51 protein-coding genes and 6 pseudogenes (1 of these 57 running past the window's edge) are annotated in these 57671 nt (G+C 60.3%); 31 read left to right on the top strand and 26 right to left on the bottom strand.

Translation table 11 applies throughout. The annotated features are described in order from the left end of the window. The 4 genes from B0G82_RS14495 to B0G82_RS14480 all read left to right on the top strand — a co-directional run. Positions 1 to 125: the 3' end of a DUF485 domain-containing protein gene (locus tag B0G82_RS14495; protein ID WP_121307755.1), read on the top strand. Its footprint begins 250 nt before the window's first position; the window shows 125 of its 375 coding nt (coding positions 251–375); its start codon lies beyond the left edge, outside the window; the stop codon is at positions 123 to 125. Then, on the top strand, positions 118 to 1704 hold the full coding sequence (locus B0G82_RS14490; RefSeq protein WP_121307754.1) for a cation acetate symporter: 1587 nt from the start codon (positions 118 to 120) through the stop codon (positions 1702 to 1704). Before B0G82_RS14495 ends, B0G82_RS14490 begins: the two co-directional genes overlap by 8 nt. Positions 1705 to 1789: 85 nt before the next feature. Next, entirely contained in the window at positions 1790 to 2341 is a 552-nt protein-coding gene (locus tag B0G82_RS14485; protein WP_241974588.1) for a DUF302 domain-containing protein, read from the top strand. Positions 2342 to 2752: 411 nt separating this feature from the next. After that, positions 2753 to 3778, top strand: a complete 1026-nt coding sequence (locus B0G82_RS14480; protein ID WP_116141948.1) for an NADP-dependent oxidoreductase — start codon at positions 2753 to 2755, stop codon at positions 3776 to 3778. Positions 3779 to 4036: 258 nt separating this feature from the next. Here B0G82_RS14480 and B0G82_RS14470 read toward each other — a convergent pair whose 3' ends face one another. The 3 genes and pseudogenes from B0G82_RS14470 to B0G82_RS14465 form a co-directional block, all read right to left on the bottom strand. Continuing rightward, positions 4037 to 5242 carry an amidohydrolase family protein gene (locus B0G82_RS14470; protein ID WP_241974689.1) on the bottom strand — a complete coding sequence of 402 codons (1206 nt, stop codon included), beginning with the start codon at positions 5240 to 5242 and terminating at the stop codon, positions 4037 to 4039. Positions 5243 to 5668: 426 nt separating this feature from the next. Further along, a pseudogene (locus B0G82_RS40460) lies at positions 5669 to 5983 on the bottom strand (glycoside hydrolase family 15 protein); the annotation flags it as partial. After that, positions 5955 to 9236, bottom strand: coding sequence for an adenylate/guanylate cyclase domain-containing protein (locus B0G82_RS14465; protein WP_121307751.1), 3282 nt, complete (start codon positions 9234 to 9236; stop codon positions 5955 to 5957). The gene B0G82_RS14465 and the pseudogene B0G82_RS40460, both read right to left, overlap by 29 nt. A gap of 255 nt (positions 9237 to 9491) precedes the next feature. Here B0G82_RS14465 and B0G82_RS14460 point away from each other — a divergent pair, with 255 nt between their 5' ends. Beyond that, entirely contained in the window at positions 9492 to 11657 is a 2166-nt protein-coding gene (locus B0G82_RS14460) for a SulP family inorganic anion transporter (protein ID WP_277872791.1), read from the top strand. 169 nt (positions 11658 to 11826) lie between these two features. Here the strand turns inward: B0G82_RS14460 and B0G82_RS40455 are convergent. The 5 genes and pseudogenes from B0G82_RS40455 to B0G82_RS14435 all read right to left on the bottom strand — a co-directional run. After that, positions 11827 to 12095, bottom strand: a pseudogene (locus B0G82_RS40455) (integrase); the annotation flags it as partial. Positions 12096 to 12259: 164 nt separating this feature from the next. Further along, on the bottom strand, positions 12260 to 13669 hold the full coding sequence (locus tag B0G82_RS14450; protein ID WP_241974583.1) for an adenylate/guanylate cyclase domain-containing protein: 1410 nt from the start codon (positions 13667 to 13669) through the stop codon (positions 12260 to 12262). A 558-nt stretch (positions 13670 to 14227) separates the two neighbouring features. Continuing rightward, a pseudogene (locus tag B0G82_RS40450) lies at positions 14228 to 14305 on the bottom strand (integrase); the annotation flags it as partial. Positions 14306 to 14457: 152 nt separating this feature from the next. Beyond that, positions 14458 to 15765: an MFS transporter gene (locus B0G82_RS14440; RefSeq protein ID WP_121307750.1), complete on the bottom strand. Its 1308-nt coding sequence runs from the start codon at positions 15763 to 15765 to the stop codon at positions 14458 to 14460. Between the two features lie 305 nt (positions 15766 to 16070). After that, on the bottom strand, positions 16071 to 16814 hold the full coding sequence (locus B0G82_RS14435) for a GntR family transcriptional regulator (RefSeq protein ID WP_121307749.1): 744 nt from the start codon (positions 16812 to 16814) through the stop codon (positions 16071 to 16073). A gap of 142 nt (positions 16815 to 16956) precedes the next feature. On the opposite strand from B0G82_RS14435, the gene B0G82_RS14430 reads away from it, so the two are divergent. The 8 genes from B0G82_RS14430 to B0G82_RS14390 all read left to right on the top strand — a co-directional run bounded on the left by B0G82_RS14430 (position 16957) and on the right by B0G82_RS14390 (position 23154). Continuing rightward, on the top strand, positions 16957 to 18261 hold the full coding sequence (locus tag B0G82_RS14430; RefSeq protein WP_121307748.1) for an MFS transporter: 1305 nt from the start codon (positions 16957 to 16959) through the stop codon (positions 18259 to 18261). After that, positions 18258 to 19145, top strand: a complete 888-nt coding sequence (locus B0G82_RS14425) for an amidohydrolase family protein (RefSeq protein ID WP_121307747.1) — start codon at positions 18258 to 18260, stop codon at positions 19143 to 19145. The genes B0G82_RS14430 and B0G82_RS14425 overlap by 4 nt, the downstream gene beginning before the upstream one ends. Before the next feature lie 164 nt (positions 19146 to 19309). Continuing rightward, positions 19310 to 19528 (top strand): MOSC domain-containing protein, encoded by a 219-nt coding sequence (locus B0G82_RS14415; protein WP_241974582.1) that lies wholly within the window; start codon positions 19310 to 19312, stop codon positions 19526 to 19528. A 647-nt stretch (positions 19529 to 20175) separates the two neighbouring features. Beyond that, positions 20176 to 20526 (top strand): MarR family transcriptional regulator, encoded by a 351-nt coding sequence (locus tag B0G82_RS14410; protein WP_241974581.1) that lies wholly within the window; start codon positions 20176 to 20178, stop codon positions 20524 to 20526. Positions 20527 to 20580: 54 nt separating this feature from the next. Then, positions 20581 to 20997, top strand: a complete 417-nt coding sequence (locus tag B0G82_RS14405; protein ID WP_121307745.1) for a DUF1398 family protein — start codon at positions 20581 to 20583, stop codon at positions 20995 to 20997. Positions 20998 to 21016: 19 nt separating this feature from the next. After that, positions 21017 to 21178 carry a hypothetical protein gene (locus B0G82_RS39700; RefSeq protein WP_158608144.1) on the top strand — a complete coding sequence of 54 codons (162 nt, stop codon included), beginning with the start codon at positions 21017 to 21019 and terminating at the stop codon, positions 21176 to 21178. 42 nt (positions 21179 to 21220) lie between these two features. After that, a complete protein-coding gene (locus tag B0G82_RS14400) occupies positions 21221 to 21772 on the top strand; it encodes a hypothetical protein (protein WP_121307744.1) in 552 nt (183 codons plus the stop codon). Between the two features lie 1055 nt (positions 21773 to 22827). Further along, a complete protein-coding gene (locus tag B0G82_RS14390) occupies positions 22828 to 23154 on the top strand; it encodes a hypothetical protein (protein ID WP_147439485.1) in 327 nt (108 codons plus the stop codon). A 277-nt stretch (positions 23155 to 23431) separates the two neighbouring features. On the opposite strand, the gene yghU is transcribed toward B0G82_RS14390, so the two are convergent. From yghU to B0G82_RS14370, 4 genes are all read right to left on the bottom strand, one after another. Then, positions 23432 to 24298 (bottom strand): glutathione-dependent disulfide-bond oxidoreductase, encoded by an 867-nt coding sequence (gene yghU, locus B0G82_RS14385; RefSeq protein ID WP_121307741.1) that lies wholly within the window; start codon positions 24296 to 24298, stop codon positions 23432 to 23434. Between the two features lie 28 nt (positions 24299 to 24326). Beyond that, on the bottom strand, positions 24327 to 25031 hold the full coding sequence (locus B0G82_RS14380; RefSeq protein WP_121307740.1) for a glutathione S-transferase N-terminal domain-containing protein: 705 nt from the start codon (positions 25029 to 25031) through the stop codon (positions 24327 to 24329). 28 nt (positions 25032 to 25059) lie between these two features. After that, entirely contained in the window at positions 25060 to 25947 is an 888-nt protein-coding gene (locus B0G82_RS14375; RefSeq protein WP_241974580.1) for a DMT family transporter, read from the bottom strand. A gap of 78 nt (positions 25948 to 26025) precedes the next feature. Then, positions 26026 to 26679, bottom strand: a complete 654-nt coding sequence (locus B0G82_RS14370; RefSeq protein ID WP_121307738.1) for a peroxiredoxin-like family protein — start codon at positions 26677 to 26679, stop codon at positions 26026 to 26028. 154 nt (positions 26680 to 26833) lie between these two features. On the opposite strand from B0G82_RS14370, the gene B0G82_RS14365 reads away from it, so the two are divergent. After that, entirely contained in the window at positions 26834 to 27424 is a 591-nt protein-coding gene (locus B0G82_RS14365; RefSeq protein WP_121307737.1) for a TetR/AcrR family transcriptional regulator, read from the top strand. 188 nt (positions 27425 to 27612) lie between these two features. Here B0G82_RS14365 and B0G82_RS14360 read toward each other — a convergent pair whose 3' ends face one another. After that, positions 27613 to 29703, bottom strand: coding sequence for an NAD(P)/FAD-dependent oxidoreductase (locus tag B0G82_RS14360; protein ID WP_121307736.1), 2091 nt, complete (start codon positions 29701 to 29703; stop codon positions 27613 to 27615). 620 nt (positions 29704 to 30323) lie between these two features. Here B0G82_RS14360 and B0G82_RS14355 point away from each other — a divergent pair. The 3 genes from B0G82_RS14355 to B0G82_RS14350 all read left to right on the top strand — a co-directional run bounded on the left by B0G82_RS14355 (position 30324) and on the right by B0G82_RS14350 (position 31658). Further along, positions 30324 to 30635, top strand: coding sequence for a DUF2282 domain-containing protein (locus B0G82_RS14355; protein ID WP_121307735.1), 312 nt, complete (start codon positions 30324 to 30326; stop codon positions 30633 to 30635). Between the two features lie 31 nt (positions 30636 to 30666). Next, on the top strand, positions 30667 to 30951 hold the full coding sequence (locus B0G82_RS41210) for a DUF692 family multinuclear iron-containing protein (protein ID WP_347237217.1): 285 nt from the start codon (positions 30667 to 30669) through the stop codon (positions 30949 to 30951). A gap of 203 nt (positions 30952 to 31154) precedes the next feature. After that, positions 31155 to 31658: a DoxX family protein gene (locus B0G82_RS14350; protein WP_121307734.1), complete on the top strand. Its 504-nt coding sequence runs from the start codon at positions 31155 to 31157 to the stop codon at positions 31656 to 31658. A gap of 93 nt (positions 31659 to 31751) precedes the next feature. On the opposite strand, the gene B0G82_RS14345 is transcribed toward B0G82_RS14350, so the two are convergent. The 5 genes from B0G82_RS14345 to B0G82_RS14325 form a co-directional block, all read right to left on the bottom strand. Beyond that, complete coding sequence (locus B0G82_RS14345; protein WP_121307733.1) at positions 31752 to 32636, bottom strand: patatin-like phospholipase family protein; 885 nt, start codon at positions 32634 to 32636, stop codon at positions 31752 to 31754. A 313-nt stretch (positions 32637 to 32949) separates the two neighbouring features. Next, positions 32950 to 33198, bottom strand: a complete 249-nt coding sequence (locus B0G82_RS14340) for a DUF4148 domain-containing protein (protein WP_121307732.1) — start codon at positions 33196 to 33198, stop codon at positions 32950 to 32952. 249 nt (positions 33199 to 33447) lie between these two features. After that, positions 33448 to 34089 carry a DUF1109 domain-containing protein gene (locus B0G82_RS14335; protein WP_121307731.1) on the bottom strand — a complete coding sequence of 214 codons (642 nt, stop codon included), beginning with the start codon at positions 34087 to 34089 and terminating at the stop codon, positions 33448 to 33450. After that, positions 34086 to 34658, bottom strand: coding sequence for a sigma-70 family RNA polymerase sigma factor (locus B0G82_RS14330; protein WP_121307730.1), 573 nt, complete (start codon positions 34656 to 34658; stop codon positions 34086 to 34088). The genes B0G82_RS14335 and B0G82_RS14330 overlap by 4 nt, the downstream gene beginning before the upstream one ends. Before the next feature lie 98 nt (positions 34659 to 34756). Then, positions 34757 to 35437, bottom strand: coding sequence for a peroxiredoxin-like family protein (locus tag B0G82_RS14325; RefSeq protein WP_121307729.1), 681 nt, complete (start codon positions 35435 to 35437; stop codon positions 34757 to 34759). Positions 35438 to 35972: 535 nt separating this feature from the next. Here B0G82_RS14325 and B0G82_RS14320 point away from each other — a divergent pair. Next, positions 35973 to 36665 carry a DUF1223 domain-containing protein gene (locus B0G82_RS14320; protein WP_121307728.1) on the top strand — a complete coding sequence of 231 codons (693 nt, stop codon included), beginning with the start codon at positions 35973 to 35975 and terminating at the stop codon, positions 36663 to 36665. Positions 36666 to 36697: 32 nt separating this feature from the next. Continuing rightward, a complete protein-coding gene (locus tag B0G82_RS14315) occupies positions 36698 to 38845 on the top strand; it encodes a protein-disulfide reductase DsbD domain-containing protein (RefSeq protein WP_147439483.1) in 2148 nt (715 codons plus the stop codon). 447 nt (positions 38846 to 39292) lie between these two features. Here the strand turns inward: B0G82_RS14315 and B0G82_RS14305 are convergent, their stop codons facing one another. The 4 genes from B0G82_RS14305 to B0G82_RS14290 all read right to left on the bottom strand — a co-directional run bounded on the left by B0G82_RS14305 (position 39293) and on the right by B0G82_RS14290 (position 42538). Continuing rightward, positions 39293 to 40021, bottom strand: a complete 729-nt coding sequence (locus B0G82_RS14305; RefSeq protein ID WP_121307726.1) for a cytochrome c biogenesis CcdA family protein — start codon at positions 40019 to 40021, stop codon at positions 39293 to 39295. Then, entirely contained in the window at positions 40021 to 40410 is a 390-nt protein-coding gene (locus tag B0G82_RS14300; RefSeq protein WP_121307725.1) for a thioredoxin family protein, read from the bottom strand. The genes B0G82_RS14305 and B0G82_RS14300 overlap by 1 nt, the downstream gene beginning before the upstream one ends. A 337-nt stretch (positions 40411 to 40747) precedes the next feature. Beyond that, positions 40748 to 41725, bottom strand: a complete 978-nt coding sequence (locus B0G82_RS14295) for an IS5 family transposase (protein ID WP_116140668.1) — start codon at positions 41723 to 41725, stop codon at positions 40748 to 40750. 219 nt (positions 41726 to 41944) lie between these two features. After that, positions 41945 to 42538, bottom strand: a complete 594-nt coding sequence (locus B0G82_RS14290; RefSeq protein ID WP_121307724.1) for a TetR/AcrR family transcriptional regulator — start codon at positions 42536 to 42538, stop codon at positions 41945 to 41947. A 176-nt stretch (positions 42539 to 42714) separates the two neighbouring features. Here B0G82_RS14290 and B0G82_RS14285 point away from each other — a divergent pair, with 176 nt between their 5' ends. The 9 genes and pseudogenes from B0G82_RS14285 (at position 42715) to B0G82_RS41080 (ending at position 50031) form a co-directional block, all read left to right on the top strand. Beyond that, positions 42715 to 43053 (top strand): hypothetical protein, encoded by a 339-nt coding sequence (locus B0G82_RS14285; RefSeq protein WP_121307723.1) that lies wholly within the window; start codon positions 42715 to 42717, stop codon positions 43051 to 43053. Between the two features lie 83 nt (positions 43054 to 43136). After that, positions 43137 to 43943 (top strand): SDR family NAD(P)-dependent oxidoreductase, encoded by an 807-nt coding sequence (locus B0G82_RS14280; RefSeq protein WP_121307722.1) that lies wholly within the window; start codon positions 43137 to 43139, stop codon positions 43941 to 43943. A 16-nt stretch (positions 43944 to 43959) separates the two neighbouring features. Further along, entirely contained in the window at positions 43960 to 44505 is a 546-nt protein-coding gene (locus B0G82_RS14275) for a sigma-70 family RNA polymerase sigma factor (RefSeq protein ID WP_121308701.1), read from the top strand. Beyond that, entirely contained in the window at positions 44502 to 45143 is a 642-nt protein-coding gene (locus tag B0G82_RS14270) for a DUF1109 domain-containing protein (RefSeq protein WP_121307721.1), read from the top strand. The genes B0G82_RS14275 and B0G82_RS14270 overlap by 4 nt, the downstream gene beginning before the upstream one ends. Positions 45144 to 45301: 158 nt before the next feature. Next, a complete protein-coding gene (locus B0G82_RS14265) occupies positions 45302 to 45613 on the top strand; it encodes a DUF2282 domain-containing protein (RefSeq protein ID WP_121307720.1) in 312 nt (103 codons plus the stop codon). 32 nt (positions 45614 to 45645) lie between these two features. Further along, a complete protein-coding gene (locus B0G82_RS14260) occupies positions 45646 to 46569 on the top strand; it encodes a DUF692 domain-containing protein (protein WP_121307719.1) in 924 nt (307 codons plus the stop codon). After that, complete coding sequence (locus tag B0G82_RS14255; RefSeq protein ID WP_121307718.1) at positions 46559 to 47338, top strand: DNA-binding domain-containing protein; 780 nt, start codon at positions 46559 to 46561, stop codon at positions 47336 to 47338. The genes B0G82_RS14260 and B0G82_RS14255 overlap by 11 nt, the downstream gene beginning before the upstream one ends. A gap of 249 nt (positions 47339 to 47587) precedes the next feature. Next, the gene (locus B0G82_RS14250; RefSeq protein WP_121307717.1) at positions 47588 to 48229 is read left to right on the top strand and encodes a DUF1109 domain-containing protein; all 642 of its coding nucleotides are present in this window, start codon (positions 47588 to 47590) and stop codon (positions 48227 to 48229) included. A gap of 120 nt (positions 48230 to 48349) precedes the next feature. Beyond that, positions 48350 to 50031 (top strand): annotated as a pseudogene (locus B0G82_RS41080) (methyl-accepting chemotaxis protein). Positions 50032 to 50132: 101 nt separating this feature from the next. On the opposite strand, the pseudogene B0G82_RS14240 reads toward B0G82_RS41080, so the two are convergent. From B0G82_RS14240 to B0G82_RS14230, 3 genes and pseudogenes are all read right to left on the bottom strand, one after another. Continuing rightward, positions 50133 to 50513 (bottom strand): annotated as a pseudogene (locus tag B0G82_RS14240) (site-specific integrase); the annotation flags it as partial. A gap of 1193 nt (positions 50514 to 51706) precedes the next feature. Then, the gene (locus tag B0G82_RS14235; RefSeq protein ID WP_199730133.1) at positions 51707 to 52384 is read right to left on the bottom strand and encodes a carboxymuconolactone decarboxylase family protein; all 678 of its coding nucleotides are present in this window, start codon (positions 52382 to 52384) and stop codon (positions 51707 to 51709) included. A gap of 187 nt (positions 52385 to 52571) precedes the next feature. Further along, positions 52572 to 52990, bottom strand: a pseudogene (locus tag B0G82_RS14230) (molybdopterin cofactor-binding domain-containing protein); the annotation flags it as partial. Positions 52991 to 53303: 313 nt separating this feature from the next. Here B0G82_RS14230 and B0G82_RS14225 point away from each other — a divergent pair. The 3 genes from B0G82_RS14225 (at position 53304) to B0G82_RS14215 (ending at position 56471) form a co-directional block, all read left to right on the top strand. Continuing rightward, positions 53304 to 54509, top strand: a complete 1206-nt coding sequence (locus tag B0G82_RS14225; protein ID WP_241974685.1) for an arabinose transporter — start codon at positions 53304 to 53306, stop codon at positions 54507 to 54509. Positions 54510 to 54630: 121 nt separating this feature from the next. Further along, positions 54631 to 55656, top strand: coding sequence for an aldo/keto reductase (locus B0G82_RS14220; protein ID WP_121307715.1), 1026 nt, complete (start codon positions 54631 to 54633; stop codon positions 55654 to 55656). Between the two features lie 47 nt (positions 55657 to 55703). After that, complete coding sequence (locus B0G82_RS14215; protein WP_121307714.1) at positions 55704 to 56471, top strand: glucose 1-dehydrogenase; 768 nt, start codon at positions 55704 to 55706, stop codon at positions 56469 to 56471. 21 nt (positions 56472 to 56492) lie between these two features. Here the strand turns inward: B0G82_RS14215 and B0G82_RS14210 are convergent, their stop codons facing one another. Further along, complete coding sequence (locus tag B0G82_RS14210; RefSeq protein WP_121307713.1) at positions 56493 to 57401, bottom strand: LysR family transcriptional regulator; 909 nt, start codon at positions 57399 to 57401, stop codon at positions 56493 to 56495. Between the last annotated feature and the right edge of the window lie 270 nt (positions 57402 to 57671).

The following is a 57671-nucleotide window of genomic DNA, read 5'->3' as shown; positions in this document are numbered from 1 at the left end:
AGTTTGCGCTCACGATCGCTACCTTCTGGGGCTACTGCGCATGGGCCGAGCGAGTCTACGACCCGAAAGCGGCCGAACTGCTTAAAAGCGCGTTTGCACAATCGAACGGTGATCGACATGAATAATCTGATCAGTCATGGCGGGCTCAGAATCATCGCCTTCGTGGGATTTATCGGACTCAGCCTCATTCTGACCGCATGGAGCGCTCGCCGATCGCGCGGAACCTCCGGATTTTTCGTGGCCGGACGCAATCTGTCGCCGTTTCAGAACGGCCTCGCGCTGGCGGGAGACTTCATGTCCGCCGGTTCGTTTCTCGGTGTGACGGGACTCGTTTCCCTGTTCGGATTCGACGGGATCGTGTATCAGGTCGGCTTTATTGCCGGATGGATCATGATCATGCTGATCGTCGCGGAGCCGGTCAGAAACTGCGGCAAATACACGCTCTCCGATGTGGTCGCACTGCGTTTGCGCAGCTGCGGCGTTCGAGCGGCCACATCGGTTTCTTCGCTGATCATTTCGTTAGCCTATCTACTCGCGCAACTCGTCGGCGGCGGCGCACTGGCCAGTCTGCTACTGCCGATCGGCACCAACGCCGCGATCGTGCTGATCGGCGTACTCATGATCGCGTATGTGCTGTTCGGCGGAATGGTGGCCGCGACTTACGTGCAGATCGTCAAGGCTGTTCTCGTCTGGACTGCCGGCGCGGTGCTTGTGCTGCTCGCTCTCGCCCACTTTTCCTTCGACGTGGGTGCGCTATTCAGTAAGGCACGCCTTTCTTCGCTGCATCCGGCGCAGTACTTTGTGCCGGGCGGCTACTTCAAGGATCCGCTGGATACGCTGTCGCTCACCCTTGCTCTGGCGTTGGGCACAGCAGGACTGCCGCACGTCATGACCCGGTTTTACACGGTGCCGTCCGCCGTCGCGGCAAGAAAGTCCGCGAAAATCGGCCTGATCGTCATGACGTCTTTCGCGGTAATGATGATCGTGCTCGGATTTTCCGCCACCGCCATCGTGGGGCCGGCGGCGATTCTCGCCACACACAGTTCGGGAAACAGCGCCATCACCCTGCTCGCCACGGCACTCGGCGGCGGTGCGGGTTCTGCCGGCGGTGAACTGCTGCTCGCCTGCGTTTCGGCAATCGCCTTCGCGACGATTCTTGCGGTCGTCTCCGGCATCATGATTTCCTCGGCCTCGACCATCTCTCACGACATCTTCGGCCAACTCTTCTCGGCGTCTCGCGACAAGGAGCGCCGGCAGGTCGTGATCGCGAAGATCGCCACGATAGTCTTTGGTATCGCCGCGATGGGACTCGCACTGCTCGTCAAGACGTTCAATGTCGCTTTTCTTGTCGGTCTCGCGTTCGCCATTGCTGCCAGCGCAAACTTGCCCGTGATTCTTTTCTCGATGTACTGGCGGCGTTTCACGGATCGAGGCGCAGTGGCCGCCGTGCTCGCCGGCACCCTTTCCTCGATTGGGCTCGTGCTGTTGGGGCCGGCCGTTATCGGAGCGAAAGGCATCATCTTCAAGGATTCCACCCCGCCTTTCTGGCTCTCGAATCCCGGCCTGTTCAGCATTCCGGTGGGCTTTATCGCGGGCTGGATCGGATCGGTCACGACACGCCAAAACGCCGCCGACGCCTCCTTCGATGCGCAGCAACTTCGAATGCTAAGCGGCCTCGGAGCGGAAGCCGCGTCGGAACACTGAGGCGAGAGAGCGCCCTACTTATCTGTCCAACAAGGAGACAACAGTGATTAACCTACGTATTGCCGCTTCACGAGTTGCATTGCCAATGGCCGCCATTGCTGCGATCAGCATGAACATGTTCTGTGCGTCCGCGACGGCGGCGACCGTCGAGGTATCGGAAACAAAGACGATTATCGATCACGTGACCGTCTCTTCCAGCAAACCCTACGCTTCCGTCAAACAGGATCTGGAGAGCCGCCTCGGCCGACTCGACGATCATATCCGCACGCTGCTGAAGCAGGACAAGGTCGACGAATTGCGTGTGGCCCTTCAGAAAGCCGCCGGCAACGACGGTCTTGTGATTCACTACATCGGGCTGCATGGAGATTGGCTCGTGCTGAAAGGACAGCGCAGGAACGGCACCGAGTATTTCACCGGCAATGTTCTCACCGCGACAGAGATGACCAGCGTCAATATGGCGGCGGGACTGTATGCGCCGTTGCGTATCATGGTCTACGAAAACGCACAGGGTGGCACGACGATCGAGTACGATAAGCCGTCGACCCAACTCAGCCAGTTCCACAGCGCCCAGATCGACGTACAAGGCCGCTCGCTCGACGACAGGCTGGCGAAATTATGTGCTTCGGTATTGCAGTAGATCCTCCGGGATCTGACGGGCGAGTGTCCTGACGAAGCGGATATTCGCCATGAGAAAATAGACACTTCCAGACAGATCGTTCTTGCCTTCCGTCCGGATGGACAGCCAACCGCCGGCAGTTTCCGTTTTGAGCAAACCGCGCTGCCGGCCATCCCGCCCGTGCAATCGATGCCGCGATTGGGCCCAGGCGTCGCTCTGTCCAGCGAACAACACGTGGAAGGGGATCTCGCGGCGGGATAAATAATGAGTCGACGGCGGCTGTCCATAAAATTAAAATATTGGCGCACGAAACCAGCCGCCGAAGATCGCTGTCTTGCCTTGTTGAATCCGTCATACCAACATTGCAAACGCCTCGCGCAACTCAATTGAATCGTTCCCACGGCATCGCAAGTCACACCGGAAATCCAATCCATGAACGCACCCTATTCGAATCGCCAATGGTTCTATGTAAAACGTCCCACGAGTCGCGTTGGATCGGAACACTACGAGCTTCGTGAAAGCGAAATCTCGGGACCGTTGGCGGAGAACGAAGTCATCGTCCGCGCGCGCTATATCAGCGTGGACCCGTACATTCGCATCCAGCAGCACGAGCGCAACACGTACGACGTGCCTCATCCTCTCGGCATCGTGCAACGCTCCGGCGTAGTGGGAGAAGTGGTCGAGTCAGCCAGCCCGCTGTTCGCCAAAGGCGACTGGGTGTCGGCCTATTCGGGTTGGCAGTTGTATGCACGGTGCCATCACAGCGAACTGACCAGACTCGATCCGGCAAGCGCGCCAGTTTCCACGGCACTCGGTGTGCTGGGCATGCCGGGGCGTATCGCCTGGTTTGGCCTCACGGAAGCCGGCCGGCCGCGCCCTGGTGATACGCTGGTTGTATCCGGTGCGGCCGGGGCCGTCGGCTCGCTGGTTGCACAGTTCGGCAAGAAGGCGGGCTGCAAGGTCGTGGGCATTGCCGGTGGTCCAGACAAGTGCCGATTCCTGCTCGAAGAACTGAAACTGGATCGCGCGGTCGACTATCGGGAACACAAAACGCACGAAGGCTTGACGAGCGCGCTGCTCGAGGCCACAGGAGGGGTGGACGTTTATTTCGACAACGTCGGCGGCCCGATCACGGATGCCGTGATTCCGCTTATCAAGCGCCGGGCTCGCATTGTGATTTGCGGAGCGATCAGTCAATACGACGGTGGCTTGGACACGCCGGACGTGGGCCCACGATTTCTCCAGCACATGCTCTTTCAACGCGCCACCATCCAGGGCGTGCTGGCGAGAGACTATACCAATCGTATGGACGAAATGGTCGCGCAAGTGGCGCCGTGGGTTAAGAGCGGCGAGATCGTATTCAAGGAGACTTTCGTCGATGGATTCGAACAACTGCCTGCTGCGCTGAATAGCCTGTTCGAAGGCGGTAATGTCGGCAAGTTGCTCGTGAGGGTTTGAGCGAATTCGTTTCGCGCCCGCAAATGAAGCAAGGCGCGCATCGATCACCCGATCCGCGCAGTAATGCGACGCCAGCGCGGGCGTCTCGCAGACAGCGACGGCGCGCTCGCCCTACACCGCGAGTGCGCCATCTTCGATCACACGGCGCTGTGAATCGACAGTGATCACACAGCGGTGTTTGATCAGTACATCGATCCGTGCCCGATTGTTCCTACCCGGATTGCCCTCGCCGAGCATGATCCTTCTGAAGCCGTCACATTACGCCGCACCGACCAGTTCGCCGTTGCGCGCGACGATGCGCCCGTTGGCCACCACCAGCTTGCGCCTGGGCCGGGCGACCACCGCTTGCGCAACGGTTTCCGCGTCGACCAGCACGAGGTCGGCCCTTGCGCCGGCATGCAGCCCATAGTCGCGGAACCCGCAGCCGCGTGCCGCCGCTGCGCTGACGCAATCGAAAGCGACGGCCAGTTCGTCGTCACGGCGCATGTCGTAACGCAGGCCGATCAACATCGCGCGTTCGAGCATGTCAGGCGAGCCATACGGCGACCAGGTATCGCGAATGCCGTCGTTTCCGCCAAAGATAGTGATGCCTTTTTCCCTGCAAATCTTCAATGGCGGAACCGGACGCGACGGCGGCGCCGAGGTCAGGAGCGCCACGTTCAACTGGGCAATCCGTTCGAGCAGCACATCGCGTTCGCGCTCCGGCAGTGCGCCCAGACAGAACGCGTGGCTGACCACAACCTCTCCTTGCATCCCCAGCGCCTCGACACGATCGAGCAGCAGTTTGAAGGTGAATGCGCCCACCTCGCCGGGCTCGTGCAGATGGATATCGATCGGCTTGTGATAGCGCTCGGCAAGCGCGAACGTCAGGTTCAGCGACGCGACTGGATCGCCGTCGATCAATGCCGGATCGAGCGCGCCGAGCACGTCCGCGCCGTCGGCGAGCGCGCGGCCCAACAGTTCGTCCGTTCCCGGACGGCCCAACAGACCGGACTGCGGAAACGCCACAATCTGGATGTCGAGCAGATCGCGCATCGCCTTGCGGGTCTGGAGCACGCCTTCGAGGTAGCGCAAACCCGCGTCGGTATCGACGTCCACATGCGTACGCAGGCGCGTGGTGCCCGCCTCTACGAAGGCACGCGCAAGCGCGAGCGACTGCGCGCCCGCGTCGTGACCCGATTCCTTGCGCCAGCGGCGCTCGTTGTTGATGCGATCGAGCAACGTCGCGCCGACCTCGTTGCGATACCACGGCCTGCCCCAGTTGGTTTTGTCGATATGCGTGTGCCCTTCGACGAAACCAGGCAGCAGCAACGCGCCGCCGCCGTCTTCCACAGCGACGCCCGGTTGCGGCACGAGGTCCGGGCCGAGAGCGGCGATGCGCCCGCCGGCAATCGACACGACCACCGGCTGGCCGTCGGCCAGCCGGACATTGGAAATGACGAGAGAAGATAGCGAAGAAGTCATGTTGATTTGGCAGAAGTAACGATACGGGCTCGGTGTTCGTCCTCTTTGCAGCGGATTGCCAACATGCACCATAGGCAGCGTCTCCCCGAACGGCAGTTGCTGGATGGCCGTCCAGCGGGCCACCCGCAGCGAGCCACGCCAGTTCGACGAACCAGACATCAGATTATCGACGATCTGCAAGGTATCACGCGAGGAAAGCTCGTTTAAACGCGATGCCGACAGAATCTCAAGCGCCTCTCGGTAGGCTAGAGAAGTATCGTGATCCCGCTTGAGCACAAATTCATGGACGTCATTCAGTGAGGCCGGAGCGCACATGGTCATGCCGAGCAAGATACTCATACACGCGGCATCACCACGCGCGCTCTGCAGATAAGCGTAAAGGAGTAACGGCAATGCCTGTCGCGGCCAGCTTTGTGCATACGACGTTTCCAGAAGATGACATACGGGCCGCCCCACCTCTTCGTGATAGCCAGCGTTGAGCAACGCGGTCATCGTGAAACTCGCATCGCGCAGCCGGCAGTAACGGTAGCCCCAGTTCATCTCGCCGCCGGAAGCTTCGGGCAACGAGGTAGTCGGCGCGGCAACGAGCGCACCGCTGTGCCGATGAATCAGCGCCTTCAACGTGGTCACGACTGTCGCCACCAATCGGGAAATGAGCACCTCCGGAAACACCCGCGACTCAATGCGAGCGGGATTGACCTCATGTACCTGGTCACCTGAACCCACAGTGCGACAGCGCATCGTCTATTGCGGGAAGAGAGTGCAGCGCTCCAAGCCTTCGCGCTTCTTTTTTCAGGCGCAGAAGTTCGACGAGCAATGCCGCGACCTGGTTTCCCTGCCCGCAGGCGAGTAGCGCGCGCGCCCGTGCGACGACGAATGCGGAAAACGGCGACGGCTCGCGACGGGCGTACGCCTCAAGGGCCGCAGCATGTGCTGCAGCCGCGTCCCACCATCCGCGCTCGAGACAGGCTTCGATCGCGTCACGTCGAAACAGATAGTGATTGTGGCTCACCGCCCCGGCTGCAAGCAGAGCCTCGCCCTCCTCGATAGCCTGCTTGACGATGGCGACATCGTCGGTCGCGCGCGCGAGCGTGCCCAGATACGACGCGCCGAGGTAGGCCATGCCCGTCTCGCGGCTGATAGCCAGCGCCTGTGCGATATCGTCGAGCGCCTCCCGCCGACGCCCGGCGACCCGATGCAGTTCCGCGCGAAACGCAAGCGCCTCGCCTTCAAAGCGCCTCGACTTCAGTTCGCGCGCACAGTTCAGCGCCGAACCGGCATGCTCCCACGCGCGGTCCCACTGCGCGAGATCGTGCAGGCAATGCCACGCGGCATGATGAGAGACGGCCAGTGCCCGCAGATGCCCGACCTTTTCCGCCGCCGCCACGCTTGCCAGGGCCGCGTCGAGCGCGGTGCTCGCCTTGCCGGCAAACCACGCGGTAATCGCGCACATTGGCAGATTGGCGACCTCTATTCGTCCGAAGCCGTGGCGCTGACACAGCTCGATGCAAAGGCTAAATGCGTCATGTGCACTGATCATCCGTCCACGCATGTACTCACCGTCGCCAAGCCCGCCGAGCGCGGCCGCCTCCTGTTCGTAGTCGCACGCCTCGCGCGCGAGCGCAAGGCTGCGTTCATGCTCTCGCACGCAGTTGTCGCTGTCGCCGCGCGGAAAACAGAGATTGCCGCGCAGAAAGTGAATGCGTGCCTGTTCGCGCGAGAGCCGCTCGGCTGCGGCCACTGCGGCCGCGCAGTCGAGATCGGTCCACGCGCCGTCGAGATCGTCGATGACCCGCTTCACCGTAGCGCGTCCAATCCATGCGTGACAACGTTCTGCATCGGTCGTCGCCGCCGCGAGCGCCGTTTCGAACGCACCGAGTGCCGACGTCATGGCGCCGATGTCATGCAGGATGTTGCCGCGGAGCAATTCGAGTGCGACGCGGTCGGCACAGGTATCCGCTAATGCCAGCCCGCGTTCGACAAGCTGAAGCGCAAATTCATGGCGATAGCCGGCCGCCTGCGAGCGCGCCGCGTCGCAATAAGCACGAGCCGCGTCACGGTCGCCTGCCCGATCGAGATGTTCAGCGCGCAGTACGGTATCGCGCTGCGCAAACCACTGCGCGGCGCGCCGATGTAACTCGCGGCGTTGGCTCTTCAGCAGCCCATCATAGATGGCGTCGCGAATGAGCGCGTGATGGAAGACGAGTCCGCTGCCCTGTCGACGCAGCAGGCGCGCCGTCACCATCGGTTCAAACGTCACATCAGTGCGTTCGAGAATGTGGCTGATGGCCTGCGGCTCGAAGAATTGGCCAAACACCGACGCCGCACGCAAGACGGTCTTGTCGACGGGATCGAGTCCATCCAGCCGCGCTTGCACCAAACTTTGCACCGAACCTGGCACGCCCGTTTCTGCCGTTTTATCTGTGCTGCTGAGCAGTTGTTCGAGAAAGAGCGGATTACCCGCGGCCCGCTTGATGCAGCGCGCCACCACCTCGGTTGCACAGGAAAACGACTCGGCCATCAGGCGGGAGTCGCCGTCGTTCAAAGGGCCCAGATCGAATAGCGAGCACGGCGCGTCTGCCGCTGCGCCCGATGACGAGTCGAGCGGATCGCCCTGCGGTCGCGTTGTCAGGATCAGCACGGCCGCGCAATCCGCCGCTGCCAAGCTGAGTTCGACGAGGTCCTGCAGCGTCGATGGGTCCGCCCAATGAATGTCTTCAACGACGAGCAATCGAGGCTGCACGCGGCTCGCGCGTTGCACGAGCCTGGCCATCACGTCCTGCCGGCCTCGAACGCGCATCGCGTTGTTCATGGCTTCGTAGACCGCCCGGTGTTCGGGCGGCTGCGGCACCTCGATCAGATCGTTGAGGAAAAGCGCATCGCCGGCGTCAGCCAAACCGTCGGCGATGGCTCGCGTCATGGCGAACCTGGCGGCTTCCTCATGGCTCGCGTCGTCGAACGCCAGGAGCCCACGCATAAGTGATCGGATCGCGTCGCGACCGGCTCTTGAACCGAAGTCGAGCACGAACGCCGTGTGACACACGAAGCCTAGTCCGTTTGCCTCGCGCTGAAATTCTTCGACCAGACGCGTCTTTCCGATACCAGGCTCACCCCGCAGACGAACGACGCGGCCGCGTCTCGTCTCCCGGCATGATTCGAGGATCGCCCGAAAATGGCGCAGTTCGTCGCGACGGCCAAAGAGTGGTCGACTGGCAGACGGACGTCGAAGGCCGGTGAGACGCCACACGGGAACGGGCTCGGCGAATCCTTTCACGGCAAGTGCGCCGCGGGCTTCGCACGCGATGCGATCAGCCAGCGGGCGCCACAAAGTTTCCGAGACCAGGATTTCGCCCGGTCCGGCCGCGTCCGTCAGACGCGACGCGAGGTTGACTGTTTCGCCCGTCACGGTGTACTCGCGATGCGCCGCGCTGCCCATGTCGCTTGCGACGACCTGGCCGACCGCAATACCGATGTGACTGGCGAGCGGGCGCACCAGCGTTCGAGACAGATTCGGCATCGCGTCGATGATCGCGAGTGCGGCCCGCGCTGCGCGCTCCCGATCGTTTCCGTACGAACGCGGCGCGCCGAACACCGCCATGACGCAATCGCCGACATGCTTGTCGATGTGCCCGCCATGTCGAACGACGATGTCATCCACCTGCTCGAAGTAGCCGCCGAGCACAACGAGCAATTCTTCCGGATCGAGCACCCGGCTGAGATCCGTATAGCCGCAGATGTCGGCGAAGAGCACTGCGACCTGCCTGCGCTCGTCCGCTCGCGCGACAGGCTGGTCGACAGAAGCCTGTACCGTGGACGACGGTTTCTCCGCTATCGCAGTCAGCAGCCGCTTGCGATGCCCTAGCGAGCGCACGCCGAGCTCCTTCAGGTCCGCATCGCTGAGCTCGCGCAGCATCGCGCCATCGATGTCGTTGTCGGCAAATACCTGCATGTACTGCTCGAGCCCGAGTTCGCGCAGCCACAGTTCGATGTCCATCGCGTCACCGCCGGAACCTGTTTCCCGTTGAGCGCTTAAGAAATACGACGGCGCTCGCCTGTTTCAGTGTAGGCGTTGCGCGCACCGACGGGTGTATGAAGGCCGTTTGACACGCGCAAGGACGACGGCGGATACTGGGTCGCGCGGCGCGCTGGCATGTCTCGGCGCCGCGCGTTGCGGGAGAGCGCCGTGAAGGAAGGTGCCACAGGTTCTGCGTCCGGGTCTGCGTCGGAATTCGCGTCGAACGTCACCGGGCTGCTCGGCGACCTGGCGGCGGGCGCCGTCTCGACGCTCGTCATGCTCTGCTACGCAATGAGCCTGGGCACGCTGGTCTTCAGCGCGGACCTCGCGCGCTATGCCCAACTCGGCGTGCCTACAGCGCTCGTCAGTTGTATCGTCACTGCGCTCGTGATCGCGCTGACCAGTTCGATGCGTCTGAATATCGCCGGGCCGGACAGTAACGCGACGGCGTTTCTCGCGGGTGTAGCGGCGGGCGTCGCCAGCAGCGCACGCGCCGACGGCGGCTCGCCACCAACCATTCTGCTGACCGTACTGATTTCGATCGCGCTGTGTTCGGTGCTGACGGGCATTGTGCTGTTCTCAATCGGTTCGTCGAAGCGCAGCCGTTCATTGCAGTTCCTGCCGTACCCCGTGGTCGGAGGGTTTCTCGCCGGCACGGGTTATCTGCTGCTCGCGGGCGCGTTTCGCGTGCTGACGGGCGCGTCGCCTCAATGGCATAGCCTCGGGCTGCTAGCGCATCTGCACTGGCTCGCATGGACACCCGCGCTCTTCATCGGCGTGCTCACAACCGCGCTTACGCGCGGCTGGCAGCACATTGCCGCACTGCCGATCGTACTCCTGTGCGGAATCGCGCTGTTCTATTTGCTGCTGCATCTCGCCGGACTGTCGCTCGACGATGCGCGCAACATGGGCCTGCTACTGCCGCGTGTGAAACTGCAATTATTCCCCGATCTCCATATCCCTGCGCCGCTCGCGCGCGGCGTGATCGACTGGGCCGCGATCGGCGCACATCTGCCTGAGACGCTCGTCGTGACATCTGCATCGGCGATCACGATCCTGATGAACTCGACGGCCATCGGCGCGGTAACGGGCGAAGACATCGACCTGAACCGCGAAATGCGCGCGGCGGGACTCGCAAACATCGCGAGCGGATTGCTGGGCGGCATGGTCGGCTATCAGTCGTACAATCGCTCGATGCTCAACGCGCGCGCCGGCGCGACGAGCCGAATGGCGGGCGTGTTCGCAGCGATCGCATGCCTCGTTGCGCTCGCTGCGTCACCCGATCTGGTCGCGCTGTTTCCCGTGCCCGTGCTGGTCGGGCTGCAACTCTTCATGGGATTGCGCCTGATGCTGCAATGGCTGGTTGGCGCGTATGCGCGGCTGAACTGGTATGAGTACGCGCTCGTGCCGGGCATACTCGCCGTAGTCGCGTTTTATGGCGTCGTTGCGGGTGTGATTGCGGGCGTGATCGCCGCGTGCGTGATGTTCGCGCTGCTGTATGGACGCGTCAGTTGCGTGCGAATGGAATTCGATGCTACTACGCGTACCTCGACAGTCGAGCGCAGTATCGAAAACGCCGCGCGTCTGCGCGAAGTCGGCGCGCAGCTATTCGGCGTGTGCCTGCAAGGCTTCCTGTTCTTCGGCACCGCCAACTCGATCCTGCAACGCGTGCGCGAACGCCTCGAAGTACTCGACGCATTGCCCGTGCGCTATGTCGTACTCGATTTCGCGTCGACCAATGGCATGGACGCATCGGTATCGATTGCATTCGTGAAACTGCGGCAACTCTGCGCAACGTCGGGTGCGGATCTCGTGCTGACCGCGTTGCCCGTACGCTCGCGCAATCTGCTCGTGAAGACAGGCACGCTGCATTTACGGATACGCGAGTTCCCAACGCTCGATGCCGGTCTCGAATGGATCGAAGATCAACTGCTCGCATCCGATGCAGACACGGATCGCTCCGGCGAGCACGATTTTTATGCGACGCTCGCGCCGCACTTCACGCCGTGCGCGCTGGAGAAGCTGTGTGCATGTCTCGAAGCGTGCGATCTCGATGCCGGGCAGCCGCTGTTCTCGTGTGGCGAGCCGGGCGATGCGATTTATATCGTCGAGCGCGGACGCGTCGCCGTTTCGTTGCCGCTGCTCGATGGCCGGCCGGTGCGGCTGCGCTCGTTCGGTCCGGGCACGATCGTCGGCGAAATGGCCGTGTACACCCAAACGGCGCGAAGCGCCGACGTGATCGCCGAAGCGCCGACACGCGTTCACCGTCTGTCGGTGCCCGCGCTTCTCACGCTCGAACGCGATGACCCGGTCACCGCGCAGCAGTTTCATCGCTTTCTGATCAAGACGATCGCGTCGCGACTCGCAGTCGCCGATGAAGCACTGCGCGCTGCCTGGTGATCGACGCATGAAATGAGGCCTGCCGTCGCGTGCGCGGCCTCGCCACCCACGCCCGCATACTGCGACATCGCGCCCGATGCGGGATGATCGATGCCCATTGGATCGTGCTTTTTCATCTTGCTGCCCTAAGGCATGCACCGGCTCGAAAAGGTGATGGTCGGCGGGTTTTTTTCAGTCCTCGCGCAAAATCCACCCCGCGATACTCCACCGAGTCTGCTCCGTAATTTCGAACTGCACCCGCCGTTGAGTTTTCTGCTGCAAGGACGTCGCACGCGAGACCACGTGGTCTCCTATGCAGATGTCCTGCACTCGCAGCCGCGTCAGGTCGCACGTGTGAAGCCAGCTATCAACCGCCAGGCTGAACAGTGCCAACTCACGAACATTGGACGACATCTGAAGTCTCGTCCGAATCGCCCAGATTTCGCGGAGCTCCAATGGGGTGCGCAGCCACACGGCCGATGGCTATGCGCCAAGCCGGCAGATTGTGCTCTGCACGTATTCAATCCCTTGGGACCATTTCGTGACTTCACGCACAGTTGCTCGACTCAATGACGTTCTTCCCGTCTTCCAACTCAGTGGCGAGACCAATGCGGTGATCGTCATCACCCGGACGCGATGCGATATGCGCTTGCCCTGCCTTGGACGCCGCGAAGTGGAGTTTCGAATTCGACGACAGTGCGGCCAGCAAGGAGGTCACGGACGCCAGGTGAGCTATAAAGCGCTTCCGAGATGCAAATCTCTCCGGCCTCAGCGAGAGACTGCACGCGCGCGGCGACGTTGACGGTCTGCCCGAAATAATCGAGATTGTCGTTCAGCGTCACTGCTAACGACGGCCCGCAATGCGCCCCGATCTTCAGAATGATCGCCGGTTCTCCACGCTCGCGATTGAAGCGTCCGATTTCATCGACAATCCTTAACGACGCGGAAACAGCGTCCGTTGGTCGACAGAAGACGACCATCACAGCATCACCAATCGTCTTTACGATCGCGCCGGAATACCGTTGTGCGACCACCTCGAGCAATGCGAAATGCTGTCTGACTAGCCCGTACGCATTCAGATCGCCGAGGCGTTCGTACATGGCCGTCGAACCCTTGAGATCGGTGAAAACAAATGTCACTTGCCGAATCCCGAGCCCCTCCTTCTCGTCGACGCGTTCCGAGCGGAACAGGCGCCGGAAGGTTTGTCGCGCCACTAGCGTCCCCCCGGAGAGATACGGTTCGAATTCGAGCGGCGGCTTGATGACTTGGGCGACGACCTCAGGAGGCCAATTGATCAGGAGCAGGGACCCGCGCTTGCTTCCCGTATTCCTCACCTCAACGACTACAGGGCCGGGCGGCACAACGGAGAGCGCCGGGGCAAACCGTTGCCCGTCATATCCCACCTGCAACAGTGTCGGCGACGTGACCGGTTCGCCGGCAATCGCAACCACGAGAGCGGCCTGTGTTTCGACATTCACGCCCGACAAGGCACCGGGGCCAAGGTCCGCCTGCAGAGTCGTCGTCGAGCCTGGCGGCAGAAACGTCAGGCCGCGCACCAGACCCCGTAAAAAGTCGAGAAACCGAACTTGCTGGCCGGCGAAACGACCGTCACCGTTAAATCGTAGCTTCCAATGGAAATCATCCACGGAAAGCGACTCGGGATCGTGGAAGGTCAGCCTCCGGAGTTCAGGAGATATAGAAAAGGTGACTTCGATGAAATCGTCCAGGTCGGTTTCGCCCGTAACGTCGCATAGTCCACAGACATAGTGGGTCTTGAGCGTGCGCAACGATCCGAAGCTATTGAGGACCATTCCTGACTGCGGACAAAGAACGTTCCAGTTCATCCCGAACAGTCCGTATCGCGCCGCATGAAGAAAGAGGTCGATGCACTCACCCTCGCCTATGCCGCGATCACGCGCAAACGCCAGCGGGTTGACCCGGTAAACGGACAGATCGTCGCCGCTCCTGATCAGAGTCTCGAGCTTGGAAATGACACGCGGACTCCATGACCTCGCCTGCTCGATCTCGATCATTTTGCGCTCGAGAAACTGATCGTCAATGTGCATCGTCGTGGCCGAGTCAGCGGCAAACAGTCAGACACGATCTCCGTGTCCGTCGCCTGATTTCCGGAATACTTCCAGAGCGTTACTTCTCCTGCATCCCTTCACCTTGCCTACTTCCTGCGCGAATCGGTATAGCGCGAACAGCGACGAATTCAGTTCATGATCGGCCACCTCTTCCTGGCATCTCTACCTGAAGTCGATCCCTTGGACGGCTTTTTCGAGTATACCGCCAACTGACGCATCGCAATCTACGTGCTTGCACTTGGTTTTTGAATTGACAATATTCGTCAGGCCATTTGCGGAACCCCGGCAGCGTGCCCTGTTACGCCGGCTACCATCCGTAGGGTATCGAGGGACAAAAACAAGGCGGCCGCGCTGCACATCAAACTGACGTAGAGCAGTGGAGTTAGCTATCCGGCGAGTTGGGGCGCGAACCGGTCGCTCGAATGACCACTTTGAGTGCACTGTGAGCGGCAGACGTTGGCTGGACAGCGCCCGATGCAGACCACCGTCCGGAGGTACCTCGGTTCAAACTTCAGTCTGCTCTGCCATCTCGAGCGCATCGTCGACCTCGATGCCAAGGTACCGCACTGTGCTTTCAAATTTGAGCCTTGCTACGGAACTGCCGCCAGCCAGCCCGGATGGCTTTAACCGTTCGCGATGTTGAACCTTACTCAGCCTGCAACCGGTCGAAAAGTGCGGCTCGAATAAGTGCACGTTGCATCTGTGCAAAGAGCTCAGGCGTGTCAGCGCTCTCGTCAAAGCGGAACCGTTGACGACGCAAGCGCCGCCTTGCGATGCCCACCGACTGTCCACGCAATCGCGGTCCCGATTGCGAGAGCTAACAGGCATGCAGTCGGAACAAGCATTGGTGCGACATGGCTATGACTAACTTTGCCGACGTACGGCATCAGGTTCTGTGCGAAAAACCCGCCGAGATTGCCGATGCAGTTGATGGCGGCGACACTTGCCGCGGCTCGAGCGCCGGAAAAGAAGCGCGGGGGAAGCGACCAGAAACAAGGGTACAGCAGAGGAATACAGGCGCCACCCACACACAGGGCGACGAAGCGCAACGAGACCGTCGGCAATACGAGGCTGGAGGCAAAACATACAACGCCGATGCCTGCGACCACGACCATTGCTTTTAACACCACCTGTTCACGTTTGAGCTTCCCGGGAAGCCAAAGGAGAAGAATTGTCGCGAGTGCCCACGGAATCATGTTGAGCAGGCCGTTGACGCTCGACGAAACGCCCCAGCTCTTGACCAGCGTAGGCAACCAGTACGTCACACCGTACAGCGACGTCGACATCAGCATGTAGGTTGCTGCGAACATGAGAACCTTCGGGTCAAGCAATGCCGCCCATGGCCGGGACTCCTTTGCTTCCGCGGACGCTTCGCGCGCAAGCGCTGCGACCACAATGTCCTTCTCATCCTGAGAAAGGAAGTTCGCTTCCTTGACGGAGCTCGGTAGATATCTAAGTGCTACGAAGGCAATCAGTATTGCCGGAAGACCGGTGGCAAGGAAGACCCATTGCCAACCCGCCAGTCCCAGTGTTCCGCCCAAGGAAAGGAGCAGCCCTCCGACCAGCGCGCCAAGCATGTTTGCCAGCGAACTACCGAGGGTAAAAAGGCCAAGCACACGTGTCCGGTAGCTTTGAGGAAACCACTGCGTCAAGTAGTAAATGACGCCTGGATAGAACCCCGCTTCAGCAACGCCAAGTGCAAACCGGAACGAATAAAAAACTGGCAGGGACCGTGTGAACGCCATTAGCACTGTAACGATGCCCCACGTAATCATGATGCGAGCGAGCCACGTCCGGGCCCCGAAACGATGAAGCGCCAGTGTGCTGGGCACCTCGAACAGGAGGTAGCCAATGAAAAACAGCGACGCTCCAAGGCCATACGCGGCTTCCGTCATGCCGAGTGCCTGAACCATTTCCAGTTTCGCGAAGCCGACGTTCTGCCGGTCGATGAATGCGATGAGAAACATGACAATCAGCAGCGGCATCAGCCGCCATGCCATTTTCTTCATTACCTGCTGCTCACGTGTTACGGACGTAGACATGTTCGTTCCGGTTCCATGCCCGCTGCCGCTCGACTGGCGTTTCGAAAACCGTCAGTCTGACGAAAACAGGCAGATTGATATAGTCATATATATGTTTGTATGTTTGAGGTCGGGCTGCAATGAGGTATAACCCGGACGAGCGCACGCAAGCGAGCTGCGGCCGCAGCTGGCGACCATTGATGTATTCGGCGAACGAGGTGTAGAGCCTGAAAGTCGCGGGAAAATGCGACTCGCCGGGCGACAGAGAGTCAGTTTGCGCTGTCGGTCCCTTTGACGGCACCGAACGCGGCGAGGGAGTCGCGTTGTCAGCGAATATCGACCTGGTACTGGAACGCGGCAGCAGCACCACGCGTGGTGCGCCATTCAATAGGCGTCCCGGCGAAATCGGATGCCACACGGTGCACAAGGATTACCGGGCTGCCAACGTCGATATGCAAGAGCGCTGCATCAGCGTCCGTCGCCTGTTCGACGTTCAGGATCTCGGTTGCGGATGCGACGATTTGGCGGCAAAGCCGTTCGTAAAGCGGATAAAGCAAATCCTCGAAGCTACCAAGGGGCAGCGTCGCCAGCGCTTCGAAACGGCTTCGAGGTAGCCATATTTCTTCCGACAAAACGGGGTGTCCGTCAATCAGTCGTACCCGTGAGAGATGAACAGCCTTCTCCGTCGCCTTCATCCGCAAGGTCGAGCGAACCGTCTCGTTTGGCTTGACGACGTCGCGGCTGAGCACCTTCGCCGTCGGTCGGACCGGCTTCCCGTCAGCTGACTTGAATCGGAAGAAGCGGAACAACGACGAATCAAAGCGCGGGCGCCGCACAAACGTCCCCTTTCCCTGGGTGCGGGTGAGCACTCCGTCGGCTACCAGCAAATCAATGGCTTTCCGAAGTGTGCCGGTCGACACGTTATAAAACAGGCTGAGTTCCGCCTCTGTGTCGATTGCCTTTTCCGGCGCCCACTCGCCCTCCGCGATGCGGCGCACCAGGTCATCGCGTAGCTGCTGGTAGCGCGGCAAACGACCGTCTGGCTTGGCCGAGAACGACTGCATATCCATGATTCATATAGTTGTTCACAGGAGTAGTCACTGTACAACATCTGCAGGGACAAGGGTAAATCCCCAATGACTTCTTCGTCGAGGCGCTTAAACTAAACATACAGTCATATACATGAATATATGAATTTATCTGGAGTCGGCGATGTTCACCTGGTACAAGCAAGGCACACCTGTCGAACGCAGCACCTTCTGGGGATGTTTTGCGGGTTGGGGCCTCGATGCTCTCGATGTGCAGATGTTTACCCTGGCAATCCCCGCAATCATTGCAGCGTACGGCATCGACCACACGCAGGCGGGCGCAATCAGTGGCGTGACGTTGGTGTCATCGGCGATGGGCGGTTGGTTGGCAGGCGCCCTGTCCGACAGGATTGGTCGTGTCCGGACGCTGCAAATTACGATTCTCTGGTTTGCCAGCTTCACGTTCCTCTGCGCCTTCGCCCAGAGTTTTCCTCAACTACTGGTCCTGAAGGCCCTGCAAGGGTTCGGGTTCGGCGGAGAGTGGGCTGCAGGCGCCGTGTTGATGGCTGAGACCATCCGGACGGAACACCGCGGCAAGGCCATGGGCGCGGTACAGAGCGCCTGGGCTGTCGGCTGGGCCGGCGCAGTGCTGTTGTATGCCGCAGCTTTTTCGTGGTTGCCGTCAGACACGGCGTGGCGTGTCATGTTCGGTGTTGGCCTGCTGCCGGCGCTTCTCGTCCTTTACGTCCGCCGCAATCTCCGCGAACCTGTGCGCGTTGAGCCGTCTCGCGCTGAACCAGCGGTTTCTGTGTGGGGGCAAATCGCGCAAGTATTCCAGCCGCGCGTCATCAAGACCACCGTTATCGGGGCGATTCTGGGCACAGGCGCACACGGCGGGTACTACGCCATCATGACCTGGCTGCCGACCTTCCTCTCCAAGGAAAGACATTTGTCGGTCCTCAACACTGGCGGGTATCTTGCGGTTGTTATCGTGGCTTTCTGGTGCGGCTGTATGGCGAGCGCTTACCTGCTCGACCGTATCGGACGGCGTCGCAACATCGCATTTTTTGCATTTTCTTGCATCGTCACTGTGCTCGCCTACGTGATGCTTCCCTTGAGCAACACGGAAATGCTTGTTCTGGGCTTCCCGCTAGGCTTCTTTGCTGCCGGTATACCGTCCAGTCTGGGCGCACTCTTTAACGAGTTATATCCTTCGGACATGCGCGGGACAGGCGTCGGCTTTTGCTACAACTTCGGTCGCATCGCCTCGGCGGGTTTCCCGGTGCTGGTCGGGTACATGAGTCATTCGATGTCGCTGGGAGCAGCGATTGGCATCGATGCCGCAATTGCGTACGGGCTGGCGATGGTTGCCGTGTTGCTGCTTCCCGAAACGCGCGGCAAGCGCTTGCGGCCGTCCGGCGTCGAGCAGGCTTCACAACCGGTCGCCGGCGCCGAATTAGCGCTTGACCATCCCCGGAGCCAGCGATGACCCAGGCACCATCCATCGCGCGGCCACGGCTGCCGCGCGTTGACACGCACGCGCACGTGTTTGCCCGGACTCTGCCGCTGGCGGACGGACGGCGCTACGCACCCGACTATGACGCAACGCTGGACGCCTACCTTAAGCTTCTTGACGAGAACGATATTGGCAATGCCGTCCTTGTCCAGCCCAGCTTTCTCGGCACCGATAACAGCCATCTTTTAAAGGCGCTGACCAGCGACATTAGCCGGCTGCGCGGTGTGGCAGTCGTGTCGCCCGAAATTTCAGAAGACGACCTGCAGCGGCTGAACTGCCAGGGTGTGACGGGCGTGCGTCTGAACCTTGTCGGGCAGACGCTCCCCAAGCTGGGCTCGGCGCCATATCTAACGCTTTGGCAGCAGTTATCAAAACTAGGCTGGCACGTTGAGTTGCACAGGGAGGCGTCGGACCTGGCGCCGCTCGTCAACACTTTGCTGGATGTGGGCTTGCCAGTCGTCGTTGACCATTTTGGCCGCCCTGACCCGGACAGCGGCACGCGCGACCCGGGGTTTCACGACCTGTTGGAGTTTGGACCATCTGGCCGCGTGTGGGTCAAGATTTCGGGCGCCTATCGGTGCTCGGTCCAGGACTCGAGGTTCATGCGCGATGCCACTGACCAGCTCATAGACGCATTTGGCGCCGAACGTCTGATGTGGGGTAGCGACTGGCCACACACGCAGTTTGAACATGCGACGAACTACAGCCAAACGCTTACCGCGTTGCTGGACTTACCTCTTGCGCCCGCGATTGTCGAGGCAATCCTGTGCTCAACCCCGCGCTCGTTTTACGGGTTCGACAAAGACCCCGTGAGGGATATTGTCCCGGCGGCACCGACTTCCCAACTCACTTCCTGAGGTCATTCTGCTAGTCACCGGTAGGTTGCACGGCGCCAGATTGCTGCAGTTCGTGGGCTTTCCGACGCCCGAGATTCCGGGTCCGGACGCCAGCGAAGAACAGATTCGAGCGATGCTGAAAAAGCTCGGCATGATTTTCGTCAGGCTGGTTTTCAAGGGCGGTGTTGGCAACACGCGCCAACGTCTATCTCGACGGCGTGCCCGCCTGGGCGGAGCTCAACTGGCTCGGTCGGGAAGTCGAGATTGGCGGGATACGCTTTCGCGGGGCCCTACCGACGCGGCGCTGTGCCGCCATCGACGTCAACCCCGAGACCGCCACACGCGACGCCAATCTGCCGAAAGCGAGCATGCAGCATTTCGGCCATGCCGATCTAGGCATTTAACTTCCCCTTGTCGGGCCCGACGCGGTCTAGCCGAACCCGGAAGATCATCGCAAGCCGCACCGCCAACGGCGGCGAACCTCGGCTGTCGACCCGTTGCGGTCAGTCACGTCCAACGTCGATCAGTCCGCTTCCATCTATAAAACAGACGTACAGGCGGTTTGTCACGGCTTTTCTCACCGTCGCCACGCGTTGGTGTGACGCCATGCAATCACAAATGTTCGCGAGTCAGTGCGAGTGCCGGTACTTGCGAGTTGTGACTGGATCGAGCTAAGTTTCCGACGGCACTTGTGTCAAACCCCTCGATCTTGCATGTTACATGGAGATCCGTGACGGCAGCCGGGTGGGCCGCTTCATGACTCCGAGATCATGTATGTTGGGGTTCCGCTCGCAGGTGGTGATCAGCCGTTCGTCGCCTCGCGGCAACCACATCCAATGCCGATTTCACCATTCAATCCGGATTTCCTTGACAATGGTTTCCACGGAAATCATAATGGTTTCCATGGAACCTATTCGAAAGGACATTTGCCGTGCCGCGCGCGACTTCGATACAACCTGCGCCCGTTCTCCAAACACATTTGGGCTACTGGGTGAGACTCGTTTCCAATCATGTATCCGGCGCGTTCGCTCGCGAATTGCAGGAGCGTGGCTTGTCGGTCGCCGAATGGGTCGCACTGAATCAAATCTCGCAGGCGGCAGTTTCGACTCCCGCTGGCCTCGCCGACGCAATGGACATGACCCGCGGGGCCATCTCAAAGGTGCTCGACAAATTGCAATCCAAGGGATTGATTTCGAGGGCGGCGAGTCAAGAAGACAACCGCGTCCAACTACTTGCGCTGACTCAACAGGGCAAGCGGGCGTTGCCAGAACTAACGACCATCGCCGACGGCAACGATGAGCATTTTTTCGGCGCTCTGGGTGCGAATGAACGCGCTACGCTTCGAAAGTTACTGAAGAAGCTGGCCGATACTCATCAAATGCACAACATCCCCGTGGATTGAGGTACGACAGTCTCCACACCAAACGCAGCAGCATTTCCATAGTGAGGAATAGCAGTGAGCAAAGCGATAGAAAATCTGAAGGCTGCGCAGCAACGTGCGATGACCAACCGCCCGAAAGTGGGTGGATTTCCTTACTTGGCTGACACGCTTCGGCGAGCGGGGGTGACGCGTAATGTGTGGTTCCTGCCTGCGTGCGAGAGCCTGTACCTCACAGAGGATGGGCCGGTCGTCGTGCAGGGCGCACCGCTTGTGTCGGGTGCCGTTGATGTGCCGCCGTTCGACCAGCCGGCTCTCGTGACCGCTCTGCGGGTCGATCAGGCAGGAGAGAGCTCATTTCCAGAGTTTCTGGCGGCGTCGTGGCATGCGGGCGTTGTCCGTTATGAGGTCGACCTGTTGGAACGCACTGTCACGTACTACGGGTGCCGGAATGAAGAATACGTTGAGGAATATCCCGCTCTGGAAGGCCGATAGCCGTGAAGACTGATTGACCGTGGGAACCTTCGAAATCAACATCCTTTCCGCTGGAAGTATTCGCCTGGCGATCCCGTTGTTGTTCGACGCGCTGCATCTCTCGGCGCAGCCGCTCGCAACGGTCGAAATTACTCACCGTGGACCGAGCGGTTTTCATGCTAACGAGATCGCGGCGAGATAACTCACGCTGGCGTGTAGACGACTGGACACTCTGGAGTTGGAGATGAAGCTTCTTTTGCCGTTTGCCCCGTTTATCGCTTTCGCGGTGGTCGAGCATCTGGCCGGTGTACCGGCGGCGGGACTCGCAGTCGGCACGATCCTGGCAGTCGCCCTTCTGGTGCGCGATGTGGTGACGCCGGGCCGCCGCATCAAGCTGCTGGAGATTGGCACGACGCTGCTGTTTGGCGCACTTGCAGTCTATGCGTTCACCAAGAATGTGCAATGGTCAATCGCCGCGGTGCGGCTGCGCGTCGATGCGGGGCTGATGCTGATCGTGCTGGCGTCAATCGCGTTGCGGCAGCCGTTCACGCTGCAGTACGCGCGTGAGGCCGTCGACCGCGAGCATTGGGAAAGCCCGCAATTCGTGCGCGTCAACTATGTCATCAGCACGGTGTGGGCCGTCGTGTTCGGCATCTTGGTGCTTGCTGACATCGTGATGGCTTACGTCCCGGCACTGCCACATTCGACGGGTATCGTCGCGACTGTCGCGGCGCTCTATGCAGCCGTGAAGTTTACGTCGTGGTATCCCGAACAGCCGGCAGCAAAGCGAGCCTGAATCGACGGGCTGCGTTGCGACGCCGGAGGCCGCCTGTTGTCCATCCGGATGATCGCGTGCACGTCCACTGTGTGGTACAGATCGCCGCACGCCATAGAACATGACTTGAATCTGAAGTGGCGCCCTCTGATTAATATTTGCCAGCGCGGAGCTCCTGTCCACGCCTTGCAAACTCACACAGCCAGGGAAGAATGCCATGCTTAAGAATTTCACACGGACGTGCACCCTACGGACTGCAATCAGCCTGCTGGGCCTGCTAATCATGCATCCAGCGTTTGCTGATGGCCCGTCAACTTATGACGATTGCATGCTCCTTGGCTTGCGCGACGCCCGCAGTCAGGTCGCATCGAACTATATACAGCGCTCGTGTTACGCCCTGTATCGGAATGGCGAAATGCTACTGCCGCGGGAGAAGGCGTACTACGAGTGCATTCTGGACAACATGCCGGGTGCCTGGGTGCCGTCCACGATAATGCAGATCAATGCGATCTGCTCCCGGCGGAGCCAGTTGTAACGCCATCTGATGAACACACGGCTCGTGCCGGATGAATTCACATTGAGGTCTGTGCGCACATGTTCCACGGCAATAGTGTCGCGGAGTAGTTCGCGATGCTCGTCAATAGCAACTTCACGACCAGCCGGACGAGATGCCGATATGGATCGATATCCCTGGATGTTGCAGACCGATCCACTGAGTAAGGGTTTGCCTCGGCATGCGCGCAGGCAAGATCCGCAGACAGTTAGCCCTTGCATGCAACGACGAACAGTCTGATCTCGTTTTCGCCGATGTCGTTCAAGGTCGGCCAAGCGCCATTCTCATGTGACAACGCAACCTTTGCCGCGACCAATTCGAATATTGAAGGGCTTTGACTAGAGGCAAAGCCGACTCAGGGGTGTCCGTTGCTCAGCATTTCCGACGACCGTTTGTGGCCGAATTCTGTCCGACGACGCTCGGCGGGAGTCGGCCCCTTCCCGCGCTATGTTAAGCACTGCGGGAATAATGGCGAAAATTATCAATCTCTACCGCCATCCAATCAAGGGTCTCTACCGAGCCCTTGACGGAAATGGCCGTCAGCCACGGGCAAGGACTGTCCTTCGACCGCGCATTCGCGCTGGCGACGCGGCTGGATCCAGAGACCGGCACGCTAACCGTTCGTTATCGCGGTGAGCTTGTGCTTGAGGCGGCGACGACGAGTGCTGCGGGCCGCGAGGCGATCGAGGATTTCATGGCGGCTATCTGGGCGAAGCGACTGAAGACCGTCCCCGTCGAAACGCAGCTTTGGCACATAGAAGTGGACCCCTACCGGGCTGAGCCAACTCGATCCGCTTCGTTTGCGTATACGTATGCGACTCACAAGTTGACCCGATTGAAACCAGCTTAAATTCAATAACTCATGCGCTTCATTCGAGTCCTCTCCTGGGCAGTTTCGGATCGACCCTCTGAGACCAGGAAGGTCATGCCCGCATAGCGGGGGACCTGTACAAAGAGAAGAAGGATCAGGGCGCGATTGCGAGAGAGTTTAGTCAGCGCCGGCCAAACGTACCTGGGGCAACGATGCCGAAGATGACGGCGCCCGTAAGGATCTGCGTAAAGAAGATTTTGACGTTATTCATTTTTTGCAGCTCTCGGCCCACGCCGGATAATCGATATAGCCGCACTCATCCGTCCTTGTCCTGCGTCGCAGTCTCGAAATCGCTCGCGTCGTGCCGCTCGCGAAGCTGTCCGGACAGCTCGCCGCCCGTCCTGTTGACCACACGGCCGCGTCTCACGGCTGGCCGCGCGAGGAGCATGTCGGCCCAGCGTTGAACATTCGTATAGTCCTGCACGGACAGGAATTCCGCTGCCCCATATTGCCAGCCTTTGACAAGGCCGCCATACCACGGAAACACCGCCATGTCGGCAATGGTGTAATCGTCACCGGCAAGATACGCGTTGCCGGCGAGGCGCCGGTCCAGCACGTCGAGCTGGCGCTTCACCTCCATCGCGAAACGGTCGATCGCGTACTCGATCTTCGTTGGCGCATAAGCGTAGAAATGCCCGAAGCCGCCGCCCAGGTAGGGTGCGCTGCCCATCTGCCAGAACAGCCAGTTCAGTGTCTCGGTACGGGTCTCGACGTCTTTCGGAAGAAACGCCCCGAACTTCTCGGCCAGATAGAGCAGGATCGAGCCTGATTCAAACACGCGGACCGGCTTCGACCCACTGCGATCCAGCAGCGCGGGGATCTTCGAGTTCGGATTGATGTCCACGAAGCCGCTGCCGAACTGTTCGCCCTCGCCGATCCTGATCAGCCATGCGTCGTACTCGGCGCCGGAATAGCCGGCCGCGAGCAGTTCCTCCAGCAGGATCGTTACCTTCACGCCATTGGGCGTGCCCAGCGAATAAAGCTGCAGCGGGTGCCGCCCGACCGGAAGCGCCTTCTCGTGCGTCGGCCCGGCGACCGGCCGGTTGATGTTGGCAAAGGTGCCGCCACTGGGTTTGTTCCAGGTCCAGACCTTCGGGGGAATATAGTCGAGTAAATCAGCCATGGGGCTCTCCGTAAGTCTCAGTGCCGGCTCACGCAGCCGCGGGATAGTTGGACGGGAAGAGCGCACGTCGGGTCTCCTCGTCGTTGACCTTCTTGAACTCGTGGTCCTTGCCGACGGCTCTGGCACTAGCCGCCGCGGGACGTGCATCGACCGTTTCGAACAGGCGCTTGAGATTCGGAAACGCCGCCAGCGGATCGTCGGCCCCTTTGAGCACGCGCGAGGCACGATCGAGCCATCCCCAAGCCGAGATATCCGCGATCGTATAGGTGTCGCCGACGATATGCGTCCGCCCTTCCAGATGGTCGTTCAGAACCTGGTAGTGACGCTCGGCCTCCCGTCGATAGCGGTTCACGGCATAGTCGAGTCCTTCGGGTGCGGCGAACTGGAAGTGCACGGCCTGACCCGAGAACGGGCCGAGACCGGAGGCGAGGAACAGGAGCCACGAAAGCAGCTCAGGCCTGTCCTGCGGGGAACCGAGCAGCTTGCCGGTTTTCTCCGCCAGATAGAGCAGGATCGCCGTGGAGTCGAAGACGCGCGCTTCCTCGCCCCCCGGCCCTTCCGTGTCGACAATGGCGGGCACCTTGCCGTTGGGGTTGATCGCACGGAACTGCGGTGTGTGCTGTTCACCCTTGCTAGTATCGACGGGGATCGCCTCGTAAGGAAGGCCCGTCTCTTCAAGGAGAAGCGCGACCTTGGCCGGGTTTGGCGTGGGGTGGAAGTAAAAACGGATCATGGCGGTGCCCTCCGGGTTAAGAATGGGTTCATACACGGTTGGTCGATACACGGCGCGCCGGCGCGTGCCTGGAAGCGAGCAGCACACCGAGAACGATAATGACGATCGACATCCCTTCGGCCGGCGACGGCGTTTCGCCGAGGAAAGGTATGGCGAGGAGCGAGGCAGCAGCAGGAAGCAGCGCAATGACGGCGGTCGCAGCCGACGGACCGAGCAGCGAAACGGCGCGGTTATAGCTGATGAGCGCGACCCCGCTCATCAGCACGCCTTGATAGAGAGCCTGCAAGGCAATCTCGCCTGGGGAGGCAAGGCTGAAGCGGCTGAGACCGAAAAATGTATAGGCTGGAAGATAGAGCGCCGTCGACCAGACACATATCAGCGCGGCGGACTGGATCGGTGTCAGCCGGCTGCGGCGAAACAGCAGTGTATAGATGGCCCACATGGCGGCAGCGACGACCAGCGCGACGATACCCAGGGCGTCTGGCGCGCCGTGGACCGCTGCGCCGGCGCGCACAAGGCAACCGAGTCCTGTGGCGATTACTCCGTAGCCAAACCAGCGTAACCGTCCCTGCGGCTCACGCAGGAAACCCCACGCGAACACACCAGCGAAGACTGGCATCAACGTCGGTGCTACGGACGCGGCCTGAGCCGCCGACGTCAGTTTCAGTCCAAGCGCGACGACCAGCACGAAAGGCACGCCCCAGAGCACCGCGAATAACAGACCTTCGCCCCACGCGGCGGCAGACAGGCGGGAGCCCCGGCGCACGATGGCCGGGGCAAGAAGGACGGCGCCGATGCCGAAGCGAAGCGCGGCGATGTCCCAGATGCGAAGCTCACGGGTGACGCCAAACCGCGTCACGACGAACCAGCCCGAGAAGATCATCACCGTCAGCGCTGCCCAGGCAAACCCCGCCATGCGCACGCACGAGGCGCGTCGCTTCGCCCGCTCGGCCTCAACGGCCGCCTCGACCGGTAGCTTTCCGCTTGCCATCGTTCAGGCCAGTTGAAGCTCTTCGAGGGCGGCGAGGATCGCATCCGGTTCGAGCCGCGTGCGGTAATCGACCTCGATACTGGCGAGTGCGACGCGTCCATCCGGGGCAATCACATACGTGGCCGGAACCGGCAGTTCCCAGCTCTCGTCGCCATTGATCGCAGGCAGCGCCTTCTGGCTCGAGCGAAGTGCCTCACGCAGATCCGCAGACAACGCGTAAGCAAGCCCGAAGCGGCGTGCGACGGAATTGTTAACGTCGCTCAGGACATCGAAGGTTAGAGCGTTTGTCTGAACAGTGGTCAGCGAGCCGTCCGCAAGTTGTGGCGAGATTGCGACCAGCCGGGCGCCTAGCGTGGCCATCTCGGGAAGGATTGCCTGATAAGCCCGCAACTGGATATTGCAGTATGGACACCATCCGCCGCGATAAAACGTAACGACGACAGGCCCCCTCTGCAACAGAAGGGACAATGAGACAGGATTGCCGTGTACGTCCAGCAGTGAAAAGTCCGGCGCTTCGTCGCCGACTCCGACCGCGTGGTCAAGCGCAAAGCTGGCACGCAGCTCCTCGATCCTGGCTTCGTAAAGAGCGACGCGCCCCGCCGGCGCAGTGCGCGCAAACTCGGCCCTGAAGTTGTCCAGTTGCTCCTGCAGTTCCATGACTCTTTCCTCCTCCGTGCGACAACTCTGCAAGCCTGATGTGCCCAAGGCCTCATTAACGTCGCGTCTTTTCGTTTTAGAACGTGCATTCTATAATCACTCATCGCAGCGAAACTGGCAAGCGCGCTGTGCGATGACTTGACAGGTGACAGAGATGGCGAGACCCAGGGAATTTGATGAAGAGGCGGTGCTGGAGGCGACCATGCAGTGCTTCTGGAGATTTGGGTATGAGGCGACGTCGGTGAAAGACCTGACCGAAAGGACAGGTCTCACCGCGGCCAGCCTTTACAACGCGTATGGAGACAAGCGCGGGCTCTTCCAGGCAGCGCTTGATCGCTACGTGGACGAGAGCATTGGAAGGCGCATACAGCGCTGTGAAGCGCTCCCTCCCCTTGAGGCGATCCACGCGTTTTTCGAAGAGATCGTGCGCCGCTCGCTAAATGACCGCCAGCACAAGGGCTGCATGATCGTGAACTCGGCCATGGAGATGGCACCACACGACGCTGAATTCCAGAAAATCATCGCTGGCGTTCTTGTCCGTATCGAGGATTTTTTTCTAGGTTGCGTCATGGCAGGTCAGTCCGACGGAACCATCGCGCAATCACTGCGGGCAGACGTCCTCGCTCGGCATCTTCTTGGCGTTTTGATGGGCGTTCGCGTCCTGGCTCGTGTTCGTTCCGACAGAGTGCTGCTGGAAGGGGTGATTGCACCAGCGCTTGCCTTGTTGCAACCCCCAAACGGGTGAACTAGCGATCGCCGAAGTTCGATGTAGAGCGCCTCCCGCACCGTTTTTTATTCTGCCGTGTATGTCGTTGAATGCCCGTCACTAGACAGCGCCAGGAACTTCGGGTCAAACCCGGTAACTTGAGGGCATGACAAGAGGGACACGTAAGGCCTGCCCGACAGACGTGTCAGACCAGGAATTGAGCTTCATCAATTCATCATTTCGTCTCGCGCATCGCCTGTAATGAGCCGCGTGCTGCGCCGGTAGGTGAGATACGCCCAGAGCCAATCAAGAATGACGATGGCCCGGTTCCGTCCGCCGACCAGAAAGGCGATATGGGTTGCGCCCCAAAACCACCACGCGGGCTCCCCCCATACACAAAGCTTGCCGATCTCGGCAACGGCGGCCTGACGCCCGATCGTGGCCAGGCTGCCAAAGTGCCGATAGCGAAACGGCGGCGGCGGGCGCCGCCCCGCCACACTGGCCGCAATCACGCGAGCCACATATCGGCCCTGCTGTTTGGCCGCCGGCGCGAGACCAGGAACAACTGCTCCGCCCCATCCCAGAGAAGATGCCGTGTCGCCGATCGCATAGATCCGTTGCAGGTCAGGCACGGACAGGTCGGCTGCCACGGCAAGCCGCCCCGACTGATCAGCGGTCCGGTTCAACCATTGGGCCGCGGGCGACGCAGCAACACCCGCCGCCCATAGAACGGTACGGGCGGCGATGCGCTGCCCGCCAATGTCGACACCCTCGCTGTCCACGCCCAGTACCCGGGTGTCGAGCCGGACATCGACCCCGAGCGCTCGCAGTGAGCGTTCTGCTGCGCCCGATAGCGTAGCGGCGAAAGTGGGCAGAATGCGCGGACCCGACTGCAACAGGATAACGCGAGCGACGGCCGGATCGATCATGCGGTATTCCTCGGCCATCCCGTGCCGGGCCAGTTCGGCGATGGCTCCCGCCAGTTCGATGCCGGTGGGACCGCCGCCGACGATCACGAAAGTCAGCCACGCGGCACGCTCGGTCTCGCTGGCCGCGCTTTCGGCTTCCTCGAACGCCCGCAGGAGGCGGCTGCGCACGGCGGTCGCATCTTCGATACTCTTGAGTCCCGGTGCAAAAGGCGCCCAACTGTCCTTGCCAAAATAGCTGTGACGAGCGCCCGTCGCCAGCACCAGATAGTCAAATTTCATGGGTAACACGCCGATGTGTACCTCGCGAGCGACCGCATCCACTCCCGTCACCTGCCCTAGCCTGACCTGAACGTTGCGCTGACGCCGGAACAGGCTGCGGATCGGCGTGGCGATCTCCGCCGGCGACAGCGCGGCCGTGGCCACCTGGTAGAGTAGCGGCTGAAACAGATGATGGTTGCGCTGGTCGATCAGCGTGACCCGACAGCGCGCATTGCGCAATCCCTGCGCGGCTGCGACGCCGCCAAAGCCGCCCCCGACCACGACGACATGTGGCAGATCCTCCGGGGCGGAATCGTCTTCCTGCAACGCATTGGCCGTCCACCGCTCAAACAGCCAATCGAGGGAGAACATGCCACCGCCCGCGGCCACGAGCACAGCAAGCAGAAGCAGGACTGCCAGCCGATCGTCCATCGACATGGCGATACCAGCCACTGGCACCATCACCGCTATGAACAGCGCGGCAAACCGCGTCGCACAGCCAAGCACCAGCGCCAGCGCGAGCGCCGCCGCACACCACGCTGGATGGACAAGAGATGTCGCAGCGGCGCCCAACATCCCTCCCTGCCACCAAGCACCGAATGGCAATACGAAGTTAACGAGTGAAGCGGCAAGCCCAACACGTATGACAAACTGCAGAAGCGGGCCCAGGTGACGTTCGAGCCAGACGTAAAGCTCACGCGTGAGCCTTACTGGGCGAAATGGGATCCACGACAAACCGCGCCCCAGAAGATTGTCCAGCGACATGGCCCCCGCCCCGCTTACGATGAACCATGAAAGGAGCGCGAGTTTGGCTCCCTGTGCGCCCACCGCGAGCGCGCCGTGACTGTCCGCAATTGTCTCGATGAGCAGCACCAGCGCAACAGGACGAGTCAGCAGCCCCAAGGTAAGCAGCAACGGCACTACACTGTGCAGCGCCGCATCGAGCCCGGACGGGACGTGCAGGCCGCCGGAAAACAGCCCCCCGTGAGGGCCTTCTGCCATCGTCATGATCTGGTGCACGAGGACGACCTGCCCAAACCAGATCCGGGCAAGCAACAGCAACCAGGGCATGCATAGCAGGCGCAGCGCGAGGCCGAAACCGCAGGCACGTTTAAGGGTCTTTCGTAGCATAGGGATAAATCGTCCAACTATCCATGAACGGTTCGGAGTTCCACTGCGGCCAGGGAGCGGACCGCCGCGCCGATGCATGGGGTAACGTATTGGCTCAGGACGGCAAGTCAGCCGTAGCGCCTGCCCGTGTCTGGCTGCCCGCAAGATGTCAACGGCTCTCCGAAACCATACCGTCCACATCCGACTGATAGTTCGTCTCCGGCGGTCGCACGGTTACGGCGGTCGAAGAATCTTCTTCGCCGCTCAGATGCCAGGCTGGAGGAAACATTGGATGTGCGCAATCGTCCTTTTCGTTTAGCAATACAAAATAATCATGCAAAACTCAAGTCGTCCAATCTGTCCCGAACCCAAGGGGCACTCACGCGGTCCGTTCGTCCCCGACGACCGGAAACACTTCAGCGCGTCGAGCGTCGATAAAAAACGGCGGTGTGCTGTAACCGGCTGGCAACCGGCAGCGAACTACTGCAAGCGGTTTGGCCACGGCGCTTCTGGCAGACGTCATCGCTCCAACAGGTCGAAAGCAAAAAAAGCGATTCCCCTGTAACCAGACATCTACAGCCCACGAATTAGATCACGTATCCATCACGGGTACCTTCCATCCCAACTACTGGAGAAATTCAATGTCCACAAAGATCACGGTCGGTTCCACCCTGCTCGCCGGCGTTGTCGCGAGCCTGCTTGCATCAGTCGCCCACGCAGCACCGCTTACGCCGGCCGAAGGAGCCGCTGCCGTCGCCGCACACAAGGAGAAGTGCTACGGCGTTGCCCTGAAGGGGCAGAACGACTGCGCCGCCGGTCCCGGCACGACGTGTCAGGGCACATCCGCAATGGACTTCCAGGGTAACTCGTGGAAGTTCGTTCAGGGCGGCACGTGCACGAGTATCCAAGTGCCGGGTGGCGGCCACGGCTCGCTCACTCCGTTGAAGTCCTGATTCGGCGAGCGGCAAGAGGAACGGGGCGGCCATGGGCAATTCCACGATGACAACGGCAGTTAGCCAAACAGACCGCCCCCTTCACGCGACACCTGGCGCCCAAGGACTCGCCGGGACCCGTTTCAAGCATCAGCACCTGTCTGCGATCCTCGCGGGCGGACTGAGCAACGGATTCTTCGAGGTTCATCCGGAAGCCCATATGAGTGTCGGCGGACGGTCACATCGGACGCTTGCCGCGATCTGTGAGCACTATTTCCGCTCTACATTCACGGCGTCCGTATGTCGAATGGCGGCCACCCGGAAGATGCACGCGTGACGCGACCGGTGCAGGACGTGATGGTATCGCGCCGTCCGGCCGTTGATGCGACCTTCCTCATTAGTCTTCTCGACGGCGCATCGACAGGCGAAGCGGGCACGGCCGCGTGTCGGGAAGCCCCGTCCTTCGATCTCCACGCCAATCTGGGCAGGGATGATTCCAGCCGGCGTGTTTGCAGTCGTCCAACATGGAGATTCACAGAGATGTCGAACCTACAGAACGTAAAGCTGCCGCTTCCGGACGTAGTCATATCCGCGATTGGCACGGCGAGGCGGCTGATCCAGCAGTTCGCGCAGCCGTGGCTCGTTCAACTCGTCCTGCGGCTTGCTCTGGCTGTGCCGTTCTGGAAATCGGGTGTTCTCAAATGGCACGGCTTCCTTCAACTGAACGATACGGCGATCGACCTGTTCACGGACGAGTTCAAGTTGCACCTGCCGGGCGGTCCGTATCCGTTTCCTGCCCCAGCTGTTTTTGCGTTTCTGTCGGGCTGCGGCGAGGTGATCTTCCCGGTGCTGCTCGTGCTTGGCTTCGGAACCCGGTTCGCCGCAGCCGGCCTGATATTTATGACGTGCATCGTCGAGCTGACTGTACCGGACGGCTGGCCCATCCATCTAACCTGGTTGGCGATGGCACTGGCAATTGCGGCCTGGGGGCCGGGTCTGATATCGATTGACTATCTGCTTGGCGACAGGTCGCCCAGGTCGTGATCGGGCGCTTTCATGACGATGCACGACTGCGCGAGAGGGCGACGGAATCACGGCAACGATGCCACGGATGTTTAGCAATTCCGCTCGCTCTACTCAAGCATGCGCGTGGTCACGCAGCTCACCAGGGATGAATGCGCGCTCAAGACCGCCTTCGTTCAACCATGCACGCGTCTTCGCGGCTGCACGCTCAATCAGGCGGTCGCACTGCGTGTAGTCGTAGGGCGAGACATCGAGCGGACACAGTGGTGGAACAACAAAAATCTCCGCGCGGGAAGAGTAGGATTCCAGATCGCGCACAAGCTGACACGCAATGAGAAGTGTCAGCGCGTGTGTAGCCTGCGCGATGGCGTTACCGGGCGGCTTGTGTAGCGCGCAGGCAAATCCGGCCGGAAGCACGATGACGCGTGTCGCACCGAGTGAGATCGCCACGGAGATCGGCGTATTGTTGGCCACGCCACCATCGACCAGATCCAACCCGCCAATGCGCACGGGCGGAAACACACCGGGAATTGCAGCGCTCGCGAGAATGGCATCCACCAGCGGGCCGGATGAAAGGATAATTTCTTTGCCGCTTTGCATGTCCGTCGCAACGATGTGAAGCGGTATGGCCGCATGCTCTACCCGGGCAAACGACAAGTTCTTTTCCAGCAGCATGCGCAGTGGTGTGGCGTCGACAAGGTGGGAGCGGCGACGCAGCATCATCTCGAGCAATCCAAACATGGAGAGCGGCATGATGTCCCGCCGCCTGATCCGACACCACAGTAATTCAAGCATGGCGACGCCATCGCTGTCGGGCTGGCCAGCAAAATACGCCGCATTGATCGCACCGGCGGACGCGCCAATCACGCAACCCGGAAGCACACCATGATCGAGCAACTCGCGCAGCATGCCAACTTCGATCGCGCCGAGGCTGCCGCCGCCTGCGAACACAAAAGCGGTCAAGCTGGGCGGAGCGGACAAATTCGGATAAGTGGACATGTCTGCCTCCGTTGCCGTGTCATACCGGATCCGTTCTTCATGACCCACCGAGCGAATTCGCACCAAACGACGAGTGGCCCGATCGGGCCTGCGTCGCCCGGATCGAGCCTGCTGCCTGACGTCCGCTTACCGGAATTTCATATTTTCGCCGATACACTTAGGATAGCTATATACCGTACATGATCTATTCCGGGTGGATCTGATTTATTCGCACTACGCCGCGCCTGGCGTCCGGAGCTTTCGTGCCCGTATTACTACCGCGAACGCATTGAACCAAGACGATCACTTTGCCTTGCTATTCCCTGCCCTTCGTTTAGTGCCGGGTGAAATTCGGTGTGCCTCCAGGCCCATAGGGATCGGGATTGCCGAAACGCGGAATGGTACCGTTCATGCGAGCGCGGATCAGTTCCTCACGCACCTGCTCACGAGTCTTCGGACCTTGATTCGATCCTGCTGCCGTTGAGTTTGCGTCAAGGGGTTGCAAAGACTGCGCGCTCGCCAGCGCCGAGATGCCGAGAGATGCCACGGCAATGATCATCACCAACTTGTTCACTTTCATCATTACTCTCCCAAAGGAGATGGGTCGACCTGTCCAAATTCCAACCCGTCCTGGCGCTCCGGATAGTCGGGAGTGCCTGACGCCGGTGGCTCAAGCACAGGCTTATGCCTGCACTTCATAAGGTATTTCGCCTATTTACCCGGATGGGTTACAGACCACACAAAAAATAAGGTTGGGGATCAGTTACACGCCGGCATCACGCACCTCTGCACAGCGCGGACTGAACACACTTCGACCTTCCAACGGTCCGACTCACCAGTTCAGCAACCGGGGCCCCAGCGCCACGCCGGCAAGCGTGGGGATCAGCATACCGAGGAGATACCAGACGGCCCAGAATGGCACGCCCATCTCGGGACAGTGGAAACAGTAAGCAACGGCAGCAGTCGCTCCTGCCAGCAGGCCGCCGGCGGCGCCGGCCAGCCTGGGACGGGTGGGCGCCAGAGCGCGCATCGCCCAGAATACCGTGATGAACACGGGCACTGAAAGCAACGCGATATTGCGCGGGCACACGCGCCAGGTATTGCCCATTACCAGGGGCAAGCGCGCGTCGGGAGGGGTTAACCACAACAGGATGAGCGTCGCAATCCAGACCGCGAGCGCGGGCGCAGCAAGCGCAGCCCACGCGCGCCCTACCGCCATTCCTGGCCTGGACAGTCTCGCCGTCACCAGTAACGCGGCAAGTGTGAGGCACAGGGGCAGCGCCAGCTTGATCCAGAACAGCGGCGTCTTTATTACCGCGTCGATATCGGGGCGAACGCCATAAGCGATTGCCATGAGCGCCGTGGAACCGGCACCGCCACACACCATGGCCCAGCTGAATCGCTTTGCCGACACGTTCCGATCGACAGCGGGTACCCCCGCGGCCAGCAGTGAAACAAGATCCTCTGTCTTCATGATGCGCCTTGAAACTTCAGTGCCAATGCTTTCAAACCGCGGTGCACGCCAACCTTGACCGCCGACTCCGACAGGCCGGTGAGCTTTGCGGTTTCTGTCACCGACAGCCCCTCCAGCTTTACGTGCAGAATCGGCAGGCGCTGTCGATCGGGCAATTGTTCGAGCAGCTTGCCCAGATCACGCCGCGCCTCCGCCGGTTCGGCATCGCAGGTGGCGAATATCTCGAGCTCGTCGTCCAGCGGCATGTGCAGAGCTTCCCGGCGCGATCGCGCGCGGAAAAAGTCCGCCAGCTTGTAGCGGGCGATGGCATGCACCCAGGCCGTCAACGGCTGGTCTGGACGGTAGGTATGGCGCCCATTATGCACTGCCATCAAAATCTCCTGAACCAGGTCCTCGATATCGTCTTGCAGATAAAAGAGACGCTTCCTCAGGAACCCGCGCAGATGTCCGGTCAGGTCGCCGAGAAATGCATGATAAGCCGCCGCGTCCCCATCCAGGCCACGTATGAACAGAGCCTTCAGTCGCTCTTCGACGGGACGCGCCGGTCCATTTTCAGTAGTTCGGTTCATTGCGGGTTCTGGTTACAGTTCGCGCGAAATAAGCCTTGTGAGAACATGTACGCGGTTCACGGGCAGAAGTTTTCTTCTGGATCTGTGGTGAGAACGTCTCACGTCCGGCCGCCAGCTGCAAGTCTGTCGAGAACCGGAAGCAGCTCGGCGGGGTCGGGACGTCTCGTGCAGTCCGGGCTCACCTCGGCGTAGGCGATGATGCCGTTCCTGTCGATGACGAACCTCGCCGGCATCGGCAGCGTCCACGAGGGGTCGTCGTTGAACGACGACAGGTCGACCCCGAACATGGTCAGGTACAACTCGACGAGATAGTCCGGCAACGCGACGCGCAGCCCATAGTCTGCCGAAAGCTCACCGCGTGGGTCTCCGAGTATCGGGAAACTGAGACGGTTCTCACGGATCGTCACGCGACTATTGACCCCGTTTTGCGGCGAAATCGCCATCAGGATCGCGCCACGCGCGACGATATCGGGAAGTGCCGCTTGCAGCGCCTGAAGATCCAGATTGCAGTATGGGCTCCATACGCCGCGATAGAACGTCAGCACCAACGGGCCATCGGCAATCAGCTTGCCCGCACTGACCGGCCGGTGATCCGGGTCCTTCAGGACAAAACGCGGTGCCACGTCGCCGACCCTTTTCGCTCGCCCTGCCAGGCCAGACTCGATGAGCTCGTCGGTCGCCCGCTGGAGCGTATCGACGACCGAACGATGCGTGTTGAAAGGAGGTCGCCCGGACTCGAATATCGCCTTGAAGGCATCGAGACGTTTCTGCAATGACATGACACGGTTCTCCGATTCGACGTGCGCCCACCGCTCGACTTAATTGGGTACGTCGATCGGCGAAACGGACACTTACCCTCCCCCCTTCAGTCGGTGCTCGGCGCGAAAGATGACACAAGATGCACCTGAATTTTTCCGCCATCCCGTTTTTCCGATAACGCGAGATAAATCGCGATAGGGCCAGATTTGCAGTGCCTTTCGGATCATTGGCGTCAGTCTGACGTGCACGCGTTGGCGAGAGGATCAACGCTCGCGAGGTTGAGCACGTGGCAGCCGGGCCAGAACTACACCTCCGCCATTGCCACAATTAGGCAACCTGACTGAACGTTTGTTTCAGGAAGGTGTAACCCGATCGAGGTCCGCGTCGAACTAGCATAGGGACAGCGTCAGCGAGCGCCAAGAGACAGGGTGATGCATCCTGCTCATGCTTTCACTTCAACGACACAGCTGGAGATGTGGGCGAAGCGATTCGTGCTGTCATATCACCTGCTCCACCGCGACCCATGCACCAATGATCCTCACCAGGAGTCGACTCATGCTATCCCGTCTGCTTGGTTTCATTTCACTGCTTGTGGCCCTCCCCGTCATCGCGGCAACGCCCCGACCCGTGGTTGTCGAACTGTTTACGTCCGAAGGATGTTCTTCCTGTCCGCCAGCCGACGCCTATCTGTCGGAGTTAAGTCAACAGCGAAGCGACATTCTCCCTTTGGCTTTCCACGTCACCTACTGGAACGGTCTGGGGTGGAAGGACCCGTTTTCCCTTGATATCGCCACCCAACGTCAGGCTGAATACGCTCGACGCTTCGGCGATGGCTCCTACACCCCTGAGATGGTCGTCGACGGAACAATCGGCTTCGTGGGTTCGGACCGCTCAACCGGCGAGGCCGCGATGCAGAAGGCTAAAGACGCCCATACAACGGCCATGCCGGTATCGGCCGTGCGCAAGGGCAACGTCATCACTGTTTCAGTCGGTGCCGGCTCCGGAAGCGCGCAGGTGATTCTGGTGGGTTATGACTTGCAGCACGTGACCTCAGTCGGGCGCGGTGAAAACGGCGGGCGGACGCTGAAAGAGTCGAACATCGTTCGTTCGTTTCAACCGATTGGCCAATGGACGGGCAAACCGGTGATGTTCGAGCCGCAGATACCCGCGGGTGAGAAGACCGCAATCCTGCTCGAAGCACCAGACGGACGTATTGTCGGCGCGGCCCGCGTGACAGATGAACCTTGAAGTGGCTTCGCTGCGTCCCGGATGGACTGCTCGTGAAAACCCGACGTACCTACCCGCTTTTCGATGAGGAGCAGGCGATGCCCCGATTTACTCGCATTGGCGCCTTCCTTGTCCTGGTCGCAACGCTTGTTCTCGCTCCATCGTTTGCGGCTCGGGCGGCGTCCTCGAGCTGGACTGGCGATCAGCGCGCCCGTGTACGCCTCATCACAGCAACCAACGGCGTACCGGGCAATACCTTGCAGATAGGTGTCGAGTTCCGGTATCCGGACGGGTGGCATGGTTACTGGCGCTCACCCGGCGACACCGGTATTGCGCCGATTTTCGACTGGTCCCGGTCCAGGAATGTCGCGTCAGCATCCGTGTCCTGGCCAGCGCCCTCCCGCCTTGTTATTTCAGGTCTGCAAAACAGTGTCTATACGGGAGATTTCATTCTGCCGGTGAGCCTTAAACTCGACCATCCGCACGAGGCCACCCGCATTGCGCTGGCGCTCGACTACGCGAGCTGCGCGAATGTCTGTGTGCCCGAACATGCGGAGCTGACGCTCACCTTGCCGCCGGGCACGGACGGACCGTCAAGCGAAGCCGCGGATATCGCGGCAGCGGTGCAAAGGGTGCCGCGGACGCCCAGCGAGGCTGGAGTCGGCGTGGTGCATAGCACACTGGAGCGAACCTCCACCGGCCGGCGCCTGAAAGTCGAACTACTTAGCGAGGGCATTCCGTTTCGGTCGCCCGACCTGTTCGTCGAAGGAGCCGAGGCCGGCCTCCCCGCAGCGCCGCAGGTACACCTTTCAAACCACGGGCACCGGGCCGCACTAGAAGTCGAACTGCCACCTGCCGGTGCAGCGAAAGACCCGTTGCGCCTGACCGTGGTGGACGGATCCAGAGCAGCCGAGTTCATGCCCGCACCAGTCGTCTCCACGGCAGACGACGATCACGGCATCGTCATCATTCTGGCCCTCGCACTCCTTGGCGGCCTGATTCTGAACTTCATGCCGTGCGTGTTACCCGTTCTTTCAATCAAGGTTTTCTCGGTGGCGAAAGCCGCAGGCTCCGAACGCCGAACGGCAAGGCAGATGGCTCTCGCGACGGCACTGGGAATTGTCGCGTCGTTTGGATTGCTTGCAGCCGTGCTGTCAGTGCTCAAACTCGCGGGGGCGTCACTGGGTTGGGGCATACAGTTTCAGCAACCATGGTTCCTCGCCAGCATGGCGGTCGTCACAACCCTGTTCGCGGCAAGTTTTTTCGACTGGCTCCCGATCGGTCTTCCGTCATTTCTTTCTGGCGGTGCGAGCGATGCGACCAATCGGGGCCCGCTTGTCGAGGCATTCGTCGGCGGGATGCTTTCCACGCTTCTTGCAACACCGTGCTCGGCTCCCCTCGTCGGCACTGTGGTCGGCTTTGCGTTGGCACGCAGCCCGGTCGAGATTACGGCGGTGCTTCTAGCACTTGGGGTAGGAATGGCACTCCCGTTCCTGACGTTGGCGCTCGCGCCGTCGCTCGCGACGCGGCTTCCGCGCCCCGGCCAGTGGATGATCCAGTTGCGCAGAATCATGGGCCTACTGCTGCTGACGACTTCGCTCTGGATGATCGCGTCGTTGTGGAATATCGCGGGTACGGCAGTCGCGTCATTCGTCAGTATCGTGCTGGTTGCCATGCTCGCCGTGCGGGCCGTCGTTACCAGATTGGGCCTCCCGCGGACCAACCGATGGTCAGGCGCAACGACTGCGCTCCTTGCGTGCTGCGCTATTGCCATTGCCTCGCTCACCCCTTCGGGCGCAGGAGACCGAAGCGTTCCACCGTCCGAATGGCAAGCGTTCGATCCGACTGCAATCAGGACACTGGTCGCCAGCGGCAAGACCGTGCTCGTCGACGTAACGGCAAGCTGGTGTCTCACCTGCAAGGTCAACGAACTGTCCGTTCTCGACACGGCTGCCGTGCGCACTCGGCTCAGACAGGACAATATCGTGCGCATGCGGGCCGACTGGAGCCGGTATAACCCCGGCGTGCTGGCCTACATTCAGGGTTTCGGTCGTTTCGGCATTCCGCTCGACGTCGTATATGGGCCTCGCATGCCCCAAGGGCAATTGCTACCGGAGCTCTTGCAAACTTCGACGCTCTTCCGTGCGCTCGACAACGCCACCCTCCCGCAAACGGCGAAGAGCCATTCATCGGCCGGTTGACCTGGTGCAACTTCTTCAGAAGCCTTCCAAACTTACGACAAATCAGTACGCCAGTTGGAAACCGCATCGCCATCGCAAATAAATAACCTTGTTTGTGCAACCTGAAGCACGTGTTGGACGAATTTAAAGGGCAACGTCGAACCGGCACGACACGTCGGCCGCATAAAACAAAATGGACAAGCCCAGATACACCAGAGGATGCCGAAGTATATTGTCCGGCATGCACAGCAGGCTACCGGTTCAAACGTGTGCTCTCCGCCATGCTGCCGACGGGCAACAAGGCGAGTGCCGCCGACCTGGCTCCCTCGCCGGACCTGGCGCTCATTGCGCGCGTGACGGGTCAGCTACACAGCTTGTCGTGACAGCGCTTGCCTGGTGAGTCATGCGAAGGCAGAGTTGCTGACTCTTTACAGCAATTCCCTGCGCCCCGGTGCCGCAGACGCATTCTCATATCGATGTTGTCAGCGTGGTGAGCCATGCTGGACTGACGGACAGGAGAAAGGTTTCCAACTGACGGTCGACGCCAGTTATGACGATCGTCCCCATGACAACGAAAAGGGCACCGAGCGTCCAGCGGGCCGTCTTGCCCCACGCGGCAAGCGTGCCTCGCACCTTCATGAGCGAAACTCTCGAGATCGTTCCGAGCAAAACGAGCGGCAGTGCCGCACCCAAGCCGAACAGCGCCATCACGATGGCGATATGGCCGAGGTCCTGACCTTGTGCCGCCAGCGACGTTGCCGCGCCCAGCGTCGGCCCGACACAGGGGGTCCAGACGAACCCCAGCAACAACCCGATCATCATCTGCCCGAGCAATCCGTTTCCTTTTACATCGTCGAGCGCCTGCTGGCCCTTCGCACCGACGACGGAACTGAGCCGGGAAAAAACCCTTTGAAGCGTGCCAGATAACATGACAAGACCGAAGAACAGCATCAGGCTCGCAGCCGCGCGTCGAAGAATCTCAGGGTCCAGTCCCGCTGACGCTCCAAGGGTGGCGAGAAACAGGCCGACACCCGCAAACGAAATGGCCAGGCCAGCTGCCAGCGCGATGACGCCGAATCGATGTTTAGCCAACGCCGACGTCGCGAGTATCGGCAGTAGCGGAAGGACACAGGGAGACAGCACTGATGCCGACCCGGCGACGAGACTTAACCCGTACGTTGCGGCAGTGAATTGCATTACAGAGCCTGTTCAAACAAGGTCCGGATTTCGGCCTCCTGGGTCTGCCCTGTCGAACGTGCCACTTCGTGACCGTTCCTGAAGACAACGAAGGTCGACTGCTGGGTTACCTTTAGTTCCCTTTTCAGTTTCGTTTCCGCATCGTAGTCGGCTATGAAAATCGTCACCTGCTTCAGCTTGGGGTCGGCAGACAGACGGTCGACGATCGGCTTTTGAACCCGGCATGTTGGACACCAGCTCGCATGCAGATATACAACCGCCGGCCGGCCCGATGAGACGGTCTGATCGAAGCTTGCCTGAGTAAATGGCACTTCACCCGCGAATGCAGTGGCTGACGCAGCCAGCAACGCTGCGCCCACGATGGGTTTAACAAATCGCATCCGGTTCATGATTAGACCCTTTGGCGGTTGGAATGGAGGGGAACAGTCGATACCTCAATCCTAGTTCGGATATTCGGCGATATCGGTTACAGCGCGGCTCAAATCTGTCGCGCACCTGTTCGAAGTTCTCGATTGACCCAAGCGCGTCCAATGAAGCGACGGTCCATTTCCCATTCGGATGTAACCAAAGCGGACTTCAGATCGAACTAGGGCTACACTGAACAAGCCGCGAAATTGGCGACGCGTTAGCAATTTGAACGTCGTCAAGTCATGAGGCCGAGCTTGCGCCGTTGCTTTGCGGCCCTCGCGGGCCTTGTGGGCGGGCACTTTGCCCGCCTTTGGCCCACTATGGGCGTACCGATGCCGTCAGTTGCCTGCGCGACAGGTAGACGTTGGCCAGCGCGAGCGCGACGAACGCCCGGTTGGCGTTCTTTGCCAACCCGCGATAGCGCACCTTCGTAAATCCCCATAGTCGCTTCACGACCGCAAAGACATGCTCGACCCGGGCCCGGATCTTCGACTTGTTGCGATTCCTGCCGCGCTGCACCTCGTCGACTTCTCCGCCCGCACGACGCGTCCGCTGATTGGTGAAGTCGCGTGCCTTCGGCGCCTTGCCGTGAATCAGGTCTTTCTGGCTCGCATAGGCGCTGTCGCCGTAGACGCGCTGCTCCTGGCCGTGCAGCAATTGCGGCAGCGGGTGCTTGTCATGCACGTTGGCCGGAGTGAGCACTGCGCTGTGCGCCAGCCCGCTTTGGCTATCGACACCAATGTGCAGCTTCATGCCGAAGTACCACTGCTTACCCTTGCGGGTCTGATGCATCTCGGGGTCGCGCGCCTTCTGTTCATTCTTTGTCGAGCTCGGCGCACCGATGATCGTGGCGTCCACGATGGTGCCGCTCCTGAGCTTCATGCCGCTGGCCTGAAGTACCCGGCCCACTTCGGCGAAGAGCTGCTCACCCAGTTGGTGGGTCTCCAGCAGGCGCCGGAATTTGAGCAGCGTCGTCGCGTCCGGCACGGCTTCGCAGCCCAGATCAATACCCACAAAGCGACGCAGGCTAGCACTGTCGTACAGTGCCTCTTCGCAGGCGAAGTCGGCCAGATTGAACCAGTGCTGGATGAAGTGAATCCGCAACATGCGCTCCAGACCAATTGGCGGGCGGCCATTGCCGCGTTTCGGATAGTGCGGCTCGATCACCGCGCACAACTGCGCCCATGGCACGATCGCATTCATCGTGTCGAGAAACTCGTCGCGCCGCGTGCGTTTGCGGTGCGTCTCAAAACCCGCACCTTGATCGGCTGCCATCGCCAGCGTCTGCTGCTTCATCCTGGTTCGCCTTCCTCATTCAATCCGATCTCTATAACGCTTGACGTACCGGATCGGTGGACTTAATCAGCGTTGCCCTAGCAAATTATCGATTGCAGCAGATGCTGGGCTGGCTTTCGATTTCCTTTGTGTGTTTCTGCGTTTCGCTTCTGAACCTGCGTCGGCGCCCGAAGACATTGGTTTCTGGTCAGGCCGTATCTTTGAGCGCCTACCCGAAGGTCAATTGATATTGGGCTCAAGAAGCGCCAGCACCGGTCGTACAACGCCCTCCAGCAGCGCACGCTCCGGTCTTACCCGGGCAAGCACCCGCATGCCAAGATGTGCTCCCAGCAGCAACCGGGCAAGATCATCTGCAGGTTGTGCAGTCGAAATCTCGCCAGCCTGCTGACCAGCGCGCACGCAACGCCGGAAAAACGCTTCGACCTCGACTAGGACATTTGCGATCATCGCCTGGAAATCGGCGTCGTGTGGTGCAACCTCAAGCGCTGAATTCACCAGCAGGCATCCCTTACGGCCCCTGTCGCAGACCGACCGCTCGACAATCTCCCGGAAGAACGCCTTGATGGCATCCAACGGTGGCAGGCTTCGCTCAAATCTCGATACCCGGTCACTGAAGCTTTTTTCGATGTAATGTGCGAGTGCCCGTTCAAACAGCGACCGTTTGTCCCCGAACGCGTTGAACAGGCTTGCCCCCGTAATTCCCATACTCTGCGCAAGATCCCGGACGGAAGTGGCCTTATAGCCATAGATCCAAAACTGGTGGGCGGCTGCATCAAGGACCGCGTTTTCATCAAATTCCCGTGGTCGGGCCATGTCAACTCCTGCGATCGCGTAGCGCCTTGCCGATCGGCATTGCAACGTCACACGCGTTGCGATATTCTAAATCAATCGATCTAAAATTACCTTGAGGCGATAGCAAACCACCCGGGGTCCTACGAAAAGCCATTACGCAGGCATCAGGCGGTCTGAACACGACGGACAGTAACATCATGATCGACTTCTATTTTCGCCCTACGCCCAACCCTGCAAAGCTTGACCCGATGCTTGAAGAAACCGGTCTCGAGTATGAACTGCGGCCCGTTGACACCAAGAAGGGCGAACGGCACCTCGACTCGTTCCTCAAAGTCAACCCGAGCGCCGCTTTCATCCTGCCCGGCACTGATGATCCGTTGGCGCCATTCGCCAAACTCAAGCGCTGGTTTGCGGAAATTGACGGCGGCCGGGCTGCGATTCGCGCGCGGGCGGTTGGGACCGGATATATGTTCAAGCAGGAGATGGATGCGGCGGCGCGGCACGGCCTCTTGCCGTCCAACTACCCGGCCGCGTGACGCGCGGAATTGCAGGGAGTTTTATACCTTGCGATAAACGATCTGAAGCGCCAAAGGTTCGAGTCAAACGAGGAACATGAGGAATGGAAATCAGGAACAGGCGCGTGTTGATTACGGGTGGCTCCAGTGGTATTGGTCTGGCGCTCGCTCACATTCTCGGCTTGAAAGGCGCGCACGTGGCGATCAGCGGTCGCCGGACTGACAAACTCGATGATGCCATTGCGAGCTTGCGGGTGTCAGGCATTACAGCGAAAGCCATCGTGGCGGACGTTGCAACGGAATCAGGCCGTGCCGCGACGATCGAAGAGGTGCTCGAAACGCTCGGCGGCGTTGACATACTGGTCAACAATGCTGGCGGGGTAAGGGCCGGCAGGCTCGAGAACACTACTGAGTCTGAAATCCGGGCGATGATCGAAGTCGATCTTGTTGCTCCCATTTTTCTTACAAGGGCGCTCCTGCCGAGCCTGCGTGAGAGCGGCGACAGCGCCGTCGTGAACGTTGCTTCGGGAATCGCGTTGATCGGCATGCCGTTCTATACAACTTACGCGGCAGTCAAGGCAGGACTCGCGCACTTTGGTGAGGCGTTGCGACGCGAACTTTCAGGAGAGGGAATCCACGTTCTGACGGTGTACCCCGGGGCGACGGAGACACCCATGATGCGCAGTTCGCGAGCCGGGGCCGAAATAGGCTTCGTACGTGAACCGGCAATAGCCGTTGCCGATGCGATCTGCTCGGGGCTTGAAGAAAACGCCTTCGAGGTCATCCGGGGCGGTGAGGCGCGCGCGCAGATGATCGCCCTGAATCGCAACGATCCTGCCGCACTCGACCGACGCTTTGCCGGCATGAAAGCCGTGCTTGAGGAAGCGGTTCGGGATCACTCTGCTCTTTGAGCCAGGGGTCAAAACCGTGTATTCCGCAGAGCAGCGTCTGAAGACATTGTTTGTCGCGGGCCTCGCGGGTAACGCCGCCGAATACCGCTCGTTCCTGTCCGAACTGGCGCGTCACCTGCGGGGTTATCTTCGCAAGCGGATTCCACAACTCCATGACGACGTCGAGGATCTCGTTCAGGAAATCCTGCTTGCCGTGCACAATGCACGTCACACATACCGCCCGGACGAACCTCTCACCGCGTGGGTCCACGCGATCGCACGTTATAAGCAGATGGATTTCTTCAGGACACGTGCGCGACGCGAATCGTTGCACGAACCGCTTGACGAGCACGACGACATTTTCGCCGAATGCGACGACGAGCCGGCAGATGCCCGTCGTGATGTCGGGAAACTACTTGGTCATCTGCCTGACAAACAGAGGCTCTCGATCCTGCACGTCAAGTTGCAGGGACTTTCGGTTGCCGAAACCGCCCAGTTGACAGGGCTATCGGAGTCGGCCGTCAAGGTCAGCATCCATAGGGGACTCAAGGCTCTGGCCGCACACGTCCGGAGAATTGCATGAGAACAGATGATCTTGTCGGGTTGCTCTCGACCGGCGTAACACCCGTAAGAACAGGCACCACAGCCCGTCGATTCAACATCTCACTGCCTGTCGCCGCTTTTGGCGCAACGGCGTTAATGGCTGCTGTGTTTGGCATTCGCCCCGATCTGGGGGTCGTCGTCAAAACCCCGATCTTCTGGGAGAAGCTCGCGTTACCGCTATGCCTCGCAATGGGTGCCCTGATTGCGACCGTTCGGCTGGCGCGCCCCGGCGCCAAGGTTGGAGCCGGATGGTCCATCATGGCAACACCGGTGCTAGTCGTCTGGATCGCTGCAATAATGATCGTCGTCACCGCGGCGCCAAAAGACCGGCTGGCCGCGGTACTCGGGCACTCGTGGCGGTCATGTCCATTCAATATTCTTCTGCTCGCCGTTCCAGGCTTCATCGCCGTATTCTGGGCCGTCAAAGGTTTGGCACCCACGAGTCTCCGGCTTGCCGGTGCTGCCTGCGGGCTGCTCGCGAGTTCGATCGCCACAGTCGCGTACTGCTTTCATTGCCCTGAGATGAGCCCGGCGTTCTGGAGCATCTGGTATATGGCTGGCATGTTGCTCACAGCCGCGCTCGGGGCGGTGCTTGGCCCCAAATTCCTTCGCTGGTGAGTAACGCTCCGACACTGCGCAGTGGTGTCTCCGGATCAAATGGTTGATGTCGACCACCCAAGGTAAAAAAAGAAAACTCCCCTGTAACCAGACATCTGTGACCCACGAATTAGATGACGTGTCCATCACGGATACCTTCTAACTTCTGGAGAAATTCGATGTCCGCAAAAGCCACTGTTAGTTCCACCCTGCTTGCCGGCGTTGTTGCGAGCCTGCTTGCATCAGTCGCCCACGCAGCACCGCTCACAAAAGCGGAAGAAGGCGCAGCCATTGCGGCCCACAAGGAAAAGTGCTACGGCGTCGCCCTGAAGGGGCAGAACGACTGCGCCGCCGGTCCCGGCACGACGTGCCAAGGGACATCGGCCATGGACTTCCAGGGTAACTCGTGGAAGTTCGTCCAAGGCGGCACCTGCACGAGTATCGAAGTGCCTGGCGGTGGCCATGGATCGCTCACGCCGCTAAAGTCCTGAACCGCCCCACAGCTTGATGAACGGGAGCGGCCATGAACGATACCTCAAGGACAACGACGATTTGCGAGCCCGGCTGTTCCCGTGGCGTGACGCGTGGCGCTCAAGGGCTCGCCGGAACCAGTTTCAAACATGAACACCTGAGCGCGATTCTCGCGGACGGTCTGAAGGATGGCTTCTTCGAAGTTCACGCCGAGAACTATATGGGCGCCGGGGGTCCACCCCACCGGGCACTTGCGGCAATTCGCGAAGCCTATCCACTCTCCCTGCACGGCGTGTGCATGTCGATCGGCGGACCAGGAGCACTGGACCTCTCGCATCTTGCGCGCTTTCGCGATCTGGTGACGTGCTACGAACCCATGCTGGTGTCCGAACACCTCGCGTGGTCCTCACACGGCGGCACATTCTTCAACGACCTCCTGCCGTTGCCGTACACGCAAGCAACGCTCGAGCACGTATGCGAACACATCGACCAGGTCCAGGACGCGATCAAACGCCCCCTCCTTCTTGAGAATCCGTCGACCTATGTCGCGTTCGCATCCTCGACATTGAGCGAAACCGAATTCATCCGCGCAGTCGTTCAACGTACCGGCTGCGGCCTGTTGCTGGACCTCAACAACGTGTTTGTTTCGGCGACCAATCACGGCTTTTCCGCCGAGGCGTATCTCGACGGATTACCGCTTGAACAGGTGGGCGAAATACACCTGGCCGGACATAGCGAGCAGCGCGACGATGAAAACGAACCGCTGCTCATCGATAGCCACGACTGCGCCATCTCCTATCCCGTCTGGCGTCTCTATCGGGATATCGTTGCACGAATCGGCCCAAGGCCGACGCTGATCGAATGGGATAGCAACCTTCCCGCATGGCCTGTATTGCGGGCACAGGCGCTATCCGCGCGGCACATCATGGTTGAAGACGCAGTGTCACTCGCTGACGAGGCCAGCCATGCGGCCTGAAAATCCTTGTCGCGGCTACGCGACTGCGTTTGCACTGGGTTTGACGGACCCATCGATCACCGCGCCTGAAGACGTGATCGCCGCACCGGGCAAGCGTGTGGTCAAGCGGTACAACGTCTATCGCAACAACGTCACGGCCAGTCTTATCGATGCGCTCGCAGCGGTCTATCCTGCGATTCAGCGCATCACTGGCGTCGATTTCTTCAGGGCGATGGCCCGTTTCCATCTCCGCGCGACGCCTCCCACTTCGCCGCTGCTGTTCGAGTACGGACGCGACTTTCCCGCGTTCATCGAATCCTACGAATATGCGCGTGAAATGCCCTGGCTTGCGGATACCGCGCGCATCGAGCGGGCGTGGCTGGATGCCTATCACGCAGCCGACCTGCCTGTGCTCGCTGCCGAGGCGTTAGCCGGGATCGAACCGGCGTCTCTCCCTGAAGTCCGTTTCACCCCACACCCCGCCGCGCGGGTGGTGCGATCACGGTATCCCGCCGTCGCCATCTTTGCGATGAACCGGACCGATGACCCCGTTACGCCGCTCCGCTCGAGCGAAGCGGAGGATGCGCTCGTGACACGCCCCGGGCATGAGGTGCTGGTATCGCGCCTGCCGGCTGGCGGTGCGGCCTTCCTGACCCATCTTTTCGAAGGTGCATCGCTGGGCGAGGCGGTCGCGGAGGCTTTTCAGGAGGCGCCCTCCTTCGACATCCAGGCCAATCTGGCAGGAATGCTTTCTGCCGGCGTATTTACCGGCATTCAACACGGAGATTGACCAGGATGTCGGAACCACAAAGCGTGAAGCCGCCCTTTCCCTCCGTCCTCATATCCGCGATCGGCATAGCGAAGGGACTGATCCAGACACTCTCTCAACCGTGGATTGCTCAGTTCGTGCTGCGGCTTGCGCTGGCGGTGTCGTTCGGGAAATTGGGAATTCAGAAACTGAGAGCTCGCCCGACAGCCGGTGCCCGTATTGCATCACGGATGCGCTTTCAAAACGTTGGGACGTTTTCCGTTGGGCAACATGAGAACTTCAGATCTCATACTTAGGCTAACTAAAAATCTGATGCCGATCGAGTCGAATTTTTCTTCGAAGCGGCTCAATCGCGCGCTTAGCGTTGGCATGTCCAGCAGCACGGCTTTGCTGGTGATACTTTACGGCATCCGCAGCGACATGCCTGAATTGTTACTGACGACGATGTTCTGGGTACGGCTCGCGTTTCCGGTCACGACGCTCATCGCTGCTTTGAACCTCGCCGGACGTCTTGGACGACCCGGCGCACCCGTCAAGCTGGCATGGTTAGCGGTCACACTACCCTTCATTGTCATGTTGCTCGTTGCCACGTTCGTGGTGTTCGCGACCCCGCCAGGCTATCGCCTGCGACTGATGTTAGGCACAACCTGGAAAGTCACCACAGCTAATATTGTTCTGCTATCTCTGCCATCGCTTGCCGCAGTGATGCACGCCTTGAAGGGACTCGCTCCCACCCGCCTGATATTGGCAGGTACAGGCGGCGGACTGCTCGCCGGCGCGCAAGGTCTGCTCGTATATTCGCTTTACTGTTCAGAGATGTCGGTACCGTTCTGGGGTGTCTGGTACGTACTGGGCATCAGCATAACCGCCGGTATCGGTGCCCTGATCGGTCCGCTCTATTTGAGGTGGTAGCCAGGGAAGAGCACCAGGGGAAATCACGTCGCGGAAAAGCAGGTTTCCTGATCAATACAGGTCCTCTGTGTTGATTCGACGCTGAGTCAACAGTTGCAACCTACATGCGAAGGAAAAATCGTGAAAACTATTGGCAGTCTCAGGATAGGCGTTCGCCTTGGAATTGGATTTGGCGTGACGCTCGTTTTGCTATGTCTTGCAGGCGCGCTAGGCCTCGCCCAAACTTCCCGCATTTATGCCGGTACGCAAGACCTTGCAACCAGTCTGCTTCCCAGTGTCCAGCGTCTGGGCAATATACGGGCGCTGGCTGATGAGATGCGCCAGGCTTCCTTAAGTTATCTGATTGCATCCAGCTCGTCGGAACGTCAGTTCAGCGGTCGAAACACGACGCCGCGCTAAATGAGTTATCGCGGGTGTGGCCACAGTACGAAGCGGTGGTCCGCTCTGCTGAAGAACTGCAATTGTCGAACCAGATCAAAGCAGCATGGAGCATCTATCTCTCCCTGGACAAACAGCTGAACGAGCTTGCCGACAGTGGAGATGAGCACTTCAGCGACGCCCGGTCTTTCGCTGGGCGCGAGTCTTTACGCGCGTTCACCAAAGTCACTGACCTCATTGCGCAAGACATTGCTCTTAATAGCCAGGGAGCGGACGATTCCAGTGCAGAGGCTGCGGCCGCCTTCCACAGCGCGTTGCTTGTTACGTGCGTGCTGATCGGAACAGCCGTCGCGTTGAGCCTGATTGTTGCGTTCATCATCACTCGCTCCATCACGGCCCCAATCCGTATGTCCGTGAAGATTGCGCAAACGGTGGCGCAAGGCGACCTCACCTCGAAAATCGAAGTACGCGGCAAGGACGAAACGAGTCAGCTACTGCGAGCGCTCAAACACATGAATGAGCGACTCGCGGAACTGGTTGGACAGGTACGATCTGGCAGCGAAACCATTGCCACGGGCGCTGCGCAGATCGCAGCAGGCAATACGGATCTGAGCCAGCGCACGGAAGAACAGGCTGCGTCGATTGAGGAAACCGCAGCGAGCATGCAGCAGTTGGCTTCCACCGTCAGGCAAAACACGGAAAGTGCCCGGCAAGGCAGCACGTTCGCGGCAAACGCGTCCGATATCGCGCAACGTGGCGGCAATGTTGTTGGACGGGTGATCGAGACCATGCATGCGATATCGGAAAGTTCGGCCAAGGTGAACGATATCATCGCCGTGATCGAAGGTATCGCTTTCCAAACCAATATTCTCGCGCTCAACGCGGCAGTCGAGGCGGCACGTGCGGGCGATCAGGGACGCGGTTTTGCCGTTGTCGCGGCAGAAGTACGGACCCTTGCGCAACGAAGTGCCAGCGCCGCGAAAGAGATTAAAGGACTCATCACGCACTCAGTCGACCGCGTAAAGGCCGGTTCAGATCTGGTGAACGAAGCAGGCATGACCATGGATGAGGTGGTCCAGGCAGTCAAGCCCGTCGCCGACCTGATGGAAGAGATTACGGCAGCTTCGCTCCAACAGCATACGGGTATCGAACAGGTCAACACGGCCGTTGCGCAGATGGACCAGGTGACGCAGCAAAACGCCGCATTGGTTGAGGAGGCCGCGGCCGCGGCGCAATCGATGTCGGCGCAATCCGGCACGCTGCGCGAGGTCGTGTCGATTTTCAAGCTGGCAATTGATCCTTCGAAGACAGCCCCTGCGAGGTCTCGAACCGTAGAGCGAGGTAAATCTGTCACCAAAAACGAAGTAAAGTCGTCAACTTCCGTTTTTGCGTATTTCGCACGACAGTCTCGGGACGCGGATTAAGGGAAAGCTCCTGATCTATGAAGCGTGGGCCCCTGCCACGAGGCCGCGAGCTACCGGTAGCATTCATCCAGGGCAAAAGCTGCCTGCCATGCAATTGGCGCGGCCTGAACGGCGGGTGCAGCCGCACCCCGCTCCTTGATCTTCTCACGCCTCGTGAGGAGTCTTGAAGGTGTGATCTCCTCTAGCTTTAACCGCCCGAACTTCGCTGCAAGATTCCGGTCGTAGACGGACTTCCTCATCGCGCGGGTCGATTCTGCGAGCGTGGCTTCCGCGAAGTATTTTTCCGCTCACGTCCCGAACGTCATCGCTTCGGCCGCTTCCACACGCTTTTCAACCTTGCTTCTCGACGGGCTGACGCCCTGCTCAACTTCCCGACGAGCACGTTCAAGGAGCAGCCTTGCTTCCGCAAGACGCACCGACGTGCCAAAGGAAAGTTCGTCGGCGGTCGGCTTGAGTGCCCGCAATTCGAGGTCCGTCAGCATGCAATGCTCCGTGAACTGATACCGAGTTCGATACCGTCACACGCCGTGACGGTATCAAAATTGATCGTCTGCAGAGAAAGATGCTATACCGTCGCCCGTGCCGTCGGCGACGCAGTGCTGCCGGCGGACGGCAGCGGATAAAAATAGTCGATAAACCCTTGTTTTTGTATGGGAAACCAAGGAATCGCCGGACCTCTGCAGACCACTGCAGAGTGGTCCTGATTTATTCCCACTCAATTGACAACCACCCGTCGCAAACCCAACGCTGGGCTTGACTCGGATCCCATAGCGGCAGCCGATACCGTCAGCGATACCGGCATTCCAGTCCGGCACTCAACGGCCTTAGGTGGGCCGCATCGGAAAATCAGCGCCGCCGGCTTAAGAAAAATCGTCTAAGCGACGCATCTCGAGATGATTTCGGAGGTTGGATACTGTCTGCGATACCGTCAGGTCACGGCTGCCTAACTGAACCGGCCGGCGGCTGATCGGCCTTATGGAAAGCTTCGCATAAGGCCGATCAGCCGCAGAGTCTGCCTCCCCTCTCCCGTACGCGGCACCCCCGTCAAAGCCTTTGCCGTGATAAGGCGCGGGTTATCACGCCCTGACCACCGTGCTGCCTGCCACCGGACCCTGATCATGGCTAAAGCCGGACATTTCTATAAAGCCCTAACATTTATGTGTCGTACGACAAAGGCGCACTACGTCCGACTCGTTCCGTCAGGGAAAACTGCGGTTGGGCCGTCTTGACTTCTTCCAGCGGCAGAAAGCGGACGCACCGCCGAGTCAACTCGATGAGCATGAGGGTCTGTTCGCATACCATCAGCCTGACCTCATTCGTATTTCCATCAACGGTCGGAATGTCGGACGCATTGTCTCGCCGCAGGAAATCCGCCAGAACCTGCCTCCGTCGATTGTTTTTGCGCGCTACCGAGGTGACACGGGATGCAATTGTTCGGGGCGGCGGAAGCTATGCGGTTCCCGACAGCCTGAAGGCGTTCGGCGACAGTGCCATCGCTATTACCGATGTCCAGGAGTCAAAACGAAAGGTTACCTTAGCATTGAACCGCGGCCGGTAGGGGCAGCACGAGCCGTTGTCTGCCGCCACGTCGTAGACGGACTGGTGGAGTATGCGCCGCGCACCACGAACGGTGACCCGAGCCGATCGAACCGGTGCATGATGTAGCGCAGCGACTTTAGTGACCCATCGGTACCGCAAGTTGTCGCTCCAACGCTCCTTCCGCGCGTCGTGCGGCCTGTCGGTCTACGCGATCGGCCAATACCTCGCAGAGCTGTCTCAATTGCCCAGCAGAAAGCCCAACGTTCATGCTGATTCGCATATGCGCTTGCAACTGTGAATCGCCCCCCGTCAGCGCGGCGAGCATGCTTACCGTCGCCAGTTCGCGGCTCTGCCAATCGAGATTGTCGCGCTCGAAAATGTCGCCGAACAGATGAGTCTTCAGGAATCGGTCGATCGCCGGTGCGAAATCGAACAATGCGCCTTTCACCGGCCCGCCGGACAACTTCGTCTGGTTCGCCGTGCCGGCGAGGAGCAATGCTTCGCCGGTCGGCACAGGACGACCGGGCGCTTGACCTTCCGTGTCTTGCAGCCCCGCCTGCTTGCGCGTCTCCACCACCTTCATCAGCGCGCCGAGTGCATTGAGGCTGCGCGGAAAGCCGGCGTACGCATAAAGCTGCACGAGGATTTCTCGCACCTCACTGATCGTCAGACCGGTGTCCAGCCCTTCGTTCAATGCAGCAGTGAGTTTTTCGATGTCCGCCGCAGCAGCGAAAGCCGCGATGGGCACGATCGCCTGTTGTCGGGCAGTCAGCGCTTCAGCAGCATTTGGAAGAGACGTTTCCGTGTTTGCCATGTCGTTGGATTCCTCATGTGAAGTTGCCTGCGTCGGCACTGCCGATAAGCCGACGGCTAGAACTAATACCGTTGCCCGAAGAAATCTCTGAACGGACCCGTCGTGCCGAACGGCAAGTCTGCGTCGCGAGATAGCCGATATACCCATGTCGAATGAAGGAAGCCGCATTTGCTCTCTGCCCGAAACGTCAAACTGTTGCCGGCAAGCGATCGAGAAACTTCCCAAGCGTGATCGGATATTGGCGCACACGCACGCCGGTCGCGTTGTAGACGGCATTCGCAACTGCGGGCGCGACACCCGTGAGACTGAGTTCGCCAACGCCCTTCGCCTTCACCGGCGAAATTACCGGGTCGACCTCGTCGATGAATGCGACGTCGAGATGCGGTATGCCGGCATGAACCGGCACCTCGTAGCCGGCCAGGTCATACGGTTGATAAACAGGTCTAAACGCTTGGCGACCGCCATCTTCTCCATCAGCGCCACGCCGATTCCCATCGTCATGCCGCCGATCACCTGGCTGCGCGCTGTCTTGGGATTCAGTACGCGGCCCGCCGCACAGACGGCAAGCGCACGGCGCATACGGATTTCGCCGATGAACGCGTTCACACCGTCCAGCGTTGCTCCCGCGGGCTTGCACGATGGTGTGCCGCAACGAGAACTTTAGCGGGGAAAGATGCTGCTCGAAAGCCGCCCTTCGATTGATGGCCCTGTGAATGACGCTCAACAATAGACGGCCTCAAATCGACGAAACATCCATTGCGGTCGCCGCCGCTTTGTGAATGGCGCTCATTGGTCCATCAAGCGAACGCCGGCTAAACAAATCGCGATCAATTCGCTAGATTCGACGCCATGTAGAGCGCACGATGCGTGCAGCACGATGCTGACCGATCGATCCCGACGCGCTCGCCACTCGATGGAAATGCCCGTGACACCACCGCAATACCATTCGGCAGCGACCGACCGCTCTTTGCTTTCACTGATGAGTTGCGTCTTCACCGTGTTCCTGGTCACGGGTGCGGCGCTGCCCGCTTTGCCGCTGCACATCCACCACGATCTCGGCTTCAGCACATTCACCGTCGGGCTGGTGTCCGGCGCCCAGTTCGCGTCGTCGCTGGTCTCCCGCCTGTGGGCCGGCGCGATTGCAGACCGGCGGGGACCGAAGTTCGCCGTTTCCACAGGGCTTAGGTTGACCACGACGGCCGGACTGCTGTACCTGTTGTCGCTGACGTTCTCCGGCAACCCGTCGCTGTCCGCCGCAATCCTTTTCATGGGTCGCGCGCTGCTCGGCGCCGCGGAGAGTTTCATCATGACCGGCTCGCAAAGTTGGTGCCTCGCGCTCGGCGGTCCGGGCAACGTCGGCAAAACGATCGCGTGGATCGGAACATCGATGTTCGTGGCGCTGGCGGTCGGTGCACCGCTCGGCAGCTTTCTGTTCGATGCTTTCGGCTTTGCTTCGATCGGACTCGCCACTTCCGCCGGCGCGGTCGCGACGATGCTGCTGATCGGTCCGGTTCCGGATGCAAGAACACGATCCGAAAATGGAGCAACCGTCCGGGAAGTACTGAAAGCCGTCTGGCTGCCAGGGCTGGGCATGGCGTTCCCCGGTCTCGGCTACGGCATCATGACCGCGTTTTCCGTGCTGCTATTCGTTCAACGGGGCTGGCAACCCGCATGGCTCTCCTTTACCGCATTTGCCGCAGCGCTGATGGTTGCACGAGTCTTTTTCGGTGCATTCCCCGATCGCCTTGGCGGTGCGCGCACGGCAGTCATCTTCGTCACCCTATACAGCGTCGGCATGGCGCTCGTCTGGGCCGCAGCGACCGCATGGCTCGCGTTTGCAGGCACGGCGCTGGCGGGATTCGGCTACGCGCTCGTCTATCCAGGCTTCGGCATCGAGGCAGTGGCAAGGGCGCCAACAGAAGCCAGAGGGCTGGCCATGGGCGTCTACACAGCGTTCATCGATGTCGCGCTCGGCATCTTTGCGCCACTACTCGGCCTCGTCGCCGATGCAACGGGGCTCGGCGCCCTCTTTCTGATCAGCGCGATTCTTGCCCTGTGCGCGCTACCCATCGCAATGAGACTTCGTTCGCCTGCCGAAACCGCTCGACATGCACACCTCACATGACAGGCGAGCGCCACCTCACCTGCCCGATGAGTGTGTCTGGCCCGTTTCCTGTCCCGGTCGACATCACGGTTTCGTGAACCCGCATCGTCGTTGTACAACACTCGCTCATCCGGAGAAGCACATGCAATATGTCAATCTCGGCCGAACCGGCCTCAAGGTCTCACGCCTTTGTCTGGGCTGCATGAGTTATGGGGAACCCGCCCGTTTACCGCAACCCTGGTCGCTGGATGAAGAGGCGTCTCGCGCGTTCTTTCGCCAGGCACTCGAGGCAGGAATCAACTTCTTCGATACGGCGAACATCTATTCCGGCGGCAGTTCCGAGGAAATCACCGGGCGCGCGCTTCGCGACATGGCGCGACGCGAAGAAATCGTGGTCGCGACGAAGGCATTCTTTCCATGGAGAAATTCGCCCAATACTGGCTTTCTTTCGCGCAAGGCGCTATTCCAGTCGATCGACGACAGCCTGAAGCGACTCGGCATGGACTACGTCGATCTATACCAGATTCATCGCTTCGATCCCGGCACGCCGATCGAGGAGACCATGGAGGCGCTGCACGACATCGTCAAATCCGGAAAGGCGCGCTACCTGGGCGCTTCGTCAATGCAAGCATGGCGTTTCGCGAAGATGCAGCATGCTGCCGAGCGCAACGGCTGGACGCGTTTTATCTCCATGCAACCGCAGTACAACCTGCTCTATCGCGAAGAGGAGCGCGAGATGTTGCCCCTTTGCATCGATCAGGGCATCGGCGTCATTCCATGGAGTCCGCTGGCGCGCGGCAGGTTGACGCGCGACTGGAGCGAAAGCACCAACCGTACGGAGAACGATGCGTTCGCCCTCCAGATGTATCTGAATACGGAGGCGCAGGACCGGAAGGTGATCGACGCGGTGACCCGCCTCTCCGAAAACCACGGCGTTCCACGGGCGCACGTCGCGCTTGCGTGGCTGCTGGCGAAACCCGGCGTGAGCGCTCCGATCGTGGGAGCAACCAAGCCGGAGCACCTTGCAACGGCGATCCGGGCGCTCGGCTTCTCGTTGACCGACGATGAGATTAACGCGCTGGAGGCGCCTTATGTGCCTCATCCGGTCGACGGGATCGTTCCGCCACTGCCCGGGGATTTGCCGACCCTTACGCCGCCGGGTGACTGAAAGCGATGTACATCGATTTCGACAGTCTTCCATCAGGAAAACGGAACATGAATCCAATCTATGACTTCAAAGGCCACGTGGCCTTCGTAACCGGGGCTGCAATGGGCATGGGTCTCGCTGCAGCTCGTGCATTCGCGCAATGTGGGGCGTCCGTGTTACTCGCCGATCGTGATGGAAATCTCGCGTTGCGCGAAGCGCGAAAGATCGTCGACGAAGGCGGCATCGCGACGGGCATCGCGTGCGACGTTGCCGACGAAGCCCAGGTCGCCGCTGCGGTCGACCGCGCGGTCACGCAGTACGGCCGGCTCGACATGGCGTTCAACAACGCCGGCATTCAGGTGCCGCCCAGCGATGCGGCAGACGAGCCGGCCGAGCATTTCCAGCGCGTGGTGGCGGTCAACCAGTTTGGCGTCTGGGCAAGCATGAAGCACGAACTGCGCGTGATGCGCGCGCAGGGATCCGGCGCGATCGTCAACAACTCGTCGCTCGGTGGACTGGTTGGCCTGCCCGGACGTGCTGCCTATCACGGCACGAAGCATGCGGTGCTGGGAATGACGAAGAGCGCCGGCGTCGAGTATGCTTCCCGCGGTATTCGCCTCAACGCAGTTTGTCCCGGGACCATCGATACACCGATGGTTCAGGACATGCTGAAGGGGCAAGCCGATGCGATGAAGGCAATACTGAAGGAACAGTCCATCGGTCGCCTTGGCCGGGCAGATGAAGTGGCCGCCGCCGTACTGTGGCTGTGCAGTCCCGGTGCGAGCTTCGTCGTGGGCGTCGGCTTGCCGGTCGATGGCGGTTTTACGGCCCACTGACGCCGAATGCCGCTGCCATCGTCACAGGCCAAGCGGTCGAAGCTCCCGCACCAGTTCCATCAACAAACGGAGGCCCGTAGGGACCTGACGCCGGCTCGAATAGTAGATATGAAAGCCGGGCTCGCAAGGAGCCCAGTCCGGCAAGACGATGCGCAGACGGCCTGCGTTCACGTATGGCGCGACGAGCGGTTCGGGAAAGTACATGAACCCCGCTCCGCCCAGCACGGCAATGAGTCCCATCTCGGCATGGTCGACGATGATGGACGATGGAACGGCTACGGCCAGCTTCTCATCGTCCCGTTCGAATTCCCAACGATAGACACGGTCATCGCCAAGCCGATTGCTCACGCAGCGATGACCCAGGAGGTCGTTCGGATGGCCGGGCGCGCCGAATCGATCGATATAGCTCGGCGCCCCTGCCACGACCCAGCGAATATCCGCGGAAAGCCGCTGCGCAATCATGTGTTCCGGCACGGTACCGCCGTACCGAATGCCTGCATCGAACCCGCCCTCCGTTACATCGACCATTCGGTTGCTTGCAACGATGTCGAGCTCAACGCCCGGAAACCGCTCGACAAACGTGGGCAGTACGGGAGCGACGAGCAGCGTTGCGGCTTCGACGGCAACGTTCAAACGGATGCAACCTGCCGGCGCATCGCGGAAGCGATTCAACGTCTCCATCGCGCTGTCGATCGCCTCGAATGGCTGTCCGATCGATGTCGCGAGCGCGTCTCCGGCCGCTGTCAACGTCACGCTTTTCGTCGTACGGTTCAGCAGACGAACCCCGAGCCGGTTTTCGAGCGACTTCAGCGCGTGACTGAGCGCGGAAGCACTGACGCCCAGTTCGATCGCCGCACGACTGAAACTTCTGTGGCGAGCAATGGCGAGAAAGTAGATCAGATCGGCGATGTCGGTTCGATTGGTTTGCATCACTGGAAAGTCCCTCGGACATTGATGATCTTGTTGCAGGCAGGTATGTACAACAATCTTCTTCTGTTGTCAGCGGCGCACGCTTATTCCATAGTACTTTCCCTCACATTGTTCGATGTGGACAACGACGCCCGACGCGAAAAAAATCCCACAGCCGCAGGGGCCTGCATTGTGCAAGCGTCTCCTGCCGCACTACCCGACTCATGAGTTGGAACGCATCGTCGCCTGTTCGCAGCATTAGTTTCATTAGTCGAAACTTGGTTCAATAAC

The sequence above is a fragment of the Paraburkholderia sp. BL17N1 genome (assembly GCF_003634175.1).
Classification (GTDB): Bacteria; Pseudomonadota; Gammaproteobacteria; order Burkholderiales; family Burkholderiaceae; genus Paraburkholderia.
This window is presented reverse-complemented; position numbering and strand designations above follow the sequence as displayed.

Excerpts from the sequence above, each read along its gene's own strand:
- B0G82_RS14260 (WP_121307719.1), top strand. The coding sequence starts at position 45,646 with ATGAACGATACCTCAAGGACAACGACGATTTGCGAGCCCGGCTGTTCC.
- B0G82_RS14480 (WP_116141948.1), top strand. The coding sequence starts at position 2,753 with ATGAACGCACCCTATTCGAATCGCCAATGGTTCTATGTAAAACGTCCC.
- B0G82_RS14215 (WP_121307714.1), top strand. The coding sequence starts at position 55,704 with ATGAATCCAATCTATGACTTCAAAGGCCACGTGGCCTTCGTAACCGGG.
- B0G82_RS14465 (WP_121307751.1), bottom strand. The coding sequence starts at position 9,236 with ATGGACATCGAACTGTGGCTGCGCGAACTCGGGCTCGAGCAGTACATG.
- B0G82_RS14470 (WP_241974689.1), bottom strand. The coding sequence starts at position 5,242 with ATGACTTCTTCGCTATCTTCTCTCGTCATTTCCAATGTCCGGCTGGCC.
- B0G82_RS14355 (WP_121307735.1), top strand. The coding sequence starts at position 30,324 with ATGTCCACAAAGATCACGGTCGGTTCCACCCTGCTCGCCGGCGTTGTC.
- B0G82_RS14325 (WP_121307729.1), bottom strand. The coding sequence starts at position 35,437 with ATGTCATTGCAGAAACGTCTCGATGCCTTCAAGGCGATATTCGAGTCC.
- B0G82_RS14290 (WP_121307724.1), bottom strand. The coding sequence starts at position 42,538 with ATGGCCCGACCACGGGAATTTGATGAAAACGCGGTCCTTGATGCAGCC.
- B0G82_RS14350 (WP_121307734.1), top strand. The coding sequence starts at position 31,155 with ATGTCGAACCTACAGAACGTAAAGCTGCCGCTTCCGGACGTAGTCATA.
- B0G82_RS14255 (WP_121307718.1), top strand. The coding sequence starts at position 46,559 with ATGCGGCCTGAAAATCCTTGTCGCGGCTACGCGACTGCGTTTGCACTG.
- B0G82_RS14285 (WP_121307723.1), top strand. The coding sequence starts at position 42,715 with ATGATCGACTTCTATTTTCGCCCTACGCCCAACCCTGCAAAGCTTGAC.
- B0G82_RS14435 (WP_121307749.1), bottom strand. The coding sequence starts at position 16,814 with ATGGATATGCAGTCGTTCTCGGCCAAGCCAGACGGTCGTTTGCCGCGC.
- B0G82_RS14265 (WP_121307720.1), top strand. The coding sequence starts at position 45,302 with ATGTCCGCAAAAGCCACTGTTAGTTCCACCCTGCTTGCCGGCGTTGTT.
- B0G82_RS14490 (WP_121307754.1), top strand. The coding sequence starts at position 118 with ATGAATAATCTGATCAGTCATGGCGGGCTCAGAATCATCGCCTTCGTG.
- B0G82_RS14270 (WP_121307721.1), top strand. The coding sequence starts at position 44,502 with ATGAGAACAGATGATCTTGTCGGGTTGCTCTCGACCGGCGTAACACCC.
- B0G82_RS14340 (WP_121307732.1), bottom strand. The coding sequence starts at position 33,198 with ATGATGAAAGTGAACAAGTTGGTGATGATCATTGCCGTGGCATCTCTC.
- B0G82_RS14440 (WP_121307750.1), bottom strand. The coding sequence starts at position 15,765 with ATGTCTACGTCCGTAACACGTGAGCAGCAGGTAATGAAGAAAATGGCA.
- B0G82_RS14225 (WP_241974685.1), top strand. The coding sequence starts at position 53,304 with ATGCCCGTGACACCACCGCAATACCATTCGGCAGCGACCGACCGCTCT.
- B0G82_RS14425 (WP_121307747.1), top strand. The coding sequence starts at position 18,258 with ATGACCCAGGCACCATCCATCGCGCGGCCACGGCTGCCGCGCGTTGAC.
- B0G82_RS14370 (WP_121307738.1), bottom strand. The coding sequence starts at position 26,679 with ATGGAACTGCAGGAGCAACTGGACAACTTCAGGGCCGAGTTTGCGCGC.
- B0G82_RS14400 (WP_121307744.1), top strand. The coding sequence starts at position 21,221 with ATGAAGCTTCTTTTGCCGTTTGCCCCGTTTATCGCTTTCGCGGTGGTC.
- B0G82_RS14295 (WP_116140668.1), bottom strand. The coding sequence starts at position 41,725 with ATGAAGCAGCAGACGCTGGCGATGGCAGCCGATCAAGGTGCGGGTTTT.
- B0G82_RS41210 (WP_347237217.1), top strand. The coding sequence starts at position 30,667 with ATGGGCAATTCCACGATGACAACGGCAGTTAGCCAAACAGACCGCCCC.
- B0G82_RS14450 (WP_241974583.1), bottom strand. The coding sequence starts at position 13,669 with ATGATCGAGATCGAGCAGGCGAGGTCATGGAGTCCGCGTGTCATTTCC.
- B0G82_RS14235 (WP_199730133.1), bottom strand. The coding sequence starts at position 52,384 with ATGGCAAACACGGAAACGTCTCTTCCAAATGCTGCTGAAGCGCTGACT.
- B0G82_RS14305 (WP_121307726.1), bottom strand. The coding sequence starts at position 40,021 with ATGCAATTCACTGCCGCAACGTACGGGTTAAGTCTCGTCGCCGGGTCG.
- B0G82_RS14360 (WP_121307736.1), bottom strand. The coding sequence starts at position 29,703 with ATGCTACGAAAGACCCTTAAACGTGCCTGCGGTTTCGGCCTCGCGCTG.
- B0G82_RS14380 (WP_121307740.1), bottom strand. The coding sequence starts at position 25,031 with ATGATCCGTTTTTACTTCCACCCCACGCCAAACCCGGCCAAGGTCGCG.
- B0G82_RS14250 (WP_121307717.1), top strand. The coding sequence starts at position 47,588 with ATGAGAACTTCAGATCTCATACTTAGGCTAACTAAAAATCTGATGCCG.
- B0G82_RS14335 (WP_121307731.1), bottom strand. The coding sequence starts at position 34,089 with ATGAAGACAGAGGATCTTGTTTCACTGCTGGCCGCGGGGGTACCCGCT.
- B0G82_RS14210 (WP_121307713.1), bottom strand. The coding sequence starts at position 57,401 with ATGCAAACCAATCGAACCGACATCGCCGATCTGATCTACTTTCTCGCC.
- B0G82_RS14365 (WP_121307737.1), top strand. The coding sequence starts at position 26,834 with ATGGCGAGACCCAGGGAATTTGATGAAGAGGCGGTGCTGGAGGCGACC.
- B0G82_RS14320 (WP_121307728.1), top strand. The coding sequence starts at position 35,973 with ATGCTATCCCGTCTGCTTGGTTTCATTTCACTGCTTGTGGCCCTCCCC.
- B0G82_RS14375 (WP_241974580.1), bottom strand. The coding sequence starts at position 25,947 with ATGGCGGGGTTTGCCTGGGCAGCGCTGACGGTGATGATCTTCTCGGGC.
- B0G82_RS14330 (WP_121307730.1), bottom strand. The coding sequence starts at position 34,658 with ATGAACCGAACTACTGAAAATGGACCGGCGCGTCCCGTCGAAGAGCGA.
- B0G82_RS14345 (WP_121307733.1), bottom strand. The coding sequence starts at position 32,636 with ATGTCCACTTATCCGAATTTGTCCGCTCCGCCCAGCTTGACCGCTTTT.
- B0G82_RS14300 (WP_121307725.1), bottom strand. The coding sequence starts at position 40,410 with ATGAACCGGATGCGATTTGTTAAACCCATCGTGGGCGCAGCGTTGCTG.
- B0G82_RS14430 (WP_121307748.1), top strand. The coding sequence starts at position 16,957 with ATGTTCACCTGGTACAAGCAAGGCACACCTGTCGAACGCAGCACCTTC.
- B0G82_RS14220 (WP_121307715.1), top strand. The coding sequence starts at position 54,631 with ATGCAATATGTCAATCTCGGCCGAACCGGCCTCAAGGTCTCACGCCTT.
- B0G82_RS14280 (WP_121307722.1), top strand. The coding sequence starts at position 43,137 with ATGGAAATCAGGAACAGGCGCGTGTTGATTACGGGTGGCTCCAGTGGT.
- yghU (WP_121307741.1), bottom strand. The coding sequence starts at position 24,298 with ATGGCTGATTTACTCGACTATATTCCCCCGAAGGTCTGGACCTGGAAC.
- B0G82_RS14485 (WP_241974588.1), top strand. The coding sequence starts at position 1,790 with ATGGCCGCCATTGCTGCGATCAGCATGAACATGTTCTGTGCGTCCGCG.